Origin of the sequence: Leucobacter sp. NPDC077196 (genome assembly GCF_040687075.1) — a bacterium.
Lineage (GTDB): Bacteria > Actinomycetota > Actinomycetes > Actinomycetales > Microbacteriaceae > Leucobacter.
On sequence record NZ_JBFBML010000018.1, the window covers coordinates 1 to 47,532 of the forward strand.

The following is a 47,532-nucleotide window of genomic DNA, read 5'->3' on the forward strand; positions in this document are numbered from 1 at the left end:
GCACCTAGAAGACCCGAAAACGCGCGACAGCACCAGGCCTCCGGAATTGGGTACCAACTGGGTGGACTAGGCGTACCAACTCAGACGATCTGCCACTTCCGAATCCGTAGGTGTAGTGCTTGGTGGCAACGCGTCGGCCGAGCACGAACGCGACCCACAACGGCACGGCGGTCAGGGCGTCGGAGAAGTTATGGATGGTGTCTGCGAGCAGGGCGACCGACCCGCTGACGATGACGACGACGAATTGCAGGATTGTCGTGCCAAGCAGAACGAACAGACTTATCTTGAGCGCCCGCACGCCCTGAGTGCTGGCCTCGAGGGCATCGTCGATGGAGTCGGCGGCATCGTGGCTATGGGGCACGAACAGGCCGTAGAGAAAGCCCTTGATACCGGTCGGATGTGAATGCCCGTGGTCGGGAGGGTGATCGTGCGTGTGCGCGTGGCCGGCCGGCTCATGGTGTCCGTGCTGCGTCGGCTCGTCATGGCCGTGGTGGGTATGGGGCGTGCTCACGTGACGGGCTCGGTCAGCGTGTGGTGGTGTCGAGGTGTTCCGCCGAGGGAGTGCTCGGCTTGGAATATCGCGTCCGAGACGAGCTGACTCGCGTGCTCGTTCTCCAACCGGTAGAACACACGCGTCCCTTCTTGACGGGTCGCCACGAATCGTCCCAGCCGCAACTTGGCCAGGTGCTGCGAGACCGCGGCAGGCGACTTGTCGACAGTGACAGCCAGGTCATTCACCGAGCGCTCCCCCTCTCGAAGGGCGAGGATCAGGCGCACTCGGGTCGCGTCGGCGAGCATCGAGAAGACTTCTACCGCAAGTTCGACGAACTGGCTGTCTGGGTCTCGACCACAAATCGGTTTATCTGCAGGCATACGCAGATTATTGCATTAACCAGTTTCTGATGTGGCGACAGAGGCAGGAATGGCGACGAGCAATTAACGACAGCGAGCGGTCATAGAACATCGCCACTTACCGATCAACTCCACACGCTTGAACGCTGTCAAAAGCAATTACTTATGGCTAAGACGGCCTCAACTTTCACCCCAGCGGATCCGCAATGTGCCGCCCGATAGACGGCCCTCTTACGGGCACCTGGTTCGTGCTATCAGCCGAAGTGCCCGTTGAGGGATCGGCTTACGGGCAAGTTTGGCGTGGCGCTACTCCGCCGAGAGCGCAGCATCGAGCGCGTTGGGTAGGTCCTCTGGGCCTGTGAGCTCGATCGTTCCCCCGTCGAGGAAGAAGGTCGGGGTGCCTGTCACACCGAGGGCTTCACCTGCGTCGAAGTCTTTTTGGACTCGAGCCTTCGTATCAGGGGCCGCAACCGCATTATCAAACCGTTCCATATCGAGGCCGATCTGCTCGGCGTACCCTCGGAATCGTTCGGCCTCGGACTCACGGCCTTCCCCCCATTGCTTCTGTGTTTTGAACATGAGATGGAACATATCCTCGTACTTGCCTTGCTCGGCTGCAGCTTCAACCGCGATGGCGGCGTTCATGGAGTTGAAGTGACCATTGAGGGGGAAGTACCGGACGACGTAGTTAATTCGGCCGTCGTACTTCTCACGCATTTGCTCAATGTATGGGTAGAGAGCACCGCAGGCCTCGCACTCGAAATCCAGGAACTCGACGACGGTGGGCGCATCCGGTCCCGCTGAGTCCAAATAGTGGGAGTCTTCGGCGAGCGTTCGAGCCGCTTTGTCGCCGGTCGGCAACGCAACGGGTTCGGGGCGACTGAGTATGGTCCAAAAAATTGCGATGGCTGCAACAAGCAACACTGCTGGCACGGAGATGATCGCAGCTTTGGTCGACGTACTGAGCGGTCCCCAAAAAGATGGGCGAATCGATTTCTCCAAGATTTCTCCGATGAACACAAGCGGGGGAATGGGACGAGGCGTGGGAGGCCAGAGGGTGTCCCAATCGCAATGCAGCGCCAGAGGGAACCGAATTCTTTTCGGAGACACGGCTTCAGCTAACTAACCTCGCGGCTCCAACAAGCAATCTACTTGCAGTCCGGCCACGGTCGCAGGATCAGCTGACCCTATAGGCCGGAAGGACCGTAGCTCTTGTACGGTCGCCGCGGGGGAGAGTGGGGCGACTAGAAATGGCCGCCCCACCCTATCGTCTATAGAGACGCGAGAATCTCTTCCATCTTCTGAATCTCACCTGTTTGGTCGTCGATGATTTTCTGCCCTAACGCAACGGCATCCGGGTTGGATCCATTGTCAACTTCATCCTGAGCCATATCGATCGCGCCACGGTGATGCTCGATCATCTGCTCAAGGAATAGTCGTGAGGCTTCCGCGCCCGTCGCCTCGTCGAGGGCCTGCATGTCCGTCTCGGACATCATGCCGGCACCATGATCCATGCTTCCCATTTCCGAGGTGTCGGCACCCCAATCTTCAAGCCAGCTTTCCAGCTGTTGGATTTCTGGTGCCTGGGCATCTTTTATCTCGCCTGCGAGCGAGACGACCCGCTCATCAATACCATCTTTGCTGAGTATGGTGTCGGACATTTCGATCGCCTGGCTGTGGTGTTCGATCATCATGCTGGCAAACATGGTGTCTGCTTCGTTTGCTTCCGTGGTTGCGGTTTCTGAGCTACTGGTGCTCCCGTGGTCCATCTCGGTCATGTCACTACTTGTGTCGGTGTTTCCGGCACAGCCAGCGAGGGCGAGCATGGCAGTAAGTGTGATCGCGGCGGTCGCCGCGGTACGAGTTTTCATGAATGGATTCTCCAATTCGCTGAGGATGCTCAATACGAGTGAGCAGAAGAGGGAAATGCCAGCGCTAATGCCGGCTCATCGCTATTCAAGTTCGACTGATTCCGAGCGCCTCCAACGAAGGCGGCGGAAGGGGTCGGATGTGGGCTTTCCATCGCGAGACGCGCGCGCTATTTCCTTCTCGGGACACACTGGTGCGCCAGCTCAAACGGCTTCCAATGAAGAGTGCGACAGTGAGGAGGAGCGCGAGAGCACATTCCATCCAAGTAACGCTGCCAGTGCAATTCATACATCCGTGTGAAGGAGTACCTGCAGGGTCACTGTCCGACGCCGCTTCATCGGCACCAGGGTGGGCGAACCCGACAATGTTCTGCGTTTCCACAGTGGCACTGTGCCGAGCAGGCACGAGGTGCGAATTAAAAGAGTGCATCGCGAGAAGTCCCGCGATCACTCCGACCGTGATGGCGACCATTTTGAAGAGTGCACGAACTCGCGAACGCGAATCACGTACAGGTCCCATCGTGACGACCACAGTCATGTGCACCTCCATCCATTCCAGCGTACGTACTGCTAGCTCGCGAGTTGCTTTCTGGCAACTGCTTCTGGGCGGAGGTCCAGACGGCGCAGTAGTTGGGCGTTCAGGGCCACAACAATCGTGGAAAGTGACATGAGGATGGCGCCTATCGACATCGGAAGCACGAACCCGATAGGGGCGAGGATGCCAGCAGCGAGTGGAACAGAAATGAGGTTGTATCCGGCCGCCCACCACAGGTTTTGTTTCATTTTGCGATAGCTTGCACGCGACAACTCGATGACTGACACCACTGACCGGGGGTCATCGCTTGCGAGAATCACTCCGGCTGATGCAATCGCTACATCGGTGCCAGCACCGATAGCGATTCCGACGTCGGCTTGGGCGAGAGCTGGTGCATCATTTACGCCATCTCCGACCATGGCAACTTTGCGTCCTTCGTTTTGCAGTTCTTTCACTTTGGAGGCTTTGTCTTCGGGCCGTACGCCTGCGAAGTAACGATCAATACCGATATCCGTTGATACAGTCGCGGCGACGGCTTCGGCGTCGCCAGTGATCATCACGACGTCAACGCCGCGATCTCTCAGAGCGGTGACGGCGGCAAGAGACTCGGGCCGAATTTGATCGGCAAGCCGCAGAGCGCCGGCCACTTCTCCCTCGATGAGAACATGCAGGATGATCGCCCCTTCTTTTCGCCACAGTTCAGCAATGGGAAGTTCCTCTACATGTTCCTGCTGCAACAGGTAGGGGCCGCCGACCTGCACGATGCGACCATCGACTCGAGCTCGGACGCCGACAGCCGGCGAAGACTCAAAGTCAGTGGCGTTCGGGATTGCGAGCTCTTTTACCTTCGCTGCGTTCACGATTGCGCGAGCGAGAGGGTGCTCAGAATCGTTTTCTGCTGCCGCCGCGAGGACCAGCAGTGCATCTGAGTCGAGCTGCCCCGTCGGGTGGACAGCCGTTACAGCAGGCGCGCCCTCGGTAAGGGTTCCCGTCTTATCAAACAGCACCGTATCGATCGTCCGCATGCTTTCCAGGGCGAGCCTGTCTTTCACGAGGACGCCTCCTCGTGCAGCTCGCTCAGTGGCAATGGAGACCACCAAAGGAATCGCGAGGCCAAGGGCGTGAGGGCATGCGATCACCAAGACAGTGATCGTGCGAATCACCGCAGCATCAGGTAAACCAACCACGGTCCACACGAGTGCGGTAATTGCTGCTGCGATGAGAGCGAACCAGAACAACCATGCAGAGGCGCGGTCGGCTAGTCGCTGCGCCCGAGACGACGAGTTTTGCGCTTCAGAAACAAGTTTCTGGATACCGGCAAGCGCGGTGTCTTGTCCTACCGCCGTAATTTCAACACGAATGCCTGAATCGGTTGCAACGGTGCCGGCAACGACCTGGTCCCCGACGCTGCGACGAACTGGGTGAGATTCGCCAGTGATCATCGACTCGTTCATGCTGGCGGAACCTTGAATGACTCGCCCATCGGCAGGTACACGCCCTCCCGGGCGGACCACGACGACATCGCCAACTTCGAGATCCTCGGGAGCGATGGTGATGGTGCTCTGCCCTTCGACCTTCTCCGCTTCGTCAGGAAGAAGCGCGGCCAGCGAATCGAGCGCAGAAGTGGTCTGAGCGAGAGATCGCATCTCAATCCAGTGGCCTAGAAGCATGATGACGATCAGTAGCGCCAGCTCCCACCAGAAGTCCAGCTCGTGGTGCAGTATTCCGAGGCTTGCACCCCAGGAAGCGAGGAAAGCGACAGTGATTGCCAGAGCGATGAGGAGCATCATCCCCGGTTTGCGGGCGCGAAGCTCGCTGACAGCGCCCGTGAGGAATGGGGCGCCGCCCCATACATACATGACGGTACCAAGGAGAGGGGATACCCAGCTCACCCACTGAGTCTCCGGCAGCGAATAGCCCAGAAGCATTGAGAACATTGTGGAAAATCCCACGACGGGCACCGCGAGGATGAGCATGAGCCAGAACAGTTTCCGAAACCCTGCGACGTGATCTCCGTGACCCGCGTGGCCTCCGTGATCCGAATGTCCGTGCTCGGAGTGACCGGCTGCAGGAGCCTGATCCCGGTGGCTAACATGCTCGTGCGTCATGTGGCCAGGGGTATTCCCTGACGTGGAAGCGTCACTTGGAAGAGCGCCGTGGTCTGCTGGTTCGCTTTGTTCAGGGTCGAGCTGACTCATTGAAGTCTCCTTCGAACATGCACCTTTTCGGTGACAAATCACGCGTCGAACGCTTCAGGCGTTCTCATTGTCGGAATACCCGACTGCTAGATCAAGCGGGTTTTCAACGGAATATCCAATGTTCTCGATAGCCCCTTGAATCGCGGCAGCGTCGACCGGGGCCGTGGCTTGGAGAGTGACCCGCGAAATACCGCCGGCGTTGAGCTCGACAGAAACGCTCTCGACATTGCTGATACCCGTGAGTTCTTCGGTCACGCTTGCAACGCAGTGGGAACAAGTCATGCCGGATACGAGAATCTTGTTGGTCACTTCGGCCGTCGTTGCACGAGTGGTATCGGAGGTGACCGGCGTCGCACAACAAGCGGAGCCCGAAATGATGGCCACCTGCGGGGCATCGAAACTGTCAATCATAATGTTCTCCTCCGAGTCGAGCGGGTTGGGTTAGGAACGGACCAATCGTGCGATTGCGTCCTGAGCTTCACGGATCTTGTCGGCAGCTACTTGGCCGCCTTCTGCGCTTGCCTCAGCAACGCAGTGGCTGAGGTGGTCGCCGAGGAGCGATAGGGCGACGGTTTCAAGCGCTTTCGTCGCGGCTGAGACTTGCGTCAGAATGTCGATGCAGTATTTGTCGTCGTCAACCATCCGCGCGATTCCGCGTACCTGGCCTTCGACGCGACGCAATCGCTTCTGCAAGTCATCCTTGTTCTGTTCGTAGCCGTTCACATGATGCACTATACCCCCAGGGGGTATAAAATTCAATAGGCGATGCTGGACGCCCATGCCGCCGACCGCTTGTGAGCCTCCCGCTTTGCTTAGCCACCGGAATGCTCGTGCTCGCCCGGAGGTCACGTCCATGCCTCGCAAACGGCTACGAGACTACGGTCGCCCTGGATCCAATGTGGTCCTCTCGGGGCTTGAACCAGAGCGTCGTTGCAAGAGGGCCTTTATCTCACTTTTCGTTCGCTTGGATGTACGGGAGCGGATCGATGGGTTCGCCGTTCAATCGCAGGGCAAGGTGCAAATGAGGTCCGAAGGACATGCCGGTGTTTCCGACTCGACCGGCTTCATCACCTATCTTGACCGTGTCGCCGACCTGATAGGAGTGCGAGTTGGCTTCCATGTGGCAGTACCGGCTCGTGAGGTCTTGCCCATTGATGTTGTGCTGCAGCTTGAGGCCGAATCCGCAACCGTCAGTTGCAAACCCAGCCTCCAAGACGACACCACTCGCGATCGCCCGAATTGATGTGCCTCCTGGCGCTCCAATGTCCTGGGCGTCGTGGAATTGCGCGACGGGCTCGGTGCGATAGCCGAAACTATCGGTATTTGGCCACTGCTCATCGAAGGGGTATCGCACGGATGAGTCAGAGAGCGAACTCGCGTCGACCAGCCCTTTCTCGGCGGTTACGTTCGGCGGCAGGGGGATGGTCTTGATGGAGACTGCTTGCAAGGCATCCGCTACGGGTCCAGCGTCTTCTTCACTGAACAATTTCTGTGGTTGTATCGATGCCTGGGTGGTGAGGGGCTCGGCGGCTGAGCTGTTCAATGGGAAGAGGGTGGCAGTGAGCAGTGCTCCCACACAAACAAATGATGAGGCCGCAGAGACGATACGTTTCCAGGAGCGTTTCGTCGGTAACCCCGAATGAGAGGTTTCATCGGCATCGGTCGAAAGACCGGTGAATGAGGTGTCTTTGGTGCTGATATTCCAGGCAGGGAGCGGTGTCATGTAGGACTCTCCTGAGGGTCCTGGTCTGGTGCGACCGCGCTGCCTGCCAGACGCTCGGGGAGGTGACGTGATCAGACGGCCGTGAGGAGTCAGCTGCTGTGGTCGCACAGTGCCACGGCCGCTACCCGTCCGACTACTTGAGGCGGATGCCGCGCTCTTGGGTGTCTGCTGGGTCTCAGTGGGAAATGAGAAATTCACGAGAACAGTGCTCCGATCGCTGCATATCCTATGACTGCAATAGCTGCCGTCAGCACAAGGATTGCGATGATAAACGCAGTGGAATTTTTGAAGGGGTTCTGATTGGGGTTCATGCGCGTAACTCCGCTCGTTAGCCGTTTCCGGCAATGACTCTGACTTCATCAGTCGCGAGTTCGACCACGCCACGATCATCAACCCAGACCGGAGCGTCATTGAGTGCGATACCGAGGGCTTGTACGGTCCCCTCGGCCTGCGCAATCTGAACCCAGTCCCCTTGCGCGTCGTTTTGCCAGAGAGTTCCTTCAACATCGACCCCGACGAGCGCTCCATTGCTTTTCACCTCAATTGCGTAGAAGAGCGGAGCCTCAGCGACCGGGACAAAGGTGTCTCCATCGTCCGCGCTCTGTTGAAGCCCATCCTTGGTCAATGCGTACACCGATTCGTTTGCCTTCGTGACGTCAACGGCTTCGATCCGGGCCCCTTTCTCCCAGGTGAGGCCAGCATCCGAACTTCTGAGCAGGACTTGCTCCGACGAGCCAACGCCGTAGAGAGTGCCGTCTGTGCTAGCTGTAAGCACGTGAAAATCTTCGACACCATTCATTGACACTGGTTCCCAATTCTTGCCCTGATCATCGCTTCGAATGATGCCCAGGTTTGGGGAACCGAGTTGTTCTGGGGTCTCTGGGCCGGGATGACCCGACGCTATGAAAGCGTCCCCTAGAAGGGTGAATCCCATCGCGTCAAAGTCGTTGCCTCCCACAGGACCATTTACTTTGCCACCGAGGGTGACGGTGAAGATGCCGTTGTGTGTGCCGAGGAGAACGCCCTCGCTTCTGGGGTCGCCCGTGATGGAGTGCACATGCTCGATACGTGGCGGAGACGTATCAGCAGGGGGGTTGCCTGGAGATGCACACCCCACGACAGTGAAAGCTCCAATGGTGAGGATGAAGGCAGCGAAAGATCTCTTCACTATGTTCTCCGAATTTCTACTGAGGCGTAAAACGCCCTAAATCTGTCTGAGCCCAGAGCTGCAAGAAGCTCAGTTCCGCGTCTGGGCATGAATAAGCGCTCGGATACACGTGCAGTGTCCAAAGCAAATTTGGACCGGTGCGCTCGACTCGTTCTTGTTTCAGAGTCAACACGGAACGATGGGTATGCCCAATTTCAACTCGAGAAGAATTGGCCAATACTGGCCGTACCGAGACAGGTCACTCAGAGCGCACGTGCGGTCGCCGGGGTCGATTCAGGTTCGACTGATTGACAGCGAGATAAGGGAGGGCGGCCTGACATAGCGCGCCACAAAAAGGTAAGAAAAGGGCAGAAATATTGCCCTGTGAAGGTTCGTTAGGCGTCTGAAGAGAGGCCGCCTGAGTATGAGCAACCCGATCATCAGAGCTAGAACACACGCCATTGCCAGCATCCCGTGTTCATCGGAATGTCCGACTGGATCGCATTCCACACCACAAGGTGATGAATCGGTGTGCGCCGTACCACTCACCAAGCTTGGGTCTCCGATGCCCGCAGCAGGAGTTAGAACGTCAACACCATGATTCCCCACGCCGTCAGAGAAAGTCACGGCCGAAGGTTGAGCATCCGTGCCTCTGCCGTTTTCCGTGGAGCTGACACTCAGTGTGTGCATCCCTAGGAGGCCGGCAATCACCAAAACGATGAGACCAGCCGCCGCGAACCAGAGATACGCATGAGGCCGGTGGCCTGTGCGTTGCTGCGGAATGGGGTTCACGGTACTCAATTTCATCTCGGACTGCCGTGCACGCTAGCACTTTTATCTGGGTATCTCTAAAGTCAAGAAGCCGAGAGCTACTGGTTCTTGCCAGGCCGATGGCTTAATTGAGCCAGGAAACTTCCTTGACGCAGAATTTGTCAGGGAGGTGGCACGTAGTGTCCATGTGGATGACGAGGGCCACGTAGGCAGCCGCGACGACCATGCCGATCGCGATCAGCACGCTAAGCAACCTCTTCACATTCACCCTTCATTGAATCGTGCGCACGTCATGCGCCTGGAGGAGCCGGCACGGAGGCCGGCTCTTTTCTTCTCGGGCTACGCCCCGTTTTTTGCAGTGAAGCCTTCGGCAGCATACGGCCACTTCGCGTTCCGCCCAACCGGTCGCACCCCCGCTTCGCGGCGTTGCTTGACGGTACACCCTCGCGTGTCTGCGCCACGCAGGGGTGCCCCTCCGGTCGGGCTCCACGCTGCGCGCCTCCGCAGGCACATACGTGCCTTCACGGCAAAAAACGTGAGGGAGGAAATCACGAACAGCGCGGGGTACCGCATCTAGGTCACAGGAGGCACACCATGAACACCATCACTGTGTACACGAAGCCCAGCTGCGTGCAGTGCACCGCGACCTATCGCGCTCTCGACAGCAAAGGGATCGTCTACGACGTCGTGGATTTCTCGACCGACGAAGCCGCGCTCCAGACCGTCAAGGAACTGGGGTACATGCAAGCCCCCGTCGTGGTTACCGACGACGACAACTGGAGTGGGTTTCGACCCGACAAAATCGCCGGCCTCGTTGGCTGATTGAATCATGACATGTGCCCCGCAGTGGGGTAGCTCACCTGAAGAACAAAGGACAGCGATATGGAAGAGCAGACATCGAAGTCAGGGGTGTGGATCCTGCAGCCGACCGAGGAGTGGGACGGCCGCCTTTTGGGCGTTTTCGAATCGGAGAACGACGGGCAGAAGTTCGTCGAAGAACTTGCCGGCACCTTCTCGCCTTCTGAGCCGGTGTTTTTCCCGATTGGATATCGCGTGGGGCGGCCGAGCAGTGGAACCACGAACAGCGACATTGACCATCGGGCAGACAAGCCAGGTGTGTGGATCGCGCAGGCGAGCGACGAATTCGAGGGCCGGATTCTCGGAGTTTTCGCAACAGATGAGGAAGCGTACGAGTACGTCAACGAACTCGGCGACCTCGACCTCTTCCCAGACACTGGGATCGCGTTCGTCCCGATTGGATACCGCGCCGGCTACCGCAACTAGATCACAGGAAGCGCCGTGAACAAGCGCACTGTCACCCGCATCACGAAGCTCGCCGTCACGCTCGTGGCCGTAACGATCGCTGCCTTCATCGCCGCACAGAACATCGACGTCGACGCCCCGGGGAGGAACCCCGGCACTGCGACGAACTCATCGACGCAGCAGGTGGTTGCCGTGATCGACGGAGACACGATCAAGACCGTCGACGCCGAGGGCACCGTGAACCGCGTCCGCATCATCGGCATCGATACCCCAGAAATCGGCCGGGGCGGCACCGTAGACGAACGCTGGGCGCAGGAAGCGCGTACCGCACTCGTCGCGCTGCTCGACGGCCAGGACGTCGACCTCATCAGCGACCCGTCCCAGGGAGACGTCGACCGGTACGGGCGTCTCCTGCGCCACCTGCACACCGACGCCGGCAACGTGGCCGAGCAGCTCCTCGTGCAGGGCGCGGGACACGAGTACACGTACTCCAAGCCTTACGTCGGCCAGGCCGAGTTTCGCAATGCAGAGAACAGCGCCCGCAAAGCTGGAGCGGGACTCTGGGGAGCCTGCACGCCCACGAACTGAGCAGGCTGAGTGGCTGCTCGACTGGCATGTGAACGTTGCGAGCTGTGCTGAATAGCTCGAGGCGGATCGTGATGGGCAAGTGCGCTGAGTGCTGCGTCTAGGTGGTGAGCCCCGAGATCCCGTGCAGCGGATCATCACCGGGGGAGTACCACCAGCGATGGAGACGCAGATGCCAGAAAACGTGAACGCTTATGACTCCGGTTACCGGCTCGAACCCAAGCCCTGGTCGACCGGCGCCGGCGCCGCCTCGGACAACTTCGGCAAAGTCGATTTCACCAACGAATTCGGTGAGACGGTCTTCACCGGATGGATGCAGAAAACCGATGCCGGCTACATCCTCCGCGTCGACGAGCACCAGGACGTCGAACTCGGCTTCGAAACCAGCAGTCAGCGGCAAACCCGCGAGGCGGCGATGATGCTGCTCGCTCAAGAGCTGCAGGTCATCACCGCGCGGCACGAGAAAGCCGTCTCGCTGTACGAGGGAGACCCTGACAGCTTCGGCATCGGCCACTATGTGATCGAGAACACCGCTGACGATCACCGCCTCGCCTTTACCGAGCAGTACATCGGCACCGATTCCTCAGACCCGGACCGCATACCGAACTCGTGGGAGGTCGATCGCTACACCCGTGCTCATGCCGGTGCCGAGTGGGAGCTGCGGGGGACGCGCACCTACGGAACGGACGAAGCCGAAGCGCTCATCGAATTCACGGCCGACTGGGTGAACCACCGTGCCCGCGAACAGTCCACCCACGATGCGCTGCACGCCCCCACCGCACAGGCATCACAGCATCAGAACCTGACGCAGTCAGCGGGGCCGACGTACTGAGTTCAGCGCTCGTCAACCTCGCAGAGCACCCCGGCACGGTTCGCACCGTGCCGGGGTGCTCTGGTCTGTGCGCGTGCATCTATCCTGAGCGTATGCGTGCTGCAGCCCTCATCTACCCGAACGCCGCCACCATTGTTGAAGACCAGCGGCATCTCCGAAAGGCTGACGACTTCGCGAGCGAGCTCATCGAGGGAGCTGAAGCATCCACGTGGGAGGCCGCAAAGATCGCGTGCCCGATCCCAGCAGGTGCGATGCTCCTGAGCTGGCAGCGCATCGACTAGAAACGCCGCTGCCAAACAGCAGAGCGCCCTGCCGCGGTTTTCACCGCGGCAGGGCGCTCTGTCTGTTACGAGAGTGGCTTAGCTCCCTCTAGTACGGGTTCTCCGTGCCGATGTTCTGATCGCCGGGGTCCGCGAGGTCCAGGAGGAAGTCGTCGATGGACGATTCCTTGTGCTCGATCCAGAACTTCGCCCGATTGATCCTGCGCGCGAGCGTCGTGACCTTCTCGTCGTACTCGTCCTCAGTCATCCGTTCCGACTGCACGAGCTCCTCGTACAAGAGCCGCATCGCGTCGTAGCGCAGCTCGGTGCCGTACGGGATCTGCTTCTCAGAGCCCTGCAGCGGCGGCAGGTTCATTCGCTGCGCATCATCGAGGGCCATTTGCAGGCGAGCCGCACGCGCGGCCTTCACTTCCGCGGAGACGGGCTTTGCCCGTTGCCGGGCGGCGAACGTCTCCGCATTACACGGCTTGCATTCTTGGGTCGCCCACCACTTCGCCTTATCCGAACGCAGCGATGCCGCAGTGTCGGAAAGATCCCGCGCATGAGCGTGACCGCACGCGTGCGTGACGATGATGTTGGTCGTTGCAGTCGCCGTGCTCATCGCTACACCGCTGCCTCTGCACCGCGCTTGCGGCGGCCGAACGCGAACAGGGCAGCTCCTGCAGCGAGCGTCGCTGCTGCAGCGGCTCCGAGCCAGCTGGCCGGCTCCCCGCCCGTCGTCGCCAACGCATCAGGGTACGAGATCTGCTGCATGTTCTGATTCGGCGTCTCGGTCCACCCCACCGGAGTGACAGACTCACCGGGCACCACGCCCGGATCCACCGGTGCGACCGGTTCGATCGGATCTGCCGGCGCCACCGGCACCACGGGATCCACCGGGGCGACCGGCACGACGGGATCCACCGGGGCGACCGGGGCGACAGGATCGACCGGCTCGACGGGGTTGACCGGGTCAACAGGTTCGACCGGGTCGATGTGGCCATCACCGGGGAGGGACGGGATGGTCGGGGTTCCGCAGTCGACCGGATCGGCCGGCGCCTCAGGCAGGTCACCGGGGACTACCTTGACGTTCTCTGCCGTCACCGTGTTCTCGGTAGACAGATCCCCTGGGGCGGGGGCGGCATCTTCGGCCACTACGGTCTGGGCGACCGGGGCCGGGGGCGCCGGTGTCGCTTCGCAGTCCTGCGCGTTCGCGAAGACTTCCGTCTCCTGGAACTCGGTGGTCATGGGGGTGTCTGCGATGGTGTCGTCTGCCATCGCCGCGGTCGGGGCGAGGACGATGCCGGCAGCGACTGCTGCAGTGATGAAGGGTCTGATTTTCACGGGGTTCTTCTCCATAAATGTGGGGTGGTGGTCGATGGCCGGCCTCGTGGGAGGTCCGCGCATTCGGGCCGGCTTCATGAGACAGATCACGGGGTCCGCGCACCTGCGTCTGCGGATGCCGGAGCGAGGGAGGCGATCGCGTCGCCGGTACTCACGACGAGATCTCCGTCTGGCGACATCGCCACCAGGGTCACGCTGTCGCCTTCGAGGGGCGTCGCGTCTCCGGTCGGGTTCACGAGAGTGAGCGGGTCTGTCGTCAGGAACCGCTCGCCCACGGTCCCGTCGATGTCGTGGCTGGTTTCGGTGATGGCACCTGTCGTCGCGTCGATCAGCACACCGGCGTACGCGACATGCGCCCCGTCCCGGGTCGATGTCGCTGCCGCTTCTCGGTCAGCAGAGAGGGGGTGGGTCGAAACGGCATCACCGCTCTCGAGCGAGTGGACGGCGACCGTGTCAGTGTCGCCGTCGCTCCACACGACATAGACATGCTTCGTGTCGCCGCTGATCCAGCGAGACACGGACGCAGCGTCTGTGGGCGCGGCGAGGACGGTGTCGCGACTGTCGCTCCCGTCCCTGGCGGTGACGTAGGCGACACCCTTGTTGGTGCCCCAGGTGATCGTGTCGCCGGATGCCGCGACAGGGACAGCACCCTCGGTCGGAACGGTCACGGCGTCGCGTGACGCGTCGGCGTGAATGAGTTCGTACTTTGCCCCGACCTCTGCGACAGCGAAGATCGCGTCGCCGCGAAGCGACACTGTCGCGTCGCCGAGCTTCGTCGTCGCCCACCCTGCCTGGTCGCTTTCGGTGTCGCCCGATACATCTGAGCCAGATCCTTGCCCTGCTGACCAGAGGCGCAGGGTGTCGCCGTCGACGACGAGGGCAGTGTCGCCTGCCCAGTAGGCGCGTGCCGACGTGTCGCCGCCGAGCTCCTGCGTCGCGAGCAGATCTCCGGTCGTCGTGTCCACGATCGAAGCGTCATCCCGGGTCGTGACGAGCAGTGTCGCACCGTCAGCGCTCTCGGCGGTCTCCTCTGCTGTCGCGTCGAAGGTCCAGGCGGGTGTCGCGTTCCAGCCTTCGAGGGTGATCGGTGTCGCCTGCTTCGGCGCTGCGTCGGCCGACGCGACGCTCGGGGGAGTCGAGAGCAGCACCCATGTCGTGATGATCGCGCCCACGATGAGGACCGCGAACGCGCCAGTGATGACCCACGGATGAATCGGCGACCTCCGCGTCGACGTCGACATCGGGGTCGGCTTTGGATTCGCGGCCGCCTCGGCTGTCGCTGTCGCTGTCGTCTCGATGGGTGGTGCATCGACGACGGAAGCAGCCTTGTCGGGTGACGTCTCATCAGCGAAGAGCGTCGCGATCGCCTGAGCACCGTTGAGAGTGTCGTCCGGCCCCTGCGAGAAGACCGTGCCATCAGTTTCAGGCGGCGCCGGGGCGGCACTTGAGACGCCCAGGCGGGAGAGGTCGAGTCCGCAGTTCTTGCAGAGCGCCTCGAGATCGTCGGCGGTGATGATGTTGGGGCAGAGGCAGAACGTGCACTGCACGATCGCGGGCACTGCTGGGGTGGGGTGATCGCTCATGCCCTGTAGATAGGCCGACGCGCGCACCAAGGGGGAGGACGACACCCCCGCCCCGGCTCCTGCCAGCCACGCCGCTATTCACCCATCAGCACACCCGCACCCCACCGTTCGTTTCACTGCGCACACGAACCCCATCTGTACGTGCAGCCCTCCGGCCTGCCACTGCCCGCAGCGCCTCGCGCTGCTCTGTCCGGCTCCATTGCATTTCGCCGGACTTTCACCCATACACGACTGGCATTCGAGGGAAACCGCGTCCCGCGTTCCGTGACACGAACTGCGCAGCCCCGCACATCTTCACCTTGAACGTCCACATCAGAACCCATCCCGGAGGCCCCTCTTGCCCTTCCCAACCACCGTGATTCAGATCGAAGCCCACCCCGTCGAGTGCCATCGAGTGCTGTTCAACGACTACGACGAACTCACCGGCCGACGCATCACGAGCACGCAGTACGCGTCGCGGGCTGACGCCCTTGAAGCCTGGTCTTGGCGAGGGATCACCGAAAGCGACATCATCGTCACCGATGCACGTATCGACGCAATTCGATCCCTCCTAAACCGCCTCGACGCTGCGTCCGCGGATTCAGGTTCCGAGGGAGTCACGTTCGCGCTAGCCAGCCATGATCACGACCGCGCTCGGAGCCAGCTCGACAGCGCAAGCATCGAGCTCTCCCACTCAGAAGCCTGGTTGCCCTGCCCCTCTACCGATCCGTCTGCATAGGAGAACCCATGATCCGTTCCCGACTCAAGAAGCTGCAGCACTCACTCGCCTGGCTCAAGAACGTCGCCGGCCTCGACGACGACTACGTGAGAAAGTGGTCGCCCGCGGAATGGGAGGCGTGGCAGGCAGCGATGCTCGCAGACCCGTCCGGCGACAACCCAAGCGTCCCCGAGTGGATGAACCCGATCATCCGTCACACCTGGCACAACGACTTCTCGTTCCCGTTCCCACAGGTCGCCCAACTCACCTCAGCGCACCCCTGGTTCTACGAAGCCACGAAGCGTGCCGACTTCTCCCTCAGAATCACGGAGCCTCTCGAAAGCGACGCACCCGTGCTGTCGCAGGTTGAGGGCGCCTACAACGAAGCCATGTTGCGGGGATGGACACCGCTCCTGTCGCTCCTGATCGAACCGACCCAGCAACCCAAGATCGTCGTCGGCGCAATCGAGTCGTTCTACATCGTCGCCCCTGCATTCGACTCAGCCGACGTCAGCGACCTCATGCAGCACTTCGACCTTCCGTCACCCAGCACCCGGCTCGCCGGCCCCGTGCAAGACGTCGATGCGCTCCTAGAGCGAGCACACCAGCCCGTGCCTGACGGCCACCACGTCGCATGGGGATCGGAGTGGATGTATGTGTGATCTAACCGCGGTGACCCCATGAGAAAGACGCAAGCCCAACGCGATTTCGAGAAACGCATCCGGCAGTCACGAGGGCTCGCCCACCCGGCTGCTCCTCGACCAGAAGGCACCGGTTGGGAGACCCGGTGTGAGCGGTCAGGATGCGAGCGCACGTTCCTGACCCCCACCAAGCAACGGCGGTACTGCAGCAACACCTGCCAGAACCTTGCCGAGAAAGCACGCGCGCGACGCGTCGACGTCCTCACCAGCATTCTGCTGTACTCGTGCGCCGCCCCGCACTGCTCCAACGTCTTCCTCCCGGATCGACGCAATCCACGCCACATGTATTGCTCCACGACGTGCCGCAAGCGCGGTTACCGGGCAGCGAGCGATCTCTCCCCGGTCCACTGCGCGTTCTGCATGACGCCCTTCCCTCACGGGAAGAGCCGGCGCCGACGCTACTGCGACGCCACATGCCGCAAACGCGCCCAACGAGCCGCCCGAAGAAACGAGAACTGAACCATGATGACCGTCACCCTCATTGGTGCGTCGCGAGACGCCTGGGGCTACCTCATGAACACCGTCGCCGACGAGCACACCATCGACCGCGCCGAAGGCAAAGCCGCGTACTACATGTCGAACGGCACCCCACCCGGCGCGTGGGCCGGAAGCGGAGCCACCGCACTCGGCCTCGACGTCGGCACGGCAGTTGAAGAACGCGAACTCGTCGCACTTTTCGGGGATGGCGTGCACCCCACCACCGGGCAACAGCTCGGCCGCAAATACAACACCGTCCTCCCGCTCGAGAAACGCATCGAGCGGAAGATCCAGGCGGCAGCCGCCGACCCGAAGAACCGTGACCTCAGCGAGCCCGAATTCGAAGCGCTCGCAGACCAGATCCGGCGAGAGGTCACCGAGAAGCCCGAGAGACAGTCCGTGGCCGGGTTCGAGTTCGTGTTCTCCCCACCCAAGAGCGTGAGCTCGTGGTGGGCGCTTGCAGATCCCGCACTGAAAGACGAGATCCGGCAAGCCCACCACGCCGCGATTCAAGCAACGATCGAGAAACTCGAAACCGACATCATTCGCACCCGCACCGGGGCAGACGGTGTCGCGCAGGCGCACGTGCGCGGGATCTCCGCCGCACTGTTCGATCACTGGGACTCCCGTGAGGGAGACCCGCAGCTCCACACGCACATGCTCGTCTCCAACCGGGTCCAAGGAGAAGACGGCCGCTGGCGCACGATCGACTCCCGCTGGTCCCTGATGCCAGCCGTGGCCACGGCCGGCGCGTACTACGACGGCGTCCTCATGGACGAACTCTCCTCCCGTTTCGGCATCGAGTGGACCGTCGAAGACGTCCTGCAGCGCCCCGAGCAGTACCGGGAATGGTTGGTCGAATCGCAGCGACCCGATACGCCGGCAGCACGGCAGCAGTTCTCGATCGACGCCGGCACCAATCCCGGATCGGTGAAGTGGCAAATCGACGGGGTGCCGAAAACTCTCGTGGAGGAATACTCGACACGATCACATGCGATCCGAAAAGAGAAGGATCGACTGGTGGCAAAGTACGTCAAGGAGCACTGCAAACAGCCCAGCGACCGAGCCGTCATCAAGATGCGCCAATATGCGACGTTCGCCACCCGTGCGGCGAAGAAAGCACGATCGCTTCGAGAGCTCACCCAGAACTGGCGGGAGCGAGCCAAGTCGCACATCGGGGACTCGTTCCTGTTCGCAGATCGACTGTTGGATACAGCGGCGCCGCGCAAGGCGGACCTCCCACTGTGGTCATTCCGGCACGACGACGTCGACGACGACGCTGCCCGAGACGCCGCCGAATTCGTGCTGCACACCCTCGCTAGCGCACGGTCGACGTGGGGGAGACGCAACGCCGAGACCGCGGCACTGCGTGCGATCGCCGGGTGGCGTTTTCGCTCTCCCGAAGACCGCGACCAGGCCGTGCACCGAGTCGTTGATCTCGTCCTCTCCCAAGCCATCCCGCTCACACCCAAGAACCACCTGCACACCCCGTATCGGTTCCGAACCGCGGACGGGCAGGACATGTTCCATCCCGAAGCGCGGGACCTCTTCACGACTCGCGAAGTGTGGGATGCAGAAGGTCGCCTCCTCGAAGCCGGCCGATCCCTGCAAGGCCCACGCATCGAGCAAGCGATCGTCGATACCCACATCTCCCTGCCGACAGGGACTGAAAGGCGCGTTCTTTCCAGTGACCAGGCGGCCGCCGTGGAGAACATTGTCACCAGCGGCCGCCAGGTCGACGTCCTCGTCGGGCCCGCAGGTGCCGGCAAGACCACGAGCCTTGAAAAGCTCCGCGAGCTCTGGGAACTCACGCACGGCGCCGGCACTGTGCGCGGTCTCGCCCCGACCGCCCGCGCGGCCGAAGTGCTCGCAGAATCACTCGGCATCCAGACCGAGAACACCGCGAAATGGCTCCACGAAACCGCACGCGGCACCGACACCAAAGACGGCATCGACTACCGACTCCAGCCAGGCGAACTCATCATCGTTGACGAAGCCTCCATCGGGGGCACGCTCGCACTCGACGCGATCCGCGCACAGGTCCAAGCGGCCGGCGCGAAGCTGCTGCTCGTGGGGGACTGGGCGCAGCTCGCCGCAGTCGATGCCGGCGGCGCGTTCGGGCTCCTCGCCTCCGACCGGCAGGACGTCGCCGAGCTCGTGAACCTCCACCGCTTCACCGCCGACTGGGAAGCGGACGCCTCCAAACTCCTCCGGCTCGGGAAAACCGCCGGCCTCGACGCCTACATCGAACACGACCGCGTCTTCGCGGGCCTCGATGAAACGATCATCGACCAGGCCGTCGACGCCTGGCGAACGGACGAGGCGACACTGGACGATTCCGGCGACCGGCTCGTGTCGCTCCTGATCGCCCCCACGAACGAGATGGTGGAGCGCCTCAACACCATCGCACGCACCTGGCGCATCGAACAAGGCGACGTCGACGCGACGCAGGAAACGGTGATCGCCTCTGGTGTCGCATCCCCGGGCGATCGGATCGTGACGCGTCAGAACGCGAGAACCCTCCGCACCGATCACGACCGGTGGGTGAAAAACAACGACGAATGGGTCGTCGCCGGCATCAACCCGGACACGGGCGACATCGTCGCCGTCGCCGGCGACGAGTACGTCACCCTGCCCGCCGACTACTGCCGGGATCACGTGCAGCTCGCATACGCGACCACCGCGCACCGCTCCCAGGGCCGCACCGTCGACACCGCCCACACCATCGTCGATTCCAGCGCCTCCCGGGAGACGTTCTACGTCGCGATGACGCGCGGGAAGCGCTCGAACAAGGCGTATGTCGTCGTCGACGAGAACGGCGACATGGGCGACCCCGGCGCGCTCGGAATGACGCGCACCTGGCGGGAAACCCTCGAACACGTCGTCACGAAACAGGGCGGCGACATCGCCGCCCACGACACGCTCCGAGAAGAAGCCGAACGCATCGGCTCGATCCGGCAACTCGCGGCCGAGTACCAGACCCTCACCGCCGACCAGCTCGAACGCGAATACCTCCCCGGGCTCGCGAACCTGCACCTGGTCGACCCGGAATCGCCAGACTCCCCGTATCTCGGGCCGGTACTTGTGAACCTCCGACGCCTGGAAACGCGCGGCCACGACGTGCCCGGCACGATCACGGAACTGCTCGCAACCCGGGACCTCGACGGCGCACGCGACGTGCTCGCAGTGCTGCACTACCGCCTCAACACGCACCTGGAAGATCTGCGCGAACACGACGCCTACGCCCGATTCGCGCCTCTGCTGGCCCCCTTCGGCATCGACTCAGAAGAGACCCGTTCGAACCTCCGTCTCGGGCGGATGCTCACCGCGTTGGAGGGCGCGGCCGACACCACCCTCGAAGACGCGGTGCGCGGGGCGCTCGAGCGCATGGACCGGGGGAGTACTCGAGATGTCTCCGCACGGCTCGCTCACCTGCTGCGCTCCGAGTACCGCATCGACCCCGACGCGCTCGACGCACCAGATCATCTCCGCAGCGTGAACACGGTGCACCATATCGCCGGCCTCATCGAACCGGCTCCGGACTTTGGAGATCCCGACTTTGGAAAGGCTCTGAGGGATCGTGAGCTCGCGATGCAGCTCCGGGCAGAACTCGTCGTCGACCGCGCGATCGCGGACAAGGAGCCGTGGCTCGAAGCGCTCGGAGAGCAGCTCCCTGGCGCCGAATCAGAATGGCGCAGGCGCGCCGTCACTGTCGCATGCTTCCGTGACCTGTACGGCGTCGCCACCGACGAACCGCTCGGCCGCGAGCACGCCCACGCGCGCAATCGGGAACGCGATCGCCAGATCGCCGCAGCGGCACTCAGAGTCGCCCCTGCACCTCGAACTGAGGGAAGCTACGTGCCCGCACAGCAAGGCCCGGACGTGCTGCCGAGTGCGCCTGTCCTGGGCTACTGAGCGCTAGTAGCCCAGGCCCGACGGGGACTGCGGGTTTCCGTAGTCCCCGCTTCGGCTCTGGGTGTGAAACACCGGGTCGCCTGGTGGCCACCGCAGTGTGGACTCTGGCAGTGCCAGCCGTGAAGCGGTCGCCTCGTCCGCGGTGTCCCAGCCGCCTGCTTTGTTGCTGCGCTCGGCCAGCGTCACCAGGTGAAAGTGCTCGTCGGAGACGAATGCGGCTCTCACTCCGCGGTGGTTCTTGCTGACGCTCAGCACCCCGGCGTCTGCAAGTTCCGTCAGCGCGCGCTCCGCGGCGGGCCGGGACACCCCGTATCGCTCAGCCGTCGCGGCAACTGTGAGTACGGGCTGGGATGCAAGATCTCGCCGTACTCGTTCCACTGTCGCATCGGCGCGCGGCGCTGCGGGGATACCCTGCCGGGAACGCCACGCATGATGGCGCTCCCGGAGTAGCTCGTCCAACTCGTCTGCCCGCTCCTTCAGCAGCACGACGTTTCCCGCAGCGCGCACGGCCGACTGGCAGAACTCCTGCACCCAGAGGTCCACGTTCGGTGGTTCTTCACGGAACGCCGTGAGCCCCGCAATGTAGTGATCCTTCGCTGTCGAGAAGACCGTGCTGATCGGGAGCACGGCGCAATCGGTGATGCCGTCCCGCTTCAGGACCGCGTGGATGAGCGCACGTCCGGTACGCCCGTTCCCGTCGATGAACGGGTGGATCGTCTCAAACTGAGCATGAGCGATCGCGGCCTTCAGCAGTGGAGGATGTTCGCTCTGATTCACATACGCGAGCAGATCTTCCAACAGTGGCACCACTTCGGACTCGGGCGGCGGCACGAACGATGCGGTGATCGGGGAGTAGCCCCCACCGATCCAATTCTGTTGCGTGCGGAAGCCACGCTCAAGATCCGGCGTGATCGTCTGCTGTAGCTGCACCAGATCTTCAAGCTCGATGTCCCATTTTTCTGCGACGACGTCAATCGCGTATTCCATCGCGCGAAGATTCTGCAGGACCGCGACGGCGTTCTCTTTCCCACGGCCGAGCACGTCTGCAAGGGCGAGCTTCTTCGCGGAGATGACATGACCCTCGATGAGGGAGGATGCGATGCTCTCAGATCGCAGCAGCAGGTGATTGAGGTACAGCTCGGACTCACCGATGATGCCGTCCGCACGCGACACCGTGCTCTGCGCGTCGGCGACAACCGAGAACGTGCTCGCACTGATCGGCGGCCCCTGTGCCTCCAGGACGCCGGGTACGAACGCGAGGTACGTGCCGCCGGTCTGTTCTCGCCGGGACAGGCCGAACGTTGAGGACGGCGCCCATTGGCGCTCGACGTATTCGCCCATTGTGACCCCTTAAAGTTGCCCGCTGCACCGGTTAATGCAACTTTACGCGCTTAACGTTTCATCGAACGCGTGTTGATGCAACTTTACGAAAGCAGGCAGGTCACCTGCCGTGCCGGCCAGACAGCCAGCCGCGCTTCTTCTTCGTCAGCTTCGCCGCGACCTGGTCGAGGCGGGGGAGGATCTCTTCAGTGCTCTCAGAATTCGCGTACAGCTTCCGGATGCTCTGTAGCGCGTTCTGATGCCGCTCGGGACTCATCGCCCCCATCGCGTCATCAACCAAGCTGACCCGGTAGCCAAGATCCGTGAGATCTCGCACCGAAGCGCTTACGCACTGGTCCGTGTAGAAACCCGTCACGATGACGTTCTGCACACCGAGATTTCGGAGCACCTGGTCGATGTGCGTTCCCACGTGGATGCCGGAGCAAGTTTTCGTCAGAACGATCTCCCCGTCGAGCGGCGCAGCTTCTGGAAGGAACTGGGAATCGTAGGAGCCGGGGGCGTACAACATGCCGGCAGCTTTGTGCAGCATCCCGGCGTCGGCTGAGTCCGGCAGGTACGACTGAATGCCCACATGGATGGGGCGAATGCCGACCTCGCGGCACTTCGCGAGCACCTGGCTGATGTTCCGGAGCGCGACCTGCAGGTCCGCGTTGATCGCGGCCAGCACCGGTTCGGCGCTCTCGTCGTACACCCCGGCGTGCTTGAGTGAGGCGCGGATCGAGCGGGTCGAGAGGTGCTGCTGAATGTCGACGAGCACGAGGGCGGTATCGGCGGGATGCAGCGGCAACGGTTCGGCGTACCCGGCTGCACCGAGCGTGCCGTAGTAGTTCTCGACGAGCGCGTTGACCTCTTCGGCCGTGGCCCGTGGCTCGGAACTACTCATGACGGACGATCCTCTCGACAACGGGTGCAACGACAACAGCTATGTTCCCAGCCTTTGCCCCATCAGCGTGGACGTCCACGCGCGTGACCGCACGCGAAAGCGGCGACCTCGCATCATCGAAATGACGCAAGGTCGCCGCTTTTGGCCCTCCGGCAGCTACATCGTGTGCCCGCTACTCACTGTTCGCTCCACGGTGTGTTGCGGTGGGGCAGGCGCGTTGTCTTTGGGTCCCGCGGCTTCCCGTTCGAGCTCAGTGATGATCGCAGCGAGCCGCATCTGCTTCTGATCCAGCTCGTCCTTTCTGGGCCACTTCTCCGCACTCATCACCTCCAGCTCCCGAACCTCGCCCCGGGCCGACACCAGAACGTCCTCGTGCTGGCAGATCTCATCGGGGACCATCCGAGCGTGAGACTCGAACCCCTGAGAGACCATGCTGACCTCGCCGTCCATCGCACGCGACCACAGCATCTTGTACTGCAGCGCGTGGATCGTACGTCCCGCGTGGAACTCCACGATAGGATCGTTGCTCGCCTTCGGATTCCATCGGAGCCGTGCTTCCCAGTCGAGGCCGCCAACGGACACGGTGAACTTCAACGGTGCCGGGTAGCCGGCGTTGTTCGTCCCGAAGTACGGCACTGCCGCTCGAGCGCGCTCGAGCGTGGTGCGAAACGCTGCCCCAAACTCCTTCCGGTCCCGGTACATGGGTGACTCCGCCCAGCTCGACGGCTTCACCCGCCCCGAGAACGCATCCCCGCGCGTCTCAACCACCTTCGGCGCCAGAGCCCGTAGCACCTGGAGATCGTGCTCGAACACGCCGACCTGCTGCTCCAGCATTTTCTGTCGAACCTCGATCGCGCCGATCTTGCGTTGGTGGCCACGCTGCTGCCGGGCGAGCTTCTGCGTCTCGTTTCGGAGGTTCGCGACCTCCAAAATGCGCATGTCTCCCGCGGTGATCGCCTGCATCTCCGCGAACTGCAACGCCATCTCGGTCGAGTTATCGACCTCGCGCACGTCGAGCCTGCCGGTGAGCACCTGCTCGATAAAGGCAGCCTTCCGGGCGAGCGTGCCCCACATGTACGAATCGAACGACCCCTCCGTCGCATACCGGAGCAGATGGACCTCTGGGTTCTGGTTGCCCTGACGAATCTCCCTCCCCTCACGCTGGGTAACGTCCGCCGGCCGCCACGGGGCATCGACGTGATGCAGCGCGATCGCGCGCGCTTGCACGTTCGTGCCGACGCCCATCTTCTCGGTCGACCCGACCAGTACCTGCACGCGGCCGTCGCGGGCCTGCTGGAACAGCTCGGCCTTCGCCTGGTCGTTGCTCGCCTCATGAATGAAGCGCACCTGAGACGCAGGCACACCTCGCGCGACTAGCTGGTCCCGCAACTCGTTGTACGCATCCCACCGCCCGTCAGCGGCCGGGGTCCCCAGATCAGCAAACACGATCTGCAGGGCGCCGGGAGTGGAGGAGATCTCGCCCCATTCGTCGAGGTACTCGCGATCCTTGTTCTCGTCCCAGATCCTAAATACCTGCTCCGCTACGACGTCGAGCTTCGTGCGCTCGTCATCTTCTGGCCCAGGCTCATCCATCAGACGCGCATCCATCGCGAGCGCCCGACCGTTCGCAGTGATCTTCAGCATGTTGTCCTCGGTTGGTTCGACCGCACCGTTGCGCACGGCTTCGCCGCGCACGATCAGATCAGCCATGCCGGCCTCCTGCGCGCGGGTGGCCGGAACCACGATCATCTCCGGCGCCCGTTTTCCGTCGCAGTTGATGACGAGCTCGGGGACTGGCAGTGCCAGGTCCGCCTGCGTTTTCACATCGCCCGGTACATGCCACATCCGCAGCAGCTCCGGCACGTTGCGGAACTTCGTCGTGCGCGTCTTCACCTGGAACCCGCCACCATCGGGTTTCGCTTCGACGGCCGTGACCTGCTCGGTGAACTGCCTGGCCCAGTCGTCCGCAGTGTAGACCTGTGCTTCGCGCAGCAAGTCTGGCCGCATGTACCGCATCATCACGTACATCTCGATCATCGAATTCGGCAGCGGCGTCGCCGTCGCAAGCGTCGCCACCCGCGACTGCCCGAGATGCTCCCGGTAGTACCAGAGCTTCATATCGAGATCCGTCGCACGCTTGGAACCGGCCGGCTTCGACAGATCCGCGACCTTCGAGATGACGGTGAGATTCTTGAACTTGTGCGCCTCATCGATGCACAGATAATCGATGCCCGTTTCCTCCCACGACACTCCCTCGTCATGGCCAATATCGAGCATCCGCTTCAGAAGCTGCTCCTGATCTGCGAGAGCCTTCTCCAGCCCCTTCACGGATTTCTCCGACAATTGCGAGTTCAGTTTCGCCTCGTGGATCTCCTGCATCTCGTGCAGGCGCTGCGCGGCGTACGCCTCTTGCGCCTTGCCCAACCCAATCCGTTCGAATGCGGAGTGCGTGAGAATCACCGCGTCCCAGTCACCCGTCCGGGCTCGCGCGACGAACAGCTTCCTCCCGTTCTTCGTGCCCGACGACTGAATATCCTCGCTGCCGGCAGCGAGCACTTTCGCCCGCGGGTAGATCTGCTTGTACTCGCGCGTGAACTGCTCCAGCATCTGATTCGGGACGATGATCGCGGGCTTGTTCACCATGCCGAGCCGCTTGAGCTCCTTCACGCCGAGCACCATCTCAGCGGTCTTTCCAGCTCCCACCTCATGGAAGAGGCCCGTCGCCGGTTCAGCGAGCATGCGTGCCACCGCCGCGTGCTGGTGCGGGCGCGGCTCGAACGTCGCTGCCTTCCCCGGGAACGTCAGCTCGACACCGTCATAGGAGCGCAGCACGATCCCGTTGTAGAGATCGTTGTAGCGCTCCTGCAGGCGCTCCACACGCTCACCGTCCTGCCAGAGCCAGTCCTGGAACGACTCGTGAAGCTCCCCAGCACGCTCCTGCAACGTTTCCGTGGCGACCTGGTCCACGAACATCGGCCCATCTTTATCGGGCCGGTACGTCACCTCGAGTGACTTGCCGTTGAGGACTCGCTTGAACACATCCGTCGCGGTGAGGTTCACATGATCACCGGACACCCCCCACCGGCTCTCCGCCGTGGCCGCGGGCTTTCCCACGAGCGCATATTTCCACTCGCCGTCGATCCTCTCGATCGCTTTGACTTCCTTCTTCAGCTCGTGCTCCAGGAACATCGACACGTCGTCGACGGGCACCCAGCCGGCCCCGAACTTCACGTCAATCTCCGCAGGCCCCACTTCCTCGGGAATGACCTGCTCCAACGCGTCGAGATGCCGTTGGAACATCGCATCGGCGGCCGCGAGCTCGCGCATCTCCTTGCGCTTCTGCCGCACGTTCCCGGACAGGAACTCACCGGCTGGGATATACGTCTCCAGATCGTCGGGGTTGAGGAACACCAGATCGCCCAGACGTTCCGGCACGGACGCCTCGTCGACGTCGAGCAGCTCCGAAACGAGCGGCACGTCGACGTGCCCGATCCGGTCGAGGGAGACGCGGATCGCGTCTTCGGGGGAGTCGACGCGGTGCACCTCGGTCACCGCACCGACCACGCGTTCCGTGAACACCGTCGCCTTGCGCGCTTCCCCGGTGTCCTCGTTGTATCGCTCGAGCGCGACGACCGTCGCGAAGTGCGGATCTTGCCGCAGCGCCCGAACCGCAGCCGGATATCGGCGGATGATGCTCGGGTCTTTCCCGACCCGTTCTTTCACCGTCACCGACACCCGGTTCACTGGCCCGTATTTCTCCACATACCGGTCATAGACGCCGTTCAGCGCAGCACGATGTCGACCGATCTCCGGAGTGTCTTCCCTGGTCGACGCCTCTGCCTCCAGCACCCTCACCGCGGCGTCCCGCAGACGCACGAGGTGCTGGAGCTCCGCCACCGCATTCTTCGGTACGGTCACCGGTTCGGGCCCGTCGAGGCCCACCTGCGTGAGAAGCCCCGTTTCCTCGTCGAAGCCGATATGCCCGATCACCTGATCGGGATCTTGCACGATCCGAGCGACAGGCCGATCCGCCACGACCTTGCCGGTCGCCTCCCACGCCTGACCGTTCGCGATCGCGTCATCCACGATGCGGTCGAGCGACCGTCGCAGGGCTGGAGCCACGGCCGCAGCGGACACGTCGGCCGCGGTCACTGTGAGCTCCGGCCCGAACTGACCGAGCCGGGTGCCGAGCTCGCCCAGCACCATCTCGGGGTGATCCTCGAAGTAGGAGTTGATCGCCGCGGCCCCGGCTGCCCCGTCGACGTCGACCGCGCGCAACCATGCAGGCTCACTCTCGGGCGCTTCGCCCAGGTGGCGCCGGAACACGAGCACGTCGATCGTCGCGTCAGTGCCGGCGATCTCGCCGTGCGCTCCGCGCGGCATACGGACCGCGCCGAGCAGCTCCCCGTACTTCGCGATCTCGCGGCGCGCTCGCTCCGTCTTCCCATCCATCGTCCACCGTGACGACATCACCATGACAATGCCGCCCGGCTTGGTCTGCCGCAGCGACTTCACGATGAAGTGATTGTGGAGGCTGAGTTTCGCCTCGTTGTACGCCGGATCGTAGAGCTTCGTCTGCCCGAACGGCACGTTCCCGATCGTCAGATCGTAGCCGTCGTGATCGAGGAACGTGTCACCGAACGACTCGTTTCGCACTGTCGCTCCCGGGTGCAACAGCCGCGCAACCCCGGCCGTCGTCGGGTCGAGCTCCACACCGGTCACCTGCTGGCCCGGGCGCGCTTGGCCGATGAAGTTGCCGGTGCCGCATCCGGGCTCCAGCACCTGCGCGTCGGCAGACACTCCGAGCCGGTCTGCCGCGTCCCACATCGCTCTGACATAGTCGGGGTGCGTGTAGTGCGCGTTCAGGACTGTACGCCGCGCGGCACCCCACTCCGTGTCGCCCCACATCTCCTGCAGCGCTTCACGATCGGCGGCGTACTTGTTCGAGTTCGGGTCGAACAGTTCCGGCGTCGCACCCCACCCGGGGAAGCGGCGCAACTCATCGAGCTCTACGTTGTTGGGTTCGCGGCCTTCTCGAAGAAGTCGCTGGAGAGTGCGGACCGCAGACACTCCGCCGCCCACCCGGGAGACTGCTCCGGCTCCTGCTCCAGGAACCGGCACACGTTCAGCAGAATCACCGCCTGCGTCAACGTCAACGACGGCCCCTCGTAGCCGTGGCTCGTCGCCGTCTCCAACGCCCAGAGCGCCAGCTTCACGTGCAGCTCGTGAAGGCTCCACATCTTCTGATCCAGGGACTCCCAGAACGTCGACGTCGGGCTCTCCAACAGGTGCTCCCTGCTCGACGAATCCTCCCCGTACTCCTCCGTCTGCTCCTGGTCGAACGCCTCCTGCAGCTCCCGATACTCCGGAACCTCCGCCGCGCTGCGAATCACGATCTGCCGTGCGAAGAGGAACCGCATCACTATCGCCGCGTTCGGCCGACTCGTCAGATCCTCCACGCCCACCGCGAGATGATCCAGCCACGTCAGAGACGCCTCGTACTCGTCCCGTTGCGAGATCTCCCTCAGCACTGCCAGATCGTTGTTGACCTGACCAACCCGCCGCAAATAGTCCGTCGTCTCCGGCCACGACTGCTGCAGTTTCGCGAGGCTCTCCTGATCGTGCATATGCTGTTCCTTCCGTCGCTGCTGCTGTCTCAAATTCGCCCCACAGGTCGAACACCATCTGGGTATCCGGTACCCGCTGCTTCCTACGTGCCATTCTGGCCCCCACCTTCGACGTCTCTCGGCTTCATGCCCCTTGAAGCCCAGACACGCGCAGTCCCACAACCGCCAGAGGGGGCCGCGCTCCCAAAGCGCGGCCCCCTCTGTGCGATTGGCCGGTCAGGAGATGACGCGAGTCACCTCCACCTGGCGATCACGCTCCTGCTGCTGCACCGCAGCGGTGCCCTGGTACTGATCCGAGCCGAAGGCGCGCACATATGCCGAGGACTCCGCCCACGACTCCGGCCGGCGCCCTTCCGGCGTATCCACCGCTGACGTCAGATACCGCTGCTCCGTGGCGTCCATCAAATGGGGTCCGCCAGAGCGAAGCCGCGCCTTGAAATCATGAATGTTGCTCGAATCCTCGGCCATCTTCTGCAGCTGCAGCTCAGTGCGAGCGCAGATACGTCCTGCCGCTCGCAGCTCGTCAACGCGTTGCCAGAACTCGAGGTGTTCGAGTTCCGCGGCCACGCTTCGGTCAGTCGCTTGGGTATCCATACTCTGTCCTCTCGATCAGGTACTGGTACCTCAAGAAGGGACGGGCAGCGCACACACGAGAGCGGGGTTGGCATGATCTGTGCCAACCCCGCTCTCGTGCGAGGATGCCAGTAGCAGTCCGAATCAATGACGATGGGGGAGGGCTCACTCATGATCGACACCACAGTCACGAGACCGAAAAAGCAGGCGATGGATCAGCGGCTTCTCGCCGCTGGCGCGTTGATCTTGGCGGGGGCCGTGTGTAACCTGGCCGCCCCTTGGATGACCGTCTGGGGTGAGATTTCCTCTCTCACTCTGATCAGCGCTGGATATGCCGTGTTGGCGATTACTGGTCTGGCATCACGGGGCCCGCTCGGCCGTAGCCGGTTTGCGGCATACTGCGCACTCTTCTACGCGGCCTGGTCCTTTGTCTGGGGAATGCTCGTCCTTTCAACGGTCTTCGATGGCGAAGGCAGCGCTCCGCTCTGGCTCACTGCAGCGTCACCTTTTGCAATCGTCATCGGAATTTCTGCCGCTCTGATCAGCGCAGTTGCCGCGGCGCGATCGCTGCAAAGCTTCGGTAAGTGGAAGTGGGTTCCCGCGATCATGTTTGCCGCCCAGATCGTCATCGTGCTACTCAATAACTTGCTCGCCCTGTTCGTACCGATTCAGGGCGAGATGAGCGGGATTTGGGCGGTGTTCTTCCCGGTTTCGGCGGCCGTGACGATACTGACTCCCATCGCCATCGGCGTGCTCACTCTGATCTTCACTGCAATCACCCGAGACCGCGAATAGCCGGTCGGGCACACGAAAAGAGGGGCCGGCGCTTTTGCGCCGGCCCCTCTCGATGTCTGGACGTGACTACATTCCAGGTGATTGCGACGCACCTGCTGCGACGTCACGTCGCGCCTGATTCACCAGCGTCCAAGTATCGTTCGCAGGCGGCGCAGGGTTCGCGGCCGCCGCAGCTTCATTCCAGCTCATCACGTGCCCACCACCGGCATACTCGTCAGCGACGCTCGAAACATAGGCCACGACCGCCTCGTTCGCACCCCCGGCACGCAGCGCGCTCACCGTTGCCTGCCCGAGCTCCGGCACCGGCAGCGCGGGATCGTCCCAGGCAGCCACGACCTGGTCGGCCACAGCGCCGTCGATGTACCGCTTGCCCACGACGTCGTGCAACCGGCTCACGACCGTCGCCCGCGCTGCGGCTCTCGCCCGCCCGTCTACCTCCGCGTCGACGGCGTGCGTGGCAGCCTGAGACGCCTGTTGCGTCTGTTGCTGACGCACTGGACGGTCGATCGTCACTTTCCGCAATCGCGGGTTAATCGACACCGCATCAACGAACAGTTCCTTCGACTCGAGAGTCTTCCCGTCCACTTCCCGCGTGCTGTCGCGGACGTTACCCCACAACAGCACCGGGTCACCGTTTCGCAGGGTGTCCCGCACCCAGTCAGCGTCTGCGCCTTTGAACCGGGCCTGGTACCAGACCTTGTCGCCGTCCTCCCAGTCGCCAGCCTCGTTCTGCACTCGCTGCTGCTCAACGACACCGACGTACAGCGCGCGGGGCTTGTCTTCGGTCGCTTCGAAGTACCGCGCTTCGCTCAGATCTCCCAAGTTCGCCTTGACCAGGATCATGATTGGTCTCCATTCCATGATGGGCGAGCGTCGGATCGTCCGCCTCACCCCGTAGATAGCGCCGCCAGCGCAGCATAAATCAGGCTTTGCGGATGCACCAAGTGCAACTTCGCCCCGTTCACAGGCACTTGCATTCGGACCGCTGGGAGACATGGCCGTGGTTTGACAGCCTCGGCCTCCAGAGACCGTTGGAAGCGCACCAATCTGTGATGCAGGAACGCGAACTCCACATTGAACTCTCACCTCCGCCAGAATTGCGGAAACAAGTTCTACGAATCGACGACCGTGAAGACGTCGCGTTTCGGGGCAGCTTCCGCGTACTACGGGGTAGTCAGCGGGAAAACCAATGATTGGAACGGCAGTTGAAACGACCGGTAACTCTCCAGATGGGCCGCCTACTGCTGTTGGTTGCTGCCATCGCGTTCGGAATCTCCGGATGGGCCTTCATCAGCAGTCTGAACTCAGGTCTCCCCGCTCCAATCTGGGGAGGGATTCTCGCGCTGATCGCAACTATCACAGGAGTCTCAGGTACCTGGTTCGTCAGCTACGAGAAGAACGCTGCAGCCTGGCTTTCAGCTGCTTTCCTCCTGATCGGAGTCTCCCTGCTAGCCGGTCTGATCATCATCAAGACCGGTTGGGGCGGAGAAACCAATATCGGCGCTGGCGGAATCTTCTTCATTGGGATGCACCTGCTGCCCGTGGCTGGAGTGATCGCGCTCCTGACCGTCATCGTGACATGGGTGCGGGACTCCCGCGCTCGAACACAGCACGCTCAGGTGACTGAGTAGATGCATGTGGTCTGCAAGGATCACGACTGAGAACTAGCTAATAGTGCGGGGCCGTTGCGATATGCAGCGTCCCCGCACTATTTACAGATAGACCGTCAACGATCTTGGCGATGGCGGCTCGTTCCGGCCTGCGAGGATCGCGAGCGCCTGCCGGTTCGCTTGCCGCTTAGGCAGCTTCCGCCACGAGCGGGACGAATCGAGCAACTCGTGCAGCCTCGTGTGACAACTTCGACACATCGGCCACAGATCCTCGTGGGCCTCGTCTCCGAGACGGTCGTAAACGCAGTGATGCAGGTCATCCCGGTCCACGTTCCATGCGTTCCCGCACCTGCCCCGGCACAGGATCAGTGCTGGAGCAATCCGAGTACTCTCCTCCAGTGCCCATCGCGCTCGCCGGCTATACCACTTCGCGGATGTGATGTAGTCGGCGTAGAACGCGCGGTGCGCGTTGCGTCCCTGCGACTGTCGCGCCCATGGGCTCAATTCACGCACGTGCGTTCGCGTGTTCTGCGATCTGCTCCGTGTAGCGCGATGTTTCCCGGAACGATGCGTCGACCTGCTCCGCGTCCTTCATGCATTCAGCGAATCGGGGGTGCTCCGTGAACGGCTTCGTGCGGATCACAACGGGGGAGAGGTTGCGGTAGAACACGAACGCGTAGTCGAGATCCATTTCGCGGATCTCCTTCTTCGAGAACGCCGCCCGCTGCTCTGTGCTGTACTGCGCGGACGGGTCACCGCTTCCGAGCGTCTGCGACTGCCGCTCCACCCACACATCCCCGATCAGGTTCGAGATCTCTTCGAGCGCTTTCGTGTCGCCGCCGCCGGGAAGGATGATCTTCGTCGGCGCCGCATCCCAGAGCGTCGCCCCGACCTGGTTGTCGCCGAACTGCTCGAGCTGATTCTTCGACTGGAACGTGGCAACGACCACGCGCCCATACCCGCCACCCGCGGTGATGATCTCGTACATGCCTTGGTACTCGATGTTGCCGGCCTCATCGAGCACATACGACACCGGAGGATCGAGACGGGAGCCGGGGGACGCGGCCGCGATGCCCTTCGTGATGTAGTCGAATTCGGCCAGCAGGCCATCGTTCATGCGCGTGTACTCGGGGGCTGCCATCTTGTCGCCCACGATGAACACCGAGCCGCGGCGCAGGATGAAATCGACCAGGTCGACGGTTTCTTCTTCGTCGGGTTTCATCCACCAGCGCGCCGCACGCGACCCCATGAACGCGAGCACCGTGGGGAGAACTCCCCAGCTCGTCGCGCGCTGCTCCGCGGGCATGCCGAGCACGTATTCGAGATGATCGGCGTGCTCAGGCATCCCTTCAGGGTGCTCCCGGATCATGCGGGCCGCCTCCTGCGCCATCGTGGGGGACATCACCCACCCCCAGATCTCGTCAACGCCGACACCGCCGCACGCGGCCGCGTGGAACAGGTGCCCCGCGAGCTGCTTGCCGAGCGCATCCCAATGACCACCGTTGGACGTCGACCCGCCGAACGCCCCAGCAGGGATCAGCGCATTCATGCGACGCACAAGCGTTTCCTCGTCGACGCAGCCGGCCACGGGATCCCATTTCAGGGTGCGGCCGGTCTCCTTCCCGCCTTCGACACCCGGAGCCCAGATCAGAGTGGGGGAGCCGGCACGCTCACGCGCCCGCATCGTGATCTTCGCGTTGTCCAAGCGCACACTCGTGGTGATGACCGCGCCGGGCGCATCCAAGATCATTCGCAGCAAGAACCGGAACCCTTTACCCGAACGCGACGGGCCAATGAGAATGATCGCGTCCTCCACACGCGACCACACATCCATCCCCCGGAACTGGCCGAGCCAGTACCCCACCCACTCGGGCTTGATGAGCTTCCCGGCAAGCGACGGGCGCAGCTTCGGGCCACGCTGCTCCACGAGCTGCTTCGTTCCCAACTCCCGCTGCACGTCTTTCTCCGAGGCGAGGCCGGCACGCAGTTGCGGGTTCTTGCGGCGCTTCATGCCCCACCACACGATCGCACCGGCTGCAGTACCGAACACGCCCAGCAGCAGTACGGCGACCGCCCAATGCAGCACCACCGACCCGGCCATTCCGTACGCTTCAGCAGGGTTTGCGCGTCCCCACTGTGCGACGTACTGCAGCACGCCGAGCACCTGGAAGTCGCGGTTGCCGTTGATCGCGAGCACGATCGCCTGCGTGATCGCCTGCACGACGCCGAGCAGCATCGCGGGGAGCATGATGAACACGACGACGCGCTGCCACACACCCATCATGCGAACGACGCGGCCGAACTCGGACGCGGGAGCGACGCGATCTGGAGAACTCATCAGGGGAGACCTTTCAGTGACGATGCTTCAAAGTGCTGGAACAGCGCGGGTGAGGCTGTCCCGGTAGACGCTTCCCGCACGCACGGCGAGATCCAGCACGTCCAGCGCGGGACGAGCCGGGCGGCCCGCGGTGCGGGTGAGGTACGACGCGTAGCCGGCGATGATGTGCGGCATCGCGAGCAGCAACTGGCACACCTCGTCACGGTGCGGGGAGTGCTCCACGAACCGGCCCGCCGCTTTCAACGGTCGCAACGCGATCGCGGGAACCTGAAACGGTGCCTCACGGGCGACCTGCGACACGCGTTCGAGCTGTCCGAGATACAGCGCCACTTCGTCGGCGGCGCTGATGAGCCCGCCGAAGCGGTGCTCCATGAGCCTGGCGCCGGCCATCTGCACGAGATCCACGAGCAAGGCCCACGCCTCCTCCAGGTAGGGATCCGTGATCCCCGGGTCGCATTCAGCGAACAGGGTGAGGGATTCGTCGACGAGTGAGTCCACTCCGTTGTCGGTGTTCATGCGGCGACCCCCAGGGTTTCGTGCTGTGCCTCACGGGCGCGCATCGCCCGGTCGGTATCGAACAAGGTGCGCTCCCACGCCGTCGACGTCGAGCGGCCGTCGATCACGAATGAGCGCTCATCCGCCTGCAACAGGCACATGCCCTGCTGGCCCGAGAAGCTCGCGAGCATCGCAGCCTCACCGGGGGTGAGGTTTCCCGATTCCACCGCCCGTCTGCGTGTCTTATCGCCCTGGTGGAACGTGAACGAGACGGCGTATTGGCGCAGCAGTTTCTGCGCGAGCTCACGCTCTTTCGATCCCTGCGTGCCGACCGAATCGAAATCGCCATCCTCGTGCACGGCCATCATCAGGGAGATGCCGTACTCGCGGGAGAGCTTCAACTGCAGCTCGTGCGCTTCGAGGCCCTGCAGCGTCTTCATATCGCGCCACCCTTCCTCGCGGATGACTTGGATCATGCGACCTGCGGACTTATTGGACACCACGTTCATCACCCACGAATTCGTGATCGTCTGGGTGAGGGCGAGCGCGAGATCTCCGCGCTTCTGCATTGCGTACGTGTCGAACACCGTGTACGGCGAATCCGGGTTGAATTCGACCGTCCCTTCGTCTTCGAACATGCCGGCGAGATTGCCGGTGAGCATCGGATCGAACAAGAACCTGAGCCGTCGTTCCTCACCGCGCTCGAACCGGTTATCGCGGGCGGCCTTGAGGGCGTCGGCGTCGTCGATTTTCTGCACGACCTTCCGGATCGTGGGATGGTCGTTGGTTTCCCGAACCACTTCTTCCAACGCCCACGCCAGGATCGACTTCTCGATCGCGGTGAGCGGGTCCTCATCCTCGAGAAGGAGGCCCGCGAGCTGCTGGGCGACCAGCTGCCGGGAAGCATGGATGCGCTGGTTGTGCTCGATCTCGGTCTCTTTGAAGTGCCGCTCACCCTTCTCAAACGGATTCAACCGCACATCGGTGCCGAACGCGCCGACCCGATACCACTGGCCACCGAGCGCTTCAGCTACCACCCCGTGCTCGCCCTTCACATCGCTGGTGTTGATCGAGGTCACACCGAACAGCACGCCGAGTGCGACCATGCGTTTCATGAAGTAGCTCTTGCCGCGCCCGATACCGCCCTTGAACAGCACGTTGGGGGAGGTGATGATGTCGTCGTTGTACATGTGCCAGGCGTGGAAAGAGAACGGCTGCCCGCCAGAAGTGCGCTCGAGCCCGATCACCGGGCCCGCGACGACGGGCACGTCGGAGAACGGGAACGGGTTCAGCGACGCCCACTCCCACCCCGTACCCGTGTGCCGGGGGAGTTTCATGTCGGAAGCATGGCCGCGCACGAGACGCCCGATACGGGACAGGTACGGTGCTTCTTCCACGTCGACGGCGGCCGTCGCTTCGTCTTGGCCGACGGTGTGCATTTCTTTGAGAATGCGGCGTTCTTTCCGTGAGAGCTTCTGAGGGATGAACGCCAACTGCTGATGCTGATTCATCACATTCCCGTTCCGGCCGGGTACGCCACGGTCATGAGCGCTGCGGCCTGCTGATAGGTGAGGGGGACAAGTTCGATCGACGCGGTGCTGCCTGCGAGCTCCATCGACGTGCAGCTGCGAAGAAGCGCGTCATGGCTCAGCGCCGACACGACCACGAACCCGGTCCAGGCCAGTTCGCCCTGTCCGTTGATGAGGTCCTGCTCGCGTGCGTCGAGGTTCTGCCAGTCGGAATTGTCCGCGATCGTCACATCGTTGCCGCGCCGAGCTTTCAGTGCGGCGTTCTGCTTCCACGACTCTCGCTGTTTACGGATGCCCTTGAGGGCCTGTTCGATCGGAACGGGGGTGCCGACGATCTGCAGCGTGTGCCGCACCGGGATCCCCGCGGACGTCTCCGCGCTCGCGACCTCGCCCATGAACCCCGGCAGCGTTTCCAGGCGCGGATATTCAGCGATCCAGTACACGCGGTGGAACGCGGAATCGGTCTCGACATGATTCTTCTCATCGACGCACGACATCGGGCCGGCAAGTTCGGGGGCGATGCCCTCGAACGCGGTCCCCAATCGAATGTCGATCTTGCCTTCCGCGACGGGGTCGACGATGCCGCGCCCCCACGCCCCCCACTCCCGGGGGGAGGTCCACACCACTTTCGTGAAGCCCGCGACGCGCAGCGATTCCGTCGTCGCGGCGATCTCCTGCTCGACCATGCCGAGAATCCCGGCCTTGCCGCCGCCGAGGTCTTTCGCGGCCGCACGCCCCGCGCCGCCGCCCGCGTCGATGGTGAGCGTGATCGACTGCGGGTGCAGCACGCTCTCCTCAGCTACGCGGGTGAGCGCTTCCTGATACGACTCAGCGAGCTCCCCGCTCGCACCCAGCGCATCGAAGGTGCGCTGCTCACGAACGATCGTGCCTGGTCGGGTGCGCTCCTGCATCGAGACGCGCATGATCTGGCGGCGCCGCGTCCACGACCCCGCGACGCTCATCAGCGCAGCAGTGAGGTGCTCCCGGTCATGCGCGGTCATCACCTGAGTGCGGTGACGCGCCATACCGGGGGAGGTCACCATGCACGTGATCGACGCGGTTTGCCGGGCTTTGTCCCAGACGACGGCGATCCCCGTAGGGGATTCCCAGATCTGGAAGCGATCTTCGAGCCCTGGAAGCTGCAGCTCACCGCGAATAATCGGTTCCGCCCGCTTCACGCGACGCTTGAACATTGTTCGTCCCATCATCTTTCTCAGTCGAAAACGTGTCGCCCAGACGAGCCACAGTGTGAGCGCGATCCCGTGCCGCTTGATCAGTCCGGTGATCGCGAGCGGTGACATCAGGAGGGCGACGAACATCGCGTTGAACGGCCCTTGGGTGACGACGGTTGCCAGCACTGGGGCGATCGCGATCCCGAGCGACCAGATGCCGGGTTTGTCGATACCCAGGACGACGCCCTGGGAGGCGCGGCGCGAGAAGCGCACCGTCGCCAGTTCTTCGTGAGCCATGAGCTATCACCACTTCGGAGTTGCGGGCGTTCCCGGTTTCGGCTGCGGCGTACTGCCGCCCCCGGGCGCGGAAGGTGCGGGTGCGGACGGAACCTGAGGCGACCGAGTGCTGGAGCTGCCACTCGCGTTCACCGGAGCCCCACCACCGCCTCCCGCGGGGGCTGGTGCACCGCTCCTGCCGCCGCCAGCACCGCCAGGGGCACCGCCGCCAGGGGCACCGCCGCTGGGGGCATTCCCACCGCGGGCCCCGCCGCCCCCGTTGGGGGTGCCAGCCGGAGTAGCACCGCCACCCGTCGCAGCGCCGTTCTTGGCGGCGGCCGAAGCGTCGCTCTTGCCGGCAGCATCGCCCTGCTGCCCCTTCGAGCTGATAGGGGAGCTTGACGCCTGTGAGCTGGTCGACGTCGTGCTCTTGGACGTCTTGAATACCGCACCTGCCGCTCCTGCAGCGCCGGCCCCGATCTTGCTCGAGGCCGCCCCCGCTGCCCGCTGCACCGGGGCGGAAGCTTTCTGACCGGCTTGGCCGGCCATGCCTTGGCCGGCCATGTTCTCGTTGCCCGAGCCGAGGAACGCGAAGAACGAGTACGACATCATCGGCATGAACGACACGACGAACAGGCCCGTCATCACCGTCAACGTCTGCGGCGAGAACAATGCCATCCCGTCCGACGTTTTCAGCAGCATCGCCAGGATCCCAAACATGAGGGGTTTAGCGAGCAGCAACGCGATACCCGCCATCGCCCACTTCTTCGCGATACCCCAACCGCCTCGCATCGGCACCGCCATGAACGCGAGCGGGGAGAACGCGATGAGTACCATCAACCCCAGATTGCGGAACGCGAGCGCGAACGACATCAGCAGCAGCCCGAGGAGGATACCGATCAGCATCAGAATCATCGGAACGGCCGAGCTCAGACCCGTCAGCGTGAGCGCTGCCCCGCCCACGTCTGAGCCGGTGCCGCCCTGCACGACGGTGCGGAACAGGTTCTCGAACCCGTCCTCACCGCCGATGCGTTTAAGCGCGAGCTCGCTGAGCTGGTCACTGATCGCGAGCAGCTCGCCGCCGAGCGCGAGGGAGAGGAACGTGGACGGGATCGCGGCGGCAATACTCAGCACGGACACCCATAAGCGGCGGCCTTTCATCGACAACATGCCAGTCGACACCCCAACGATGCCCGTGATGAGCATCACGACGATCGCGATCGCGAACCAGTTCGAGGCTTCACCGATCGCGTTATCCCACAGCGTCGTGCCGGGGGCGAACTCCTGTGAACCCAGCACGGTCTGTGCGAGCCACCCGATGAAGGTGCCCATGCCGCGCGCGGTCGATTCTGCGCTGACGCAGATGGGGTAATCGAGACCCGGCGTGCAGCCGAGCTCGATCTGGTCTTCCAGCACGTACACGATGAGATCCGCGCTTAGAACAGGTTGATGTTGCCGAAGAAGGTCATCATCGCGACGATCGACCCCAGCACCGCAGCCCCGATGCCGGCGACAGCAAGCGCCACCCACGCACGCGTCTTGTTGCGGCTGTCCAGGCCGGCAAACATGAGCAGGCACGCGGCCGCGATGAATGCGACGATGCCGACGATCGTGCCAACGGCGAGGATCTGGTTCACGAGCGTCATTCCGGCCCGTGCGGGGCCGGTGCTGAAGTCTGCGTTGATATCGGGTACTTCGAGCACCTTACGTACGGTCGTGTCGGCGATCGCCGAGAGGGAGGGGAGAGACATGGGATGTGTCCTTTCGAGGTTGGTGGTTCGCCTCGTAGAAGAAAGGGACCGCGCACCCGGCAGGCACGAAGAAGGACCGTGCCCTGAACGCCTCGCCAAGCTCATCGCCGCGGCCGCATGTGTTTGCTTCCAGCCTCATGGGACTATTGATTCATGTCCGATCAGCGCAGCGTCACCGTGACCCAATGGAACGCGGCGAACCCGCGGGACTGCGCCGAGCTAACGACCTTGTTGACGGACTACCACCTCCGGACAGAGTCGGAGAAGGGCAACCCGGTCGGGTCCGTTGACGCACTTCCCGAGAAATACCGTTTCGAGCTGACAGATCCTCAAAGGACGTTTAGCGGCGACACCGTTCTAGTAGCACGGTACGAGGGTCACGCTGCAGGCTGTCTCGTAATCACGACTCGAGGCGACCAAAGCTTAGAGATCAAGCGCCTGTGGACGGACGAAAACTATCGCGGTCGGCACATCGCCACCTCTCTACTCACGGAGGCGCGAAATCATGCCGTCCGCGTCAACGCTGAGGTAATTCAGCTCTCGGTTTGGAAGTGGCGCTCGAACGCGATTGCTCTCTACAAGAAGGTCGGATTCACTGATACCAGTTCATGGGAAGACAGGGACCAGCTGATCTGTATGGTTCAAACCGTGTAGGTAAATCGCCGGATCGGAGAAATTCGCGATGCGACGACTCCTGGAAGCCACCCATTTTCGTCTCACATCGGGTACAGGTCGCACCCTCCCGTGCAGGGCCCCATCGTGATCCCTTGCTCGCGCATGAACTTGTAGGCGGGCGTGAACGACCCCCAACTCGTCGGGTTCGGCCCCACACGAACCTCGAAGTGCAGATGGGCGCCGTTGACGCACGATCCCGAAGCGCCGGAGTATCCGATGAGCTGACCGGCTTTGACCTGCTCTCCTGCGGCGACGGCGAATGAGGACATGTGTGCGAACGCGGTCGTGTATTGCACGTCGTGTTGGATGCCGATGACCATCCCTCCGCACCCTTCGGAGAGGTCAAAGACCTTCCCGGCTGCGGGCGCGTACACGGGGGTGCCGGTGCCGACGTGCACGTCCATCGCACCCCCGGCGTGGTTGGGGTAGGTCGCCCAGGTCTGCATCCCTATGGGGTTCGCCCAGCCGCCCACCACTTGCGGGGGAGTGCCGCCGTCGCCGCCCTCACAGATGGTCGTCGTGTCGCCCAATGCCGCGAGTACCGCGTCGGCGTCCGCCGAGCGCTCCTGATACCGGTCCGGGAACGCGCTGACCTGCACCGTCTGCGCGGCGACTCCCAGCCCCATCGACTCCCAGCCGGCAATGTCGAGCAACCCGCGCGGGCTCCCACCGTTCGGGCCGCTCGGCCCGCCGAAGAACGCACGAGCGGCGAACTCAGGTTTCATCAGCTCGGCCGGAGTGCCCCACCCAGAGGACGGGCGCTGCTGCATGATGCCGACCGAGTCATGGTCAGACCCCATGCCCTGGTTCGGAAGCAACATCGACTCAGGGACGCCCGTATTCGCCAGATTCAGCAGGTTCGACTCCACGAGCGACACCATGATCGCGATCTTCACACCCGAATCGGGGACCTCCATCTCCGCTGCGGCCGCGCGGATCGCCGCCGCGTTCCCGAGCTGCTCACTGGAGAACCCTCCGACAGCTTCACCCGTGGTGCACGTCCCGGATTCCCCGGTTCCGATAGCGATCGCCATCGCTGCGCCGCCGATGAGGATCGCCGGCAGCATCACGATCAGCAGGATCAGGGCGAGAACGCCCGCAATGATGCGCCGCCCAGTCTTTGACTGAACAACCTGTATCGCGACTTTCGCGGCGATGGGTGCAGCCATCAGTAGCTCGTCTTCCAGCCGTCCGGGTACCGCGTCATCAGCGAAGTCACACCACACACCCCACCCGCAGCGGGAGGGTCGCAGTACACCGCAAGCGCCACCGGGTAGCGCTGCGTGGTTGCCCCTTCGCCGGCATCAGTCGCGGTCTCTACCCGCACCCAGTACAGCTCGAACGACGCTTCTGGGTCGATGTCGACGGTGATCTGATCGGACGGCTTCGTCCAGTACGACCCACCGGAGTACTCCTCCATCTCTTCCTGGTCGTACACCTCGATCGCCCGCGACGTGAGGCTCGCCCCGTAGGAGGCGAACCCGCCGAAGCTCTGCGTGTCACCGAGCAGCCACCACCACCCGTCAGGGGAGTACTTCTCCGTCGCGAGCATCTCCGGGGCGCGGTCGATCAGCTCGTCACCGTAGTAGGTGTCACCGCCGAATGCCTTCACCTGGAGGCCGTCACCCGGGCCGACGTATTCAGGGCTTGGCCGCATGACTCGTGAGAGGGATTCCTTGCGGAAATTCTCGACCCACTCGATCTTCTTCGTATCCGCCGACATCAGCACCTGTGCTGCAGACGCCGCAGCGACACGCGGATCTGTGGTGACTTCCATCGACGCGAACCCGTCATCTCCCAGCGACGGTGCCGCCGCCAGCTCCCCAGCAGCTTCCTCCGCATCTTGCTCGGGGGCTGGTTTCTCGCTGTCGGTCGGCTGCGAACTGTTACGCGACGGACGCGTCTCCGCGGTGTCCCCCGGGCCGATGATGATGCCGATCAGCACCGCCACGACCGCAACCACGAAACCCGCAGCACCGGCCGCGACGAGCTTCGGCTTCCACTTCTTCCAATTGGTCTGCAAATTGCTCATGACTCTTCTCCGTTTTCGAGGGCAGATGATTCCGACACGTCAGGTTCAGCGAACGCCACCAGCTCCCGAGCGAACTCGTCCAGATCCACCGACCACATCGCAAAGTCCGTGGTCGACGAGTCCGCCCAAGACGGACGGAGCTGCGGCAGGTGCTTCGAAGCTGTGCAGCCGGCGTTGCCGGTGAGGGAGCGCATGCGCTGCAGCCAGAGACTGAACTGGTACTGGAAATCGATCGCTGCAGACGCCGGCGGGCCGAGCTCCATGTTGAACTGCTGCTGCTGCCGATACTGGAACAGCGCCAACAGCTCATGAATCATGGCGGAGTGCCGATACCAGCACCGCGGCACCACCTGCTCGCTGAGGCCGAACTCGCACACGATCTTCGGCACCCACACCCCGAGCACGCTCCGGAGAGTTTTGCTCTGCGCGACAGCGTCGAGAGCCATCCAATCGATCGGAAGTTCCGGCACGCCGCGCTCCGGCAGCGGCAGCGGGGGAGCCGTAGGGGTTTCCGGACGTGCACCGCGCTCACGCACCATGTGGGATCACCTGCAGGCTGAAATCAGATCGGCTCATACCTGCAGAAGCGTGCAGGTGCGCACAAGCCGCTGCGCAGGAACGACCACCCCTCCGGGGTGCTCCGGGCGGATGCCGGCACAGAGGCCGGCATCGTTTCCTTTCGGGCTACGCCCGCTTTTTGCCATGAAGCCTTCGGCAGCATACGGCCGTTCCGCTCTCCAGGGGCACGGTCGCACATCCGCTCCGCGGCTGAGCTTGCCGCAGCACTCTCGCATGTCTGCGCCATGCGGGATCGACGCTCCGCACCCCCTCCGAGCTGCACACCTCCGCAGGCACATACGTGCCTTCACGGCAAAAAAACGTGAGGGAGGGATCAAGAACAAGGAGCAGACAATGAGCGACTACACGATGCAACTCGCAGCACTCGGAGCACGCGTGATGGGGCTATGGGGCTTCGACGAAATCACAGATACAGACGAACTGGTCACTCACGTCGGGGACGCGATCTACAAGGTGGGACTCGACTACGGGAACACCCAGCAGGTACGAACCATCTGCCTCACACACCAGCTCGCACACGCAGCGTGGGAAGACGCACGATCCGGGCACAGTGGCGACGACGAGCACGCCACAGCCGCCGCACTCATCGAGCAACTCATGCATCAGTTCGGCCTCACCGCCACCTACGCGGACGGCAGCACCCGATGATCCCCGACGAGATACCGCTCCCGCTCGCGATCATCCTGATCCCGACGCTCTGGGCCATCGCCGGCTACCGCCTCTGGATTCTCCCCGTACTCGCCAAGAAAGGCACCCACGAATGAGCACCGCACAACTCAGCTTCGACATCGACGCCCTCATCCACCAGGCCGCCGTCGAAACCGTGCCCACCTGGGACGGGGCACCGCTCCGGTACCACGAGCAGTACCGGACCCCTGCAGAACTCGACGCGGCGTGGGAGCGGTGGCAGTTCGAAAACGGAAGCTTCGGGTGCGTACCCTACAGCCACATGTGGCACAGCGACAAGTACCGCAGAGGCGAAGAGATCAGCATCGGAGCCCACCAGCACGCATCGTTCCAGGCCGACGCCCGGTGCGACGGTGGCCGCTTCGGCGGGCCAGAGCACGACCACGCAGACGGGGAACTCCCGAACGACCTCATCTACCAGTTCATCTGCAGCCCGTGCCGCTGGCACACAATCAGCAACAGTGAGAACGCGGCCGTCGAAGCGTGGCATGACCACGTCCTTCCCGGCTGGCGAGATCTCCCCGTCGTCCCGAAGAAGCTCGCAGAACACGGAGGCGAACGCACGAAGCTCGCACGTCTCCAGAGCTGGCTCGAGGAGTACTACCCAGCCGCGTGGCAAGCTTCCGGCTTCCCGATCATCAGCGAACGGAACACGTACGGCACCCGCCATGTCCCGGGCGGTTCTCCCTGGGGCGGATACAACCTGTCGGACTCGGTGCTGCGGCCCGGAAACGACTAACCGGGGGACACAAGGGCAGCGGCCCTGGCCAGGACGAATCTGGCCAGGGCCGCTGCCCTGTTTACCCTGGAGTTTCTCTCTAGCTCACGAGTGTGGCGTCACCCGCTTCCGATGCTGCTGCGGCCTGGCGGCGACGCTGCAACGCGGCGAACGTGAACACCCCAGCAGCAGCTATCAGAAGCAGCGCACCGCCACCGACGAGCGCAGGCGACGGCCCGTCCCCACCCGTGACCGCGAGCGGCGCTGCGGGCGCTGCAGGAGCCGGAACCTCGGGGAAGGGCTCGGGGGTGGTGACCGCGTCATCTTCGTTCGACTGGAGAGGCGGGTTGCCCGGATCGCCCGGGTTCCCCGTGGCCACGGCGACGTTGCGCAGAAGATCCAGGTTGCCACGGTCCTCAAGCGTCGCCGTGTACGTTGCCGTGCACGTCACAGATGCGCCAGGCGCGAGGGCCTGCACTTCCTCTGCCGGGCACACCACATCGCCCAGCTTGCCGGTGCCGTTGAATGCGACCTCGACCACACCCACGTTGTAGGTGGTGGCGTTGCCAGTGTTCGTGACCGTGAACGAATAGGTGAGCTCGGTGCCTTCCGTGAACGTCTGCTTGTCGACCGACTTATCCAGCACCAGCTTCGGGTTTTGTGCCCCAGGCACATTCACGTCGTCATCGTTGGAATCGACCGGTGCTTCCTTCGGATCAGTGCCGTGAGCGATCGCGGCGTTCTCGATCGTGCCTCGGTCCAGATCCGCTTGAGTGGTGGTGTAGCTGGCCGTGCAAATCGTCGACTCACGCGGTGCGAGCACGACGTCGGCGGGGCAGGTCACCGCGGAAAGCTCCCCGTCGCCGGAGAACGCGAGTTCCTCCACGGAGATGTTCTTCATGGTGACGTTGCCCGAGTTCGTGACCTCGAACGAGTAGTTGATGAGGTCACCAGCGACGTAGCTCTCCTGGTCCGCGGTCTTCACGAGAGTGAGGTGCGGCTCCTGCACGCCCGGGATCTCGACCTCGCTCGGGGGCGTGGTCACGTCCGGCCCATCGGGTGGGGTGCCCGTGGATGTTGCCGCGTTCTCGATCGTTCCTCGGTCCAGATCCTCCTGCGTCGCCGTGTACGTGGCGGTGCAGATCGTGTTTGCGCCGGGAGCGAGCTCCGTCACGGGGCACACAACCGGCGAAAGCTCGCCGGAGCCGGTGAACTCGGTCTCGTTGACCACGATGTCCTTCATCGTGACGTTTCCAACGTTCGATACCTGGAACGAATACGTGATGAGGTCGCCAGCGACGTAGTTCTGCTTGTCGGCGAGCTTCACCAGGTGCAGCGCGGGCGTGTGCGGTGCGACAGCAATGGCCGACGACGGGTCAGACGTCACTCCTTCGTTGCGGACCGCGTTACCGGTCGCGATCGCCGTGTTGTCGATGGTGCCCTGGTCGACGTCTGCCTGAGATGTCGGCGTGTACGTCGCCGTGCAGATCGTCGACTCACCCGGTGCGAGCGTCGTGACCGGGCACACCACGTCAGTAAGGTCCCCGGACCCCGTGAACGCGGTCTCGGACACCGTGACGTCGTTCAGGGTCAGGTTGCCCGTGTTCGTCACTGTGAACCGGTAGTCGAGGCTCTGGTCGACCTGGAACTGTGACGCCGGCCCCCACTCGACGCTCTCGGCCTGCTGGTTCGAGATCTCCTTCAGAAGAGAAATCGCGGGGAGATCCGTTGCGGGGATCTCCACGTCATCGGGAGGTGAGGTGACGGGTTCTTCGCCTGGGGGGTTGCCGGTCGAGATCGCCGCGTTCGTGATCGTGCCGCGCTCGAGGTCTTCCTGTTGCACGGTGTACGTCGCCGTGCAGTCCATCGCTGCGCCAGCCAGGAGCGTCGTCGTAGGACACGTCACGGCCGACATCTGCCCTGCACCGGAGAACTCGGTCTCGTTGACGGCAACGTTTTCGAGGTCGAGGTTTCCGGTATTGGTTACGTGGAAGTTGTAGGTCACAACCTCGCCTGCGGCTTTGTAGGACGTACGATCTGCGGTCTTCTCGATCGCGATCGACGGGTCGCCGCCGAATGCCTGCACCTCTGCGAACGCTGAAACCTTTTGCGAGACCCAGTCCTCGATTGCGCGGTTGTTGCCCCATGCGCCACAGTCCTCGTCGACCTCATGGCAGGAGTACGAGTATTCCCATCCATGCACGAATCCCGATGAATCGACACCTGCCCGCCCGTCACGGTTGGGCGTGACCGACTCTCGGTTCTTGGTCGAAAGAGCTCGATCATCCCAAGAAAGCGTGGTGTCACCAACATTCTCACGGTCACCGTTTCGCAACGTCACTCGGATTCCATCGCGGCCTTCGACGTCGCGCTGCACGATGTGCATCTCACCGACCTTGTCGAAGAGGATGCGCGCGTTCATTTTCTTGCCGGACGACGGAACGAGCTTCCCATCCTGGTCCTTGCCGTCCCAGACGTACTTGTACGTGCCTGAGCCGTCTGCTGCGAGGTCGATGGTTACGTCTTTGGCATCGGTGAACGAGTCGTTGCCGTCGGTGTCGATCTGGAGCTTGTAGTTGCCCTGGAAACGTTCGGTGATTTTTGAAGTGAAGGTTCCCGCGAAGTTCCCCTGCGACGCTGCGCTGGGATCATAGGTGAGTTCGGACTGGTTGAGTTCCTCTTTGGTCAGTGGCTGGGGAGCAACGTACATCGTGCGGTTCCCAGCCTTCGCCGTAGCGGGAAGATCCGCTGCGGGCTTCGAGAAGAAGATGCGGTAGCGGTCGCCACAATCGAGCGTGGATTCGAGGCCCGACCAGGTGTCGACCGAACGATAGGCCGAGCTGCAATTGGTCGCAGACTTCTTGTTGCCAACCGAGTTTGCCGCGATGGTGGAGTTCATGCCCCGGAAGCCGCGCATCTCGACCTGGTAGAGGTAGCCGGTGTCATTCATCATCCAGTAGTTGAGGTTCACCTTGGTGGCGTTCACCCCGTCGTTCTGGCGGATGTAGTACTGATTCGTCCACACGCGCCCCTGCACGCCGCTCGAGGCAGACGTGCTCGTGCGCGGCTCGATGTCCCACGACCCCACCGGGTTTGCGGGATTGCCGGTGGCGAGATAGACCTGCCAGATCCCGTCCGATTTCGCCGGACCGAACGTGTTTCCGATCGGTTCCCAGGCGTGGTCCTTGCCCTCGTTGTCACGGATGTAATCAGTCTTCTGGTCAGTCTTCACGTAGAGGTACTCACCAGCTTTGACATACACGTAGAACGGGCGCGCCCCCTGCCCCAAGACCGCCGCGTTCGTGTTGCCAGTATCCGCCTGCGCAGGCGCTGCGACGGTGGTCGCTGCGAGTGGCATCCCCAATGCCAGCACCAGCCCCGCTGCGAGCGTCGCGATCAAACGTCTTGCTCGTTCCTTGTTTCGATGCACGCGGCCCCCACCGCGCGTCTTGAGTGTCGACAGCATCGACTACCTCCAGTTCGTATCCGTTGCCTAGGCAGACTCGGCCCTCGGATAGCAGGTCGTGTCCGATCAGTAGACGCAGGACTGCGCGCAGTTGCCGTTCTTCACCCCCTTGGGGCGCAAAAAGGCCCCGCTCAGCTTGGGCGGGTTCTAACGGTGGTCGCAACACCCCGAGTTTCGGGAGGTTGCGACCACCGTGTCGTTTTCGGAGGAATCTGCGTCGTTAAAGGCGCGGTT

At 63.0% G+C, this 47,532-nt stretch carries 42 protein-coding genes and 1 pseudogene; 13 read left to right on the forward strand and 30 right to left on the reverse strand.

Going from position 1 to position 47,532, the window contains the following annotated elements:
• Nucleotides 1–97 precede the first annotated feature (97 nt).
• From AB0O71_RS13510 to AB0O71_RS13560, 11 genes and pseudogenes are all read right to left on the reverse strand, one after another.
• A pseudogene (locus AB0O71_RS13510) lies at nucleotides 98–511 on the reverse strand (cation transporter); the annotation flags it as partial.
• Nucleotides 508–873 (reverse strand): metalloregulator ArsR/SmtB family transcription factor, encoded by a 366-nt coding sequence (locus tag AB0O71_RS13515; protein WP_363746157.1) that lies wholly within the window; start codon nucleotides 871–873, stop codon nucleotides 508–510. The gene AB0O71_RS13515 and the pseudogene AB0O71_RS13510, both read right to left, overlap by 4 nt.
• A gap of 285 nt (nucleotides 874–1,158) precedes the next feature.
• The gene (locus AB0O71_RS13520) at nucleotides 1,159–1,854 is read right to left on the reverse strand and encodes a thioredoxin domain-containing protein (RefSeq protein ID WP_363746159.1); all 696 of its coding nucleotides are present in this window, start codon (nucleotides 1,852–1,854) and stop codon (nucleotides 1,159–1,161) included.
• Nucleotides 1,855–2,123: 269 nt separating this feature from the next.
• Nucleotides 2,124–2,723, reverse strand: coding sequence for a DUF305 domain-containing protein (locus AB0O71_RS13525; protein WP_029608090.1), 600 nt, complete (start codon nucleotides 2,721–2,723; stop codon nucleotides 2,124–2,126).
• A gap of 85 nt (nucleotides 2,724–2,808) precedes the next feature.
• Nucleotides 2,809–3,270, reverse strand: a complete 462-nt coding sequence (locus AB0O71_RS13530; RefSeq protein ID WP_363746162.1) for a DUF6153 family protein — start codon at nucleotides 3,268–3,270, stop codon at nucleotides 2,809–2,811.
• Nucleotides 3,271–3,290: 20 nt separating this feature from the next.
• On the reverse strand, nucleotides 3,291–5,363 hold the full coding sequence (locus tag AB0O71_RS13535; protein ID WP_081473298.1) for a heavy metal translocating P-type ATPase: 2,073 nt from the start codon (nucleotides 5,361–5,363) through the stop codon (nucleotides 3,291–3,293).
• A gap of 144 nt (nucleotides 5,364–5,507) precedes the next feature.
• Nucleotides 5,508–5,864, reverse strand: a complete 357-nt coding sequence (locus AB0O71_RS13540) for a heavy metal-associated domain-containing protein (protein WP_081473297.1) — start codon at nucleotides 5,862–5,864, stop codon at nucleotides 5,508–5,510.
• A 30-nt stretch (nucleotides 5,865–5,894) separates the two neighbouring features.
• Complete coding sequence (locus tag AB0O71_RS13545; protein ID WP_010155301.1) at nucleotides 5,895–6,176, reverse strand: metal-sensitive transcriptional regulator; 282 nt, start codon at nucleotides 6,174–6,176, stop codon at nucleotides 5,895–5,897.
• A 226-nt stretch (nucleotides 6,177–6,402) separates the two neighbouring features.
• Nucleotides 6,403–7,176, reverse strand: a complete 774-nt coding sequence (locus tag AB0O71_RS13550; RefSeq protein WP_081473296.1) for a M23 family metallopeptidase — start codon at nucleotides 7,174–7,176, stop codon at nucleotides 6,403–6,405.
• 328 nt (nucleotides 7,177–7,504) lie between these two features.
• The gene (locus tag AB0O71_RS13555) at nucleotides 7,505–8,344 is read right to left on the reverse strand and encodes a F510_1955 family glycosylhydrolase (protein ID WP_363746165.1); all 840 of its coding nucleotides are present in this window, start codon (nucleotides 8,342–8,344) and stop codon (nucleotides 7,505–7,507) included.
• Between the two features lie 273 nt (nucleotides 8,345–8,617).
• The gene (locus tag AB0O71_RS13560; RefSeq protein WP_363746167.1) at nucleotides 8,618–9,130 is read right to left on the reverse strand and encodes a DUF6153 family protein; all 513 of its coding nucleotides are present in this window, start codon (nucleotides 9,128–9,130) and stop codon (nucleotides 8,618–8,620) included.
• Nucleotides 9,131–9,688: 558 nt separating this feature from the next.
• On the opposite strand from AB0O71_RS13560, the gene nrdH reads away from it, so the two are divergent.
• The 5 genes from nrdH to AB0O71_RS13585 all read left to right on the forward strand — a co-directional run bounded on the left by nrdH (nucleotide 9,689) and on the right by AB0O71_RS13585 (nucleotide 12,055).
• Complete coding sequence (gene nrdH / locus AB0O71_RS13565; protein ID WP_010155299.1) at nucleotides 9,689–9,916, forward strand: glutaredoxin-like protein NrdH; 228 nt, start codon at nucleotides 9,689–9,691, stop codon at nucleotides 9,914–9,916.
• Nucleotides 9,917–9,976: 60 nt separating this feature from the next.
• Nucleotides 9,977–10,378, forward strand: coding sequence for a hypothetical protein (locus tag AB0O71_RS13570; protein ID WP_010155298.1), 402 nt, complete (start codon nucleotides 9,977–9,979; stop codon nucleotides 10,376–10,378).
• A 15-nt stretch (nucleotides 10,379–10,393) separates the two neighbouring features.
• Complete coding sequence (locus tag AB0O71_RS13575) at nucleotides 10,394–10,945, forward strand: thermonuclease family protein (protein ID WP_010155297.1); 552 nt, start codon at nucleotides 10,394–10,396, stop codon at nucleotides 10,943–10,945.
• Nucleotides 10,946–11,114: 169 nt separating this feature from the next.
• Nucleotides 11,115–11,774, forward strand: a complete 660-nt coding sequence (locus AB0O71_RS13580; protein ID WP_363746171.1) for a hypothetical protein — start codon at nucleotides 11,115–11,117, stop codon at nucleotides 11,772–11,774.
• A 92-nt stretch (nucleotides 11,775–11,866) separates the two neighbouring features.
• A complete protein-coding gene (locus AB0O71_RS13585) occupies nucleotides 11,867–12,055 on the forward strand; it encodes a hypothetical protein (protein ID WP_363746173.1) in 189 nt (62 codons plus the stop codon).
• Nucleotides 12,056–12,143: 88 nt separating this feature from the next.
• On the opposite strand, the gene AB0O71_RS13590 is transcribed toward AB0O71_RS13585, so the two are convergent.
• The 3 genes from AB0O71_RS13590 to AB0O71_RS13600 all read right to left on the reverse strand — a co-directional run bounded on the left by AB0O71_RS13590 (nucleotide 12,144) and on the right by AB0O71_RS13600 (nucleotide 14,961).
• Nucleotides 12,144–12,656 carry a hypothetical protein gene (locus AB0O71_RS13590; protein ID WP_143025973.1) on the reverse strand — a complete coding sequence of 171 codons (513 nt, stop codon included), beginning with the start codon at nucleotides 12,654–12,656 and terminating at the stop codon, nucleotides 12,144–12,146.
• Nucleotides 12,657–12,658: 2 nt separating this feature from the next.
• Nucleotides 12,659–13,378: an LPXTG cell wall anchor domain-containing protein gene (locus AB0O71_RS13595; RefSeq protein ID WP_363746175.1), complete on the reverse strand. Its 720-nt coding sequence runs from the start codon at nucleotides 13,376–13,378 to the stop codon at nucleotides 12,659–12,661.
• Between the two features lie 86 nt (nucleotides 13,379–13,464).
• Nucleotides 13,465–14,961 carry a hypothetical protein gene (locus AB0O71_RS13600; RefSeq protein ID WP_363746177.1) on the reverse strand — a complete coding sequence of 499 codons (1,497 nt, stop codon included), beginning with the start codon at nucleotides 14,959–14,961 and terminating at the stop codon, nucleotides 13,465–13,467.
• A gap of 337 nt (nucleotides 14,962–15,298) precedes the next feature.
• On the opposite strand from AB0O71_RS13600, the gene AB0O71_RS13605 reads away from it, so the two are divergent.
• From AB0O71_RS13605 to mobF, 3 genes are all read left to right on the forward strand, one after another.
• The gene (locus AB0O71_RS13605; RefSeq protein WP_363746179.1) at nucleotides 15,299–15,679 is read left to right on the forward strand and encodes a hypothetical protein; all 381 of its coding nucleotides are present in this window, start codon (nucleotides 15,299–15,301) and stop codon (nucleotides 15,677–15,679) included.
• Nucleotides 15,680–15,687: 8 nt separating this feature from the next.
• Complete coding sequence (locus AB0O71_RS13610; protein WP_010155291.1) at nucleotides 15,688–16,320, forward strand: hypothetical protein; 633 nt, start codon at nucleotides 15,688–15,690, stop codon at nucleotides 16,318–16,320.
• Nucleotides 16,321–16,821: 501 nt separating this feature from the next.
• A complete protein-coding gene (gene mobF, locus AB0O71_RS13615) occupies nucleotides 16,822–20,751 on the forward strand; it encodes a MobF family relaxase (protein WP_010155290.1) in 3,930 nt (1,309 codons plus the stop codon).
• Between the two features lie 3 nt (nucleotides 20,752–20,754).
• Here the strand turns inward: mobF and AB0O71_RS13620 are convergent, their stop codons facing one another.
• From AB0O71_RS13620 to AB0O71_RS13640, 5 genes are all read right to left on the reverse strand, one after another.
• Complete coding sequence (locus tag AB0O71_RS13620) at nucleotides 20,755–22,092, reverse strand: Fic family protein (RefSeq protein ID WP_363746183.1); 1,338 nt, start codon at nucleotides 22,090–22,092, stop codon at nucleotides 20,755–20,757.
• Nucleotides 22,093–22,192: 100 nt separating this feature from the next.
• Nucleotides 22,193–22,975 carry an isochorismatase family cysteine hydrolase gene (locus tag AB0O71_RS13625; protein ID WP_010155288.1) on the reverse strand — a complete coding sequence of 261 codons (783 nt, stop codon included), beginning with the start codon at nucleotides 22,973–22,975 and terminating at the stop codon, nucleotides 22,193–22,195.
• A gap of 156 nt (nucleotides 22,976–23,131) precedes the next feature.
• Nucleotides 23,132–28,045, reverse strand: a complete 4,914-nt coding sequence (locus AB0O71_RS13630) for a DEAD/DEAH box helicase family protein (RefSeq protein WP_143025976.1) — start codon at nucleotides 28,043–28,045, stop codon at nucleotides 23,132–23,134.
• Nucleotides 27,985–28,602: a hypothetical protein gene (locus AB0O71_RS13635; protein ID WP_010155286.1), complete on the reverse strand. Its 618-nt coding sequence runs from the start codon at nucleotides 28,600–28,602 to the stop codon at nucleotides 27,985–27,987. The genes AB0O71_RS13630 and AB0O71_RS13635 overlap by 61 nt, the downstream gene beginning before the upstream one ends.
• Nucleotides 28,603–28,818: 216 nt before the next feature.
• Nucleotides 28,819–29,196 carry a hypothetical protein gene (locus AB0O71_RS13640; protein WP_010155285.1) on the reverse strand — a complete coding sequence of 126 codons (378 nt, stop codon included), beginning with the start codon at nucleotides 29,194–29,196 and terminating at the stop codon, nucleotides 28,819–28,821.
• 150 nt (nucleotides 29,197–29,346) lie between these two features.
• On the opposite strand from AB0O71_RS13640, the gene AB0O71_RS13645 reads away from it, so the two are divergent.
• The gene (locus AB0O71_RS13645; protein WP_143025977.1) at nucleotides 29,347–29,970 is read left to right on the forward strand and encodes a hypothetical protein; all 624 of its coding nucleotides are present in this window, start codon (nucleotides 29,347–29,349) and stop codon (nucleotides 29,968–29,970) included.
• A 66-nt stretch (nucleotides 29,971–30,036) separates the two neighbouring features.
• Here AB0O71_RS13645 and AB0O71_RS13650 read toward each other — a convergent pair whose 3' ends face one another.
• The gene (locus AB0O71_RS13650; protein ID WP_010155283.1) at nucleotides 30,037–30,813 is read right to left on the reverse strand and encodes a hypothetical protein; all 777 of its coding nucleotides are present in this window, start codon (nucleotides 30,811–30,813) and stop codon (nucleotides 30,037–30,039) included.
• Nucleotides 30,814–31,199: 386 nt separating this feature from the next.
• Between AB0O71_RS13650 and AB0O71_RS13655 the strand changes: the two genes are divergently transcribed.
• Complete coding sequence (locus AB0O71_RS13655) at nucleotides 31,200–31,601, forward strand: hypothetical protein (RefSeq protein ID WP_010155282.1); 402 nt, start codon at nucleotides 31,200–31,202, stop codon at nucleotides 31,599–31,601.
• Between the two features lie 484 nt (nucleotides 31,602–32,085).
• Here AB0O71_RS13655 and AB0O71_RS13660 read toward each other — a convergent pair whose 3' ends face one another.
• Genes AB0O71_RS13660 through AB0O71_RS13685 form a run of 6 tightly spaced genes read right to left on the reverse strand, consistent with a single transcriptional unit; the run spans nucleotide 32,086 to nucleotide 39,141 of the window.
• Nucleotides 32,086–33,918 carry a TraM recognition domain-containing protein gene (locus AB0O71_RS13660; RefSeq protein WP_010155280.1) on the reverse strand — a complete coding sequence of 611 codons (1,833 nt, stop codon included), beginning with the start codon at nucleotides 33,916–33,918 and terminating at the stop codon, nucleotides 32,086–32,088.
• Nucleotides 33,919–33,945: 27 nt separating this feature from the next.
• Nucleotides 33,946–34,434 (reverse strand): hypothetical protein, encoded by a 489-nt coding sequence (locus tag AB0O71_RS13665; RefSeq protein ID WP_010155279.1) that lies wholly within the window; start codon nucleotides 34,432–34,434, stop codon nucleotides 33,946–33,948.
• Nucleotides 34,431–35,924 carry an ATP-binding protein gene (locus AB0O71_RS13670; protein WP_231291496.1) on the reverse strand — a complete coding sequence of 498 codons (1,494 nt, stop codon included), beginning with the start codon at nucleotides 35,922–35,924 and terminating at the stop codon, nucleotides 34,431–34,433. The genes AB0O71_RS13665 and AB0O71_RS13670 overlap by 4 nt, the downstream gene beginning before the upstream one ends.
• Nucleotides 35,924–37,411: a PrgI family protein gene (locus AB0O71_RS13675; RefSeq protein ID WP_010155277.1), complete on the reverse strand. Its 1,488-nt coding sequence runs from the start codon at nucleotides 37,409–37,411 to the stop codon at nucleotides 35,924–35,926. The genes AB0O71_RS13670 and AB0O71_RS13675 overlap by 1 nt, the downstream gene beginning before the upstream one ends.
• A gap of 6 nt (nucleotides 37,412–37,417) precedes the next feature.
• Nucleotides 37,418–38,812, reverse strand: a complete 1,395-nt coding sequence (locus AB0O71_RS13680; RefSeq protein ID WP_010155276.1) for a hypothetical protein — start codon at nucleotides 38,810–38,812, stop codon at nucleotides 37,418–37,420.
• A 14-nt stretch (nucleotides 38,813–38,826) separates the two neighbouring features.
• Entirely contained in the window at nucleotides 38,827–39,141 is a 315-nt protein-coding gene (locus AB0O71_RS13685) for a hypothetical protein (protein WP_010155275.1), read from the reverse strand.
• Between the two features lie 153 nt (nucleotides 39,142–39,294).
• Here AB0O71_RS13685 and AB0O71_RS13690 point away from each other — a divergent pair, with 153 nt between their 5' ends.
• Nucleotides 39,295–39,795, forward strand: a complete 501-nt coding sequence (locus AB0O71_RS13690) for a GNAT family N-acetyltransferase (RefSeq protein WP_029608084.1) — start codon at nucleotides 39,295–39,297, stop codon at nucleotides 39,793–39,795.
• Nucleotides 39,796–39,857: 62 nt separating this feature from the next.
• Here the strand turns inward: AB0O71_RS13690 and AB0O71_RS13695 are convergent, their stop codons facing one another.
• Genes AB0O71_RS13695 through AB0O71_RS13705 form a run of 3 tightly spaced genes read right to left on the reverse strand, consistent with a single transcriptional unit; the run spans nucleotide 39,858 to nucleotide 42,387 of the window.
• The gene (locus tag AB0O71_RS13695) at nucleotides 39,858–40,985 is read right to left on the reverse strand and encodes a M23 family metallopeptidase (RefSeq protein WP_010155272.1); all 1,128 of its coding nucleotides are present in this window, start codon (nucleotides 40,983–40,985) and stop codon (nucleotides 39,858–39,860) included.
• A complete protein-coding gene (locus AB0O71_RS13700; protein WP_010155271.1) occupies nucleotides 40,985–41,848 on the reverse strand; it encodes a hypothetical protein in 864 nt (287 codons plus the stop codon). Before AB0O71_RS13700 ends, AB0O71_RS13695 begins: the two co-directional genes overlap by 1 nt.
• Complete coding sequence (locus AB0O71_RS13705; RefSeq protein WP_363746191.1) at nucleotides 41,845–42,387, reverse strand: hypothetical protein; 543 nt, start codon at nucleotides 42,385–42,387, stop codon at nucleotides 41,845–41,847. Before AB0O71_RS13705 ends, AB0O71_RS13700 begins: the two co-directional genes overlap by 4 nt.
• 373 nt (nucleotides 42,388–42,760) lie before the next feature.
• Between AB0O71_RS13705 and AB0O71_RS13710 the strand changes: the two genes are divergently transcribed.
• Nucleotides 42,761–43,075: a hypothetical protein gene (locus tag AB0O71_RS13710; RefSeq protein WP_010155269.1), complete on the forward strand. Its 315-nt coding sequence runs from the start codon at nucleotides 42,761–42,763 to the stop codon at nucleotides 43,073–43,075.
• A 112-nt stretch (nucleotides 43,076–43,187) separates the two neighbouring features.
• Nucleotides 43,188–43,853, forward strand: coding sequence for a DUF6349 family protein (locus AB0O71_RS13715; protein WP_363746194.1), 666 nt, complete (start codon nucleotides 43,188–43,190; stop codon nucleotides 43,851–43,853).
• A gap of 79 nt (nucleotides 43,854–43,932) precedes the next feature.
• Here the strand turns inward: AB0O71_RS13715 and AB0O71_RS13720 are convergent, their stop codons facing one another.
• The gene (locus AB0O71_RS13720) at nucleotides 43,933–47,232 is read right to left on the reverse strand and encodes a CARDB domain-containing protein (protein WP_363746196.1); all 3,300 of its coding nucleotides are present in this window, start codon (nucleotides 47,230–47,232) and stop codon (nucleotides 43,933–43,935) included.
• Nucleotides 47,233–47,532: the final 300 nt, after the last annotated feature.

What these genes read in the sequence shown, in the direction of transcription:
- mobF (WP_010155290.1), top strand. Translation starts at nt 16,822, where the DNA reads ATGATGACCGTCACCCTCATTGGTGCGTCGCGAGACGCCTGGGGCTAC.
- AB0O71_RS13580 (WP_363746171.1), top strand. Translation starts at nt 11,115, where the DNA reads ATGCCAGAAAACGTGAACGCTTATGACTCCGGTTACCGGCTCGAACCC.
- AB0O71_RS13640 (WP_010155285.1), bottom strand. Translation starts at nt 29,196, where the DNA reads ATGGATACCCAAGCGACTGACCGAAGCGTGGCCGCGGAACTCGAACAC.
- AB0O71_RS13585 (WP_363746173.1), top strand. Translation starts at nt 11,867, where the DNA reads ATGCGTGCTGCAGCCCTCATCTACCCGAACGCCGCCACCATTGTTGAA.
- AB0O71_RS13620 (WP_363746183.1), bottom strand. Translation starts at nt 22,092, where the DNA reads ATGGGCGAATACGTCGAGCGCCAATGGGCGCCGTCCTCAACGTTCGGC.
- AB0O71_RS13670 (WP_231291496.1), bottom strand. Translation starts at nt 35,924, where the DNA reads ATGAATCAGCATCAGCAGTTGGCGTTCATCCCTCAGAAGCTCTCACGG.
- AB0O71_RS13540 (WP_081473297.1), bottom strand. Translation starts at nt 5,864, where the DNA reads ATGATTGACAGTTTCGATGCCCCGCAGGTGGCCATCATTTCGGGCTCC.
- AB0O71_RS13535 (WP_081473298.1), bottom strand. Translation starts at nt 5,363, where the DNA reads ATGACGCACGAGCATGTTAGCCACCGGGATCAGGCTCCTGCAGCCGGT.
- AB0O71_RS13715 (WP_363746194.1), top strand. Translation starts at nt 43,188, where the DNA reads ATGAGCACCGCACAACTCAGCTTCGACATCGACGCCCTCATCCACCAG.
- AB0O71_RS13655 (WP_010155282.1), top strand. Translation starts at nt 31,200, where the DNA reads ATGGGCCGCCTACTGCTGTTGGTTGCTGCCATCGCGTTCGGAATCTCC.
- AB0O71_RS13530 (WP_363746162.1), bottom strand. Translation starts at nt 3,270, where the DNA reads ATGGAGGTGCACATGACTGTGGTCGTCACGATGGGACCTGTACGTGAT.
- AB0O71_RS13700 (WP_010155271.1), bottom strand. Translation starts at nt 41,848, where the DNA reads ATGAGCAATTTGCAGACCAATTGGAAGAAGTGGAAGCCGAAGCTCGTC.
- AB0O71_RS13675 (WP_010155277.1), bottom strand. Translation starts at nt 37,411, where the DNA reads ATGGCTCACGAAGAACTGGCGACGGTGCGCTTCTCGCGCCGCGCCTCC.
- AB0O71_RS13515 (WP_363746157.1), bottom strand. Translation starts at nt 873, where the DNA reads ATGCCTGCAGATAAACCGATTTGTGGTCGAGACCCAGACAGCCAGTTC.
- AB0O71_RS13635 (WP_010155286.1), bottom strand. Translation starts at nt 28,602, where the DNA reads ATGCACGATCAGGAGAGCCTCGCGAAACTGCAGCAGTCGTGGCCGGAG.
- AB0O71_RS13705 (WP_363746191.1), bottom strand. Translation starts at nt 42,387, where the DNA reads ATGGTGCGTGAGCGCGGTGCACGTCCGGAAACCCCTACGGCTCCCCCG.
- AB0O71_RS13550 (WP_081473296.1), bottom strand. Translation starts at nt 7,176, where the DNA reads ATGACACCGCTCCCTGCCTGGAATATCAGCACCAAAGACACCTCATTC.
- AB0O71_RS13570 (WP_010155298.1), top strand. Translation starts at nt 9,977, where the DNA reads ATGGAAGAGCAGACATCGAAGTCAGGGGTGTGGATCCTGCAGCCGACC.
- AB0O71_RS13665 (WP_010155279.1), bottom strand. Translation starts at nt 34,434, where the DNA reads ATGAACACCGACAACGGAGTGGACTCACTCGTCGACGAATCCCTCACC.
- AB0O71_RS13710 (WP_010155269.1), top strand. Translation starts at nt 42,761, where the DNA reads ATGAGCGACTACACGATGCAACTCGCAGCACTCGGAGCACGCGTGATG.
- AB0O71_RS13525 (WP_029608090.1), bottom strand. Translation starts at nt 2,723, where the DNA reads ATGAAAACTCGTACCGCGGCGACCGCCGCGATCACACTTACTGCCATG.
- AB0O71_RS13645 (WP_143025977.1), top strand. Translation starts at nt 29,347, where the DNA reads ATGATCGACACCACAGTCACGAGACCGAAAAAGCAGGCGATGGATCAG.
- AB0O71_RS13625 (WP_010155288.1), bottom strand. Translation starts at nt 22,975, where the DNA reads ATGAGTAGTTCCGAGCCACGGGCCACGGCCGAAGAGGTCAACGCGCTC.
- AB0O71_RS13660 (WP_010155280.1), bottom strand. Translation starts at nt 33,918, where the DNA reads ATGAGTTCTCCAGATCGCGTCGCTCCCGCGTCCGAGTTCGGCCGCGTC.
- nrdH (WP_010155299.1), top strand. Translation starts at nt 9,689, where the DNA reads ATGAACACCATCACTGTGTACACGAAGCCCAGCTGCGTGCAGTGCACC.
- AB0O71_RS13590 (WP_143025973.1), bottom strand. Translation starts at nt 12,656, where the DNA reads ATGAGCACGGCGACTGCAACGACCAACATCATCGTCACGCACGCGTGC.
- AB0O71_RS13610 (WP_010155291.1), top strand. Translation starts at nt 15,688, where the DNA reads ATGATCCGTTCCCGACTCAAGAAGCTGCAGCACTCACTCGCCTGGCTC.
- AB0O71_RS13600 (WP_363746177.1), bottom strand. Translation starts at nt 14,961, where the DNA reads ATGAGCGATCACCCCACCCCAGCAGTGCCCGCGATCGTGCAGTGCACG.
- AB0O71_RS13685 (WP_010155275.1), bottom strand. Translation starts at nt 39,141, where the DNA reads ATGTCTCTCCCCTCCCTCTCGGCGATCGCCGACACGACCGTACGTAAG.
- AB0O71_RS13560 (WP_363746167.1), bottom strand. Translation starts at nt 9,130, where the DNA reads ATGAAATTGAGTACCGTGAACCCCATTCCGCAGCAACGCACAGGCCAC.
- AB0O71_RS13690 (WP_029608084.1), top strand. Translation starts at nt 39,295, where the DNA reads ATGTCCGATCAGCGCAGCGTCACCGTGACCCAATGGAACGCGGCGAAC.
- AB0O71_RS13695 (WP_010155272.1), bottom strand. Translation starts at nt 40,985, where the DNA reads ATGGCTGCACCCATCGCCGCGAAAGTCGCGATACAGGTTGTTCAGTCA.
- AB0O71_RS13650 (WP_010155283.1), bottom strand. Translation starts at nt 30,813, where the DNA reads ATGATCCTGGTCAAGGCGAACTTGGGAGATCTGAGCGAAGCGCGGTAC.